Origin of the sequence: Butyricimonas muris (assembly GCF_046365375.1) — a bacterium.
Classification (GTDB): Bacteria; Bacteroidota; Bacteroidia; order Bacteroidales; family Marinifilaceae; genus Butyricimonas; species Butyricimonas muris.
On the sequence record NZ_JBKEIT010000007.1, the window covers coordinates 173,015 to 230,685 of the forward strand.

Here is a 57,671-nt window from a genome sequence, read left to right on the forward strand (position 1 = left end):
ATTGGGGTGAAGGAAGAGGTAAAATCAAGGCGATGAAGGCAGAAGAGGAGATGAGCCGATTGAAAAAAGAGGAGATGACTCAATTGATGTTGCTGGAAATAGCCCGTGCCCGTTATAATATCGAGGATGCCCGAACGAGGGTGACTCTGACTCGCAAGTCTTTGAGTCAAGCGGAAGAAAACCTGACCGTGAGCAAAAACCAGTACGAGGTGGGAATGGAAACGATTACCAATTATCTGGAAGCACAAGCCCAATGGCAGAAGGCGTGGAGCGATTGGATCGATGCTAAGGCCGAATTGAGATTGAGTGAAACGAAATATCTGAAGGCGACGGGAAGACTGAACTGATTTTGGATTGAATGATTCCGTGATTCGGAGATTGCTGACAGCCGTGTAAGGGGAAAGTAACGTGTGATCATGCAAGAAGAGTACATCGTGATTTATGAAGAAAGATGCTCATTTACTTGCAATTGTATTTTATTCTTCCTATCATTGTGAAAACGTGCGCGAAGCTCTTGAGCTAATAAGAATTTTTAAATGCTGTCATCATGAATCTTCACAATTTGAGAACGGTTGCCGCTTACAACTCTAGGTTATTGCTGCGGAGTTGGTTGTTTCGAATCTTCTTTTTACTGACGTTCTGTTGTATTATTTTATACCAAATATTGATTCAGTCGAATCTTTTTATGCTATCGAATAGCGGGTTAATTAGCCTGTCTTCGTTTTTCCCTTACATGAATGCTTATTTGTTCGCGGGATTGCAGGCTATTCCGTTGATATTTCTGGCGGGAATGTTTCTGACGAAGGAGAGGAAGCTGGATTCGATGGATACGATCTATTATCGTCCGGAGAGTAATGCCGAGTATGTATTGGGCATGGCTGTCGGGTTCGCGGGGGTGTTTACCGTGATGGCGATTGTATCTTTGTTTTTCGGTTCTTTGCTGCATCTTTTTGCCAGTAGCTCCCCGATGAACGTGTGGATATATTTGTTTTATCTGGTTACTTTGATTATTCCGGCATTGATTTTCATGGTTGGACTCTCTTTCTTTATCCATACTTGGGTACGTAATCAGGCTTTGAGTATTTTACTCCTTTTGATGGTTGTCGGATTTACGATTTTTTATGCCGGGGGCATGGGACAAGGTGTTTTCGACCCGTTCGGGCATAGCTTGCCGAATACTTTCTCGAGCGTGACGGGACATTCGGATTTGACCGGTTATCTTTTACAGCGGTTGTGTTGGTTGCTTGTCGGTTTCGGTTTTCTCGGATTCACGGTGTGTTTGTTCAAGCGACTTTCCAATCGTCCGGTGAACCGGGTACGCGTGATGGGACTTTCTATTGCTTGCATGATAGCGGGTGTTATGGCGGGAGGTCTTGTTTATTCTTTTCACTCCCAAAAAATCTCCGTGAGAAAGGTTTACACGGAGACTTACAATAAATATAATAACGTGCCGAAAGGCAGCGTGACACGTCATGATATACGTTTCGAACAACAAGGTGATGAAATGAGCGCGAAAAGTACTCTATTGATACAGAACCGTACACGGGAAACATTACCGGAGGTTATTCTTTATTTGAACCCGGATTTGGAGGTGCTTTCGATCAAGGGGGATTCGGATTTATCGTTCGAGCGGGAGCAACAAGTGATTCGGGTACGAAGGGAATTGCAACCTGACGAGGAGATCGTGCTGACGGTAGTGTACCGGGGTGGAATAGACGAGCGGATATGTTACTTGGGAGTGCCTGATGATATCGTGTTCGAGCAGGAAAGTAATGCTTATTTGAAATGCCGCTACGGAAAGAGGTTCATGTTTTTGGATAAGAATTTCACTTTTCTGACACCGGAATGTCTGTGGTATCCGACAACGACACCGCCAGTGAATCCGGCTCACCCGTATGACGTATCTCCGGAGTTCATGTTCTATTCGTTGCAAGTATCGAACCCGGGCGAACGGACGGTTATTGCACAAGGGGATGAGGAAAAAACGGATAACGGGTTACATTTCACGAATCACCTTCCATTGCTGGGAATTTCACTTTGTATCGGCGGTTACGAGAAAAGGGAGATAACCGTTGATTCCGTGCGGTATGAACTTTATCTTTTCAAAGGGCATGATGATATTTTGAGGGGCTTGGAGGCGTTGTCTGATTCATTGCCCGGGTTAATCCGGGAGATGCGGGAAACTGTCGAGTATCAGATGCGTCATTCTTATCCTTATTCCGGTTTGAAGTTGATTGAAACGCCGATAACTTTAGCGAGTTTCTTCCGGCAGGAAAAAGGGACGAGTGAATATATCCAACCCGAGATGGTTTTTCTGCCGGAACGGGGAGTCGGGGTTTGGTCTGATCACAAGGCGGTAATGGAAAGGACAATGAAGATGCTGGCTTCCGTCGCCGGTTTTGATAATATATCCGAGATGGACAGACTCCGGCAGACGGTTCATGGGAGGTTAACGAATTTATTGACAAGTGCCACAACCATGAATTATGATCGGGGGCAGATACTTATGCGGTGGTTTGGTCCTTCGGCAATTAAGAATGTGGCAGGAAACAGTTACTCGACACGCAACAGTTTGTATTATGCCGCTTCTATGTTTTACGATTATTCGCTTTGTTTCCGGTCAGGTGATTATCCGATTATTAACGCGGTATTATTGAACATATTAAAGAGTCGCTCACGAGATTATTCCGGCCAGATGGCGGAAGAACGTGCTTTGAATTACCTTTCTTCTCATAGTTTTGAAGAGGCTTTCCATGACGGAGAACTTGATCCGGTTGTTTTGTTTCGTGTATTACGGATGAAATCAAAAGAGCTGGTCAGGAGATTGGCTTTAGGAGATATGACAGAAGAGCAGGTCGTCGATTTCTTGGATGGATATATCGCGACACATCGTTTTCAAAAGATTGATTTCGACCAGTTTGATGAAACCTTTGCACGGGAATTTGGCGTCCGTTGGCGGGATGTATTGCCTTCTTGGTACACGAATAAGCGATTGCCTGAATTTTGGATAAAAGATTTTAAAGCGGCGTCCGTGGGTGCAGATAAAGAAAAGGCGGATGAGATGAATAGAATTTTATCTCTTATAGGTAATGGAAGCGTGTATATAGATGGATTGAGCGGCAGTGCCTCGAGGGTGCGTCTTACTATTTTTAATGATAGTGATGTGGACGGGGTGGTATCTATCGAAGCCCGGAAGACAGAGGGGCGTCCCTCTTCCGGCGGTTCCGCTTGGAATTTCGGAAGAAGAATGGAAGAGTCTACCATCACTCGTAATTATTTGATAAAAGCAAAGAGCGGGAAGGAGATCGTGACTAATTTTGACGAGGGTATGATTACTTTGAATACTAATCTTTCTTTGAATATTCCGACAACTCTGAGTGGAGAGAGAGGGGGTACGACAGATGATAAAACCGGCGATAACGAGAGAGAGCTCGGGCGCTCTTATTTTCTTCCCGGTGAAAATGTGACCGTGGTAGATAACGAGGAAGAGGGTTTCCGTATTATACAGTCTTCATCCAAGAAGCGGTTACGCGATTTGTTCGCCAAGGAGCCGGAGAGTAAATATCTGCGCCAGAATAGGTCGATACAGCTCATGGATGGAGTGGAAGTACGACCGGGATACGTGCAAAATGAGAGTGCCTACGGGTTTTCCAAACGTACTCATGCCTTTATGATGCAAGGTGGGGGTGCAAGTATGGAGTGGGTTACCCGGATCGAAAAGGAGGGCGAATATGATGTTTATGCTTATATTCCGCCAAAGATGAGTGCTTATAGAGTCGATAAGGAAAAGCAAGGAAAAGGTATAACCGCCGGTTTTTCCATGGTGACCGCGTTCTCGACAATAGGGAGTGATGCCGGATTTAAACAATATTATACCTTGACGAATGGCAATGAGGAAAAAGAGGTTGTCGGGGAGTGTGACGGGACATTCGGTTGGATATTATTAGGACGATACCGGCTTTCTCCGGGCGAATGTAAAGTCGTGCTGACTGACGAGGGGGAGGCGGATCAGGTGCTTTTAGGTGATGCCGTCAAGTGGGAATATATAGAGGATAAATGATTTTATAGAAACTTTAACACGGGCTTTTGAGTATATATAGTCGATTTAAATGACATATATATGAACAAGACAGTGTTTTCGGTATTGAAATGGGCTTCCGTGTCGGGACTTTTGTTGCTCGTATTTTCCTGCCGTAGGGCTACGCCCGGTTTGGAGATAGCGCAACTGGTAAAGACAGCGGAGGTGCAGAAGTATGAAGGGGAGAGTAGTACGACTTTTCCGGGGAAGATAAAAGCGGCTTCCGACGTGCAGCTGGCTTTCCGGGTAGCGGGTCCTATTTTACGTTTCAACACAGAGGTGGGAGAGTATGTGCGGAAGGGACAAGTGCTGGCAGAGATAGACCCTAGGGATTACAAGTTGCAGTATGACGCCACGAAGGCGGAGTACGAGCAGGTGACGGGAGAATCGGATCGGGTGATCGAGTTGTATCACCGGAAAAGTGTCCCTGTAAATGATTATGACAAGGCGGTTGCAGCGAAGCAACGAATCGCGGCATTGTATCATGCCCACTTGAATGCCTTGAATGATACGAAACTGAAAGCCCCGTTTGACGGGTATATTCAAAAGAAATTCTTCGATGCCCACGAGATCGTGAACACGGGGACTCCCGTGCTGTCCATGATTAATAATGATTACTACGAGGTAAATATTGATATACCTTCCAGTGATTTTATCCGTCGGGAGAGTTTCGAGGAATTTTATTGCGAGGCGGACGTGTACCCGGGGGTAAAGATTCCTTTGGAATTGCTGGATATGACACAACAGGCGAATTACAATCAATTGTTCAAGGTACGTTTCCGGATGAAACCGGAGTCCGATCTGAGTCTGGCGGCAGGGATGAGCGTTAGCGTGACGATTCGTTTTACTCCCGGGCAAGCAGGTCTTGCTGTTGTTCCCATTTCTTCCCTTTTCCAGAAAGAGAATAAGTCGTATGTATGGGTGTATGACACCGCGAAAGAGGTCGTGGGGATGCATCCTGTTCAGATTGTGGAACTGCATAAGGACGGACAGGTAATTGTCGAATCCGATCTGTCGGACGGGACGGTGATTGTTTCGGCAGGAACCAATACCCTTAAAGACGGACAGAAAGTACGGCGATTGACTCCCGTGTCTTCTTCCAACGTGGGAGGACTGCTTTAATTTTAGATTTAAGGATTTTAGATTTTAGATTGAACTCCTCCGTCGGCTTTGCCGCCAAGTGAGCCCGGAAGCCGGTCTCGAACCAGCTCACACTCAGCAAACCGAGAGCAAGCTCTCTTTCTGCCCTCGCTTAATCGCTGGTTTCCTCTATAAACAGAGGAGGAGCTGGAATACAGTCTTGAACGCAAGAGAAACAACTTGTAACTTGCCGAAGGCAAATGCAACTTGCGACCTGTAACTCGCCGCAGGCGACTCTAAACAGAGGAGGAGCGGTGAATCTTACCGAAGACGGTGAGTATTTTAGTTCTCCCTCTGTTTATAGAGGGAGTCCCCGAAGGGGGAGGGAGTTTGAAATTAACTTGCAACTTGCAACCTGATAACTTGCAACGTTGCCTAGCAACAATATATTATGAACTTTACGGAATATGCATTAAAGAATAGAGCTTTTGTCTACTTCTTCGTTTTCGTTTTGGTAGTGGGGGGAATATACTCGTTTTTCACGATGAGTAAGTTGGAAGATCCGGCGATTACCGTGAAGCAGGCTATGGTGGTGACGGCCTATCCGGGGGCTTCTGCCTATCAAGTGGAGTTGGAAGTGACGGACGTACTGGAGAAAGCGATTCGTTCCATGGGCGATTTGGACCACGTGTCCTCTCGTTCGATGGACGACGTGTCGGAGATTATGGTGGAGTTGAGCAGTACGGTTCCGTTAGCGGAATTGCAGCAGAAGTGGGATATTTTGCGAAGAAAAGTGATGGGTGTACAATCCCAACTCCCGGATGGTGCCCAACCGTCTATTGTTATGGATGATTTTGGGGACGTGTACGGTATGTTTTATGCCATGACGTCCGACGGTTTTGATTATCAGGAGATGTCCGACTACGCCGAACTCGTCCGGCGTTCCGTGCTGGATATTGACGGGGTGAGCAGTGTGGACGTGTACGGGGAACGGCAATCGTGTATTAATGTCGAGTTCTTGGAAGACAAGATGGCAAACATGGGAGTTCACCCGGCAGAGATAATCATGACGCTCAACGGACAGAACAAAACCGTGTACTCCGGTTATTTCGACAGCGGGGAGAAACGGGTACGTGTAAACGTGAACGGGGCGTATAAGGCGATCGACGACATCCGGAACTTGCTTATTAAAGGGCACGAGGAGGATCAGATACGACTTTCGGACGTGGCGCAAATCACGAAAGGATACGTGGAACCCCAGCGGGAAGGCTTGATATATGATACTTTACCGGCAATAGCTATATCCATTGCCATGGAAACCGGGGGAAATATTCTCGAACTGGGTAAAAAAGTGGATGACAAGCTGGCAGAATTGAAACAAGAGATTATTCCGGCGGGGATAGATTTCCAGAAGGTTTTCTTTCAGCCTGCCAGAGTACGGAGTGCCATTAACGTGTTTATGGTCAATCTGATCGAATCGGTGATTATCGTGATTCTTGTCGTGATGCTTTTCATGGGTTTCCGGAGCGGATATATTATCGGGACAGGATTGGTGATCGTGGTTTTAGGATCGTTGCTCGTGTTATACATGATGCACGGTACGTTGCAGCGGGTTTCGCTCGCTTCTTTTATCGTGGCGATGGGAATGCTTGTCGATAACGCTATCGTGATAACGGACGGTATTCTGGTCGATTTGAAGAAGGGAATTCCGAAACCCGCCGCGCTGGTTAATATCACGAAGAAGACCGCTTGGCCGTTACTCGGGGCTACAACAATCGGTATCTTGACTTTCCTGCCGATATTCCTTTCTCCCGACACGACGGGCGAATACGTTCGGGATTTGTTTATCGTGCTGGCAGTTTCCCTGTGGTTGAGTTGGATTCTTGCCCTCGCTTTCGTGCCAATCCAAGCCGATCGGGCTTTGCGGGTGAAACCGGGCGAGGTGGAGGACGAGCAGAAGATGTACAGTACCCGGACGTACCGGGCGTTTCGTTCCACGCTGCAATTCTCGGTACGCCATCGGGTGTGGGTACTTGGCGGGGTGATTCTTGTACTTGCCGTCAGTGTATATTTGTTCCGATTCATACAACAGGGCTTTTTCCCCGATTTGAGTTACAACCAATTGTATATAGAATACAAGATGCCATACGGTACGAACCCTCAAACGGTGAAACGTGATCTGGCGTCGATACAAAGTTACCTTTCAAGTCAACCGGAGGTCACGACCGTAACCACGAGTCTTGGGGGAACCCCGTCACGTTACAATCTGGTACGTACGGTTGCCGAACCCGCGCTCAGTTACGGGGAGTTGATCGTGGACTTCACTTCCCCCGAAACCCTGAAAGCAAATCTCGATACCTTGCAGCGTTACCTTTCCGAGCATTACCCGGAGGCATACGTGCGGATGAAGCAGTACAACCTCATGTACATGGATTTTCCCGTGCAGTTTATGATTACGGGACCCGATCCCGCTGTGTTGAAAAGGCTTTGTGCCCAAGTGGAGGAGATCATGAAAGAGGATTCGACCACGGTATTGGTGACGAATAACTGGGGACCAACCACCCCTGTGCTTAACGTGGACTACTATCAGCCGATTGCCCGGGTGGCGAATCTTTCCCGCGAGGACGTGGGACTGGCTTTATTGGCAACGACCGACGGGTTGCCCGTGGGTTCGTATTACGAGGGAGAGCATGATTTGCCCATATATATCAAAAGTATCGGGAAGGATCGGCAACGTCCCGGAAAGTTGAATAACGTTCCGGTGTGGAGTCTGGTGCCCTCGACCAATATGTTGAATATTGAAACGGTGAAAGAACTGATGGCGGGGATGATATCTCCCGACGAAGTGATGACAGCCGTGGCGGGTTCTACCCCGTTGAATCAAGCTACAAACGGTATCACGGCCTCGTGGGAGGTTCCCGTGGTGCGCCGTTACAACGGGCAGCGTTCCATCTCGGCCGAATGTAACAATGCCCCGGGATACACGGCAAACGACGTGCGTAACAGTCTTTTGCCCAAGATCGAGCAATTGAATATCCCGCCGGGTTATTCCACGGAATGGCAGGGGGAATACCTCGCGAGTACGCAATCCAAGCAATACCTGTTCAAGAATGTGCCTCTTGGCATCGTTCTCGTGTTGGCAATTCTTATTGCCTTGTTCAAGGACTTCCGTCGTCCGCTAATGATTATTCTTTGTTTGCCGCTTGCCATTACCGGGGTGGTGCTCGGGATGCTTCTGGCGGGTAAGGAATTTGGATTCGTGGCTATCGTGGGAGCCCTCGGATTGGTCGGTATGATGATCAAGAATGGCGTTGTACTTGTCGATGAGGTGGATATCCAGATTCGATCGGGGAAGGATAAAGTGCTCGCTTTACTCGATGCTTCGTCTTCCCGTTTGCGTCCGGTGTTTCTGGCGGCGATGACCACTATTCTCGGTATGATTCCCTTGATTAACGATGATATGTTCGGCTCGTTGGCGGTAACTATCATGGGTGGATTGTTTATCGGTACGGTGGTAACGCTCGTTATCCTGCCCGTGTTGTATTCTCTCTTTTTCAAGATAAAAATGGAGCGGAAAAATTAAAATCATAGTATCATGAAATATTGTATCATTATAATAATCTTTTTGGCTGCATTTCAGACATCTCGTGCCCAGCAGAAACTGGATTTGAAGCAATGCCGGGCTATGGCGCTTGATTACAGCAAACAACTCTCCATCGCCGAGCGGCAGAAAGAGAAAGCGATTTGGACAAAGAAAGAGTACCGGGCGAACTATTATCCCCGTCTTTCTGCTTCGGGAACGTATTTCTACTATCAGAAAAAACAGGAGTACAAATTATCCGGGGGATACCTCCCCACTTATGTGCCGGACGAGAGCGGCAAGTTACAGCCGAACGTGATCATGGGGGGTGACGGCAAACCGGTCATGGGTACTGACGGCAAGCCCCTTTTTCACGAGTATGCCTTTTTGCCCGATATCCCGATTACCCTTTCGATGAGAGGGGTATATATGGCGGGAGTGCAATTACAGCAACCGATCTTCATGGGGGGTAAAATACGGGCAGCACATCAGGCGGCTAAATTCGGTGAAGAGTTGGCGGATGAGAATATCCGGCTCAATCGTTCGGAAGTGCTTGTCGAACTGGAGCAGGCTTACTGGCAATATGTCCGTGTGCAGGAGCTGGTTTCTGTGGCTCGGAAATACAAAGAGGTCACGGGTGAACTGGTGAAAAACCTAGAGGATGCCCGTGACGCGGGTATGGCTCCGTTGAATGATGTATTGAAAGCGCAAGTGAAACACAACGATGCCTTGTTACAACTGCAACAAGCACAACACGGTCGGACGCTGGCAGGCATGAATCTGTGCCGTTTGATCGGGTTGGAGTTGAATACTTCTTTGGAATTGACCGATACTCTTTCGGGGACAATAACACCGGGTATTTTGTCATTACCGGATGAACTTAGTCAGCGTCCCGATTATAATATGCTTGAGAAACAGGTTGAAATGAAGCGTAAAGAGGTGAATGTTACCCGTTCCGATTTCCTTCCGCAAGTGGGTGTTATGGCAGGTTACAGTTACGGGGGCGGTTTAAAATTGAACGGTGATAATTCCAACTCTGCCTCTTTCAGTGCTATGGCTTCGGTTCAAATACCGATTTTCAACTGGGGGGAAGGACGTAACAAAGTGCGGGTAGCGAAAGCCGAGGAAGAGATTACCCGTTTGAATAAAGAGAGGATGAGCGAAATGATGCAACTGGAGATATCCGGTAATCGTTTTAAATTGAGCGACGCCCAGACTCGTGTAAACCTTACCCGGTCGGCTCTGGCACAGGCGGAGGAAAACTTGAAAGTTTCCCGCAACCAATATGACGTCGGCATGGAGAGTCTGACCAATCTTCTTGAGGCTCAAGCGCAATGGCAACAAGCATGGAGTGACTGGGTGGATGCCAAAGCGGCTTTGAAGGTTTGTGAAACGGAGTATTTGAAATCGTTGGGAAAATTAGAGTAGTCCGTAAGGTCTATAAGGTCAAAAGTCCATAAGGTCATAGGTGTCCTTCGGACAAAATTGAAACGGCAGCTTATGCTGCTGTTGATATAGCGCCCCGCAGGGGTCCAAGACTTTTGACCTTATGGACTTTATAGACTTTATAGACTTATAAACTAAACACCATGAAAAACTTATTATTACTATTAGCGTTATTGATTGTCGGGACTGCCGTCGCGCAAGTCAAACGAATCAAAGGAACAGGGTATCTTTTAGTACAGGCACGGGAGGCCAAACAATCTTTCACGAAAGTTTCCGTGCAGCAGGGAATCACGTTGTACCTCAAACAAGGTACGGAATTCGGGATCACGATTGAAGCGGATGATAATATCATCTCGTACGTGAAAACGGAAATAAAGAACGGTCAGCTAAACGTGTTCCTTGATCCTAATGTCATCATTCGTAGTTTTACCGCTATGAATGTATCCGTGGCGGCGCCCGATATAACTGATATTAACGTGGAATCGGCGGCAAGATTAATCGGAAGTTCCCCGTTGAAAGTGAATAAATTGGATATAAATGCTTCCGGGGCAGCAGTCGTGAAATTGGAAGTAGAAGGAAAAGAGTTAGACGTGGAAGCCTCTAATGCCGCTAAATTGGAATTGAAGGGAGCGGTCGATCACTTGGAACTGGAACTTTCTTCCGCTGCAACTTTAAAAGCGTGGGATTTACGGGTAACCGATTGCGAAGCGGGAGTCAGCGGGGCAGCCAAAGCAGAGGTATACGTGTCGGGCACGCTGGAAGTGCAATTGTCATCGGCCGGATTGCTTATGTATGACGGCAATCCCCGTATCACGAAAAAAGATGTAAGTGGACGGGGCGCTCTTGTCAAAAGGAAGTAATGTGGTCTTCGAATATCACGACGGATGAGGCTTTTTCGGGAATGATCCGGTTGTATTTCTCCACGGACATACTTCTGGATTTTAGTACTACCGGAGTTTTCCCGGGAATCAGAGCGAGTGTTGCGGCAAGCAACGGATCGTTTACATCGTCCAGTTCATACCGGTGCGGGAATGGTTCGGGTATGTATTCTTTCGGTTGAATACCTCCCCGTACGGATTCGCCGCGGCTATTCGTGTAGAGTAAGGATATCAACGTGATATTCCAACCTTGCAGGTCACTTTCCGTAGGGGTAAACGTGATACCTCCCATGTTTTTCCCGACAGTGGGAACACCAATGACATTAACTTCCATGTAAGGAGATAAAGCACTGATAAGCAATTCAGAAGCTGATGCGGTTTCTTTTCCTGTAATTACCCACAAGCGCGATAAGTTCAAGCGGGAATCGGCGGGAACCGTTTTGTCGAAACGTTCTTCCAGTTGTTCCGGTATATCTGCATATTTCTCTTGATACACGTCGTTCCATCTTTTGTGTATCAGAATTTCTTCACTTTCCACGACACTTTCCGGGGCTATAAGTGAACACAAGCGTTTAACAGCAAGCATATATCCGCCGGAATTATAGCGCAAGTCAAGAATTAATTCCTCGATACCTTCTTCTTTTAGTTTTTGGAAAACGTTGTTCAATTGAAGTAGTGAAGTGGTGTTACGGTACACGAAACTGGAATACGCGATATGACCGATCTTACGTTCCTCGTGGTCGATAACGCCGTACGCGAGTATAGGATTGATAGTGAAATTCTGTGCGGTCAGTTCTATCGTCTTGTAAGGCTCCGATACTTCATCCTCGGACAACCCGATAGATAAAACACTCTTGTAATAAAGATTTGTATAGTTTTCCGTGGTAATCTTCTTACCGTCCATTCGGGTAATCAGGTCGCCTCGTTTTATTCCTGCTTTTGCTGCCGGAGAATTGTCATACACGAAATTCACTTCGGCAATGATGTACCCCTTGTCTTCCCAAAAATTGAGATGATAACCGAATCCGTTCTCGTATCCGCTGGCATCGGCAATTTCACCGAATCCCTGTGATTTAGTGATACGTGACCATGGATCTTTTTCGTATTTCATGTTGGCGAAATAGGTTAACGGATCCAAATCTGCTTCTATCTTTTTATCCTTGACTTCATCTGCCCAGAAATACTGGTCTGTCATCTTGTCTTTCGTGAACGTGTTGATGCGCTCGTAGGTACGAGATGGGGGCGACGGTCGGACTGATGTGTCCTCGCAACCGATCAGAAGACCGATAAGAACCAGAAAGAAGCAAATTCTATACATATTTCATCGTTCTAATTACAAAACACAATATTACGGAATTTTGATGAATTTCCATGCACGAGATAGTAAGAAAGTTTTATTGGTCTATATTTATGCATATTTATCCAATAATCAAGCGAGGCTAATATTTTGTGATTCCCGAGAGATTCTCTGTAAAGTGTCCACGTGACGCTTGGTTGTTTTGGAAGCGTTTGATTTATAATGTCGTGCATGAGAATTCTATTTTTCTTCAAAAAAATGGCATAAATACTTGTTCGTTTGGAATATTAATGCATATATTTGCAAGCTCAATAAATAAATATGCACATAGAGAAAACGGAAAATGATTTGAATGATTTAGATTAAATTGTACGAAGATGAAGATTGAAGTATTGGTTGCGTCCGAGAAACACCTGTCATACGTGACGGCGATAAATGACGCGATTGACAACGCTGCAAAAGCGCGTGGAACAGGTATAGCAAGAAGAACGAACGAGTATATCGCCGGGAAAATCCGGGATGGCAAGGCGATTATTGCTTTGAACAGAGAAGAGTTCGTGGGCTTCTGTTATATCGAGTGCTGGGGACACCAGAAATTCGTGGCTAATTCCGGGTTGATCGTTGTACCGGCATACCGGGGATTGGGAGTGGCAAAACGCATCAAGAAAGCCGCTTTCGATTTGTCGCGAAGGCGATTCCCGCGGGCGAAATTGTTTGGTCTGACCACGGGCGAGCAAGTGATGCGTATCAATACTTCGTTGGGTTACGTGCCTGTTACTTTTGCCAAGTTGACCGATGACGAGGAGTTTTGGGCTGGTTGCAAATCATGCGTAAATTACGATATCTTACAACGGACAAATATGACAAAATGCCTTTGCACGGGAATGATTTATGATCCGGAGGTACATGCCCGTGTTCGGGATGCGGCGGGGGAAAAGAGCGGGAACCTACCCGGTAGAATCTTCCGAAAATTGCGTCGGGTGGTGAGTGTTATGCTTGCTGCTTTTAAGGCACCGGGAAATCATCCCGGTGGAAAGCAGGAATACGGGGGAGTTGTTTGTCGTTTGTAAATAACAGAAAAATGAAAAAAGTTGTTTTAGCGTATAGTGGAGGATTGGATACCTCCTACTGTGTGAAATACTTGAGCGATGAACTGGGGCTTGAGGTTTACACGGCGATTGCCAACACGGGCGGGTTCTCGCCGGAAGAGTTGGTTGTGATCGAGGAAAAAGCGTACGCCCTTGGGGCGAAACGTCACGTGACGCTCGATGTAACGGGCGAATATTACGAACAGTGTATTCGCTATATGGTATTCGGGAACGTGTTGCGTAACAAAACTTATCCTGTTTCGGTAAGTTCCGAGCGGACATTTCAAGCGTTGGCAATCGTGCGATATGCCAAGGAAATCGGTGCCGATGCGTTAGCACACGGGAGTACCGGGGCGGGAAACGATCAAGTACGTTTTGATCTTTGTTTCTCGGTATTCGCTCCTGATATGGAAATTATCACGCCGACTCGTGATTTACGATTGAGCCGGGAGGACGAGATCGCTTATCTGAAAGCAAAGGGGGTGGAACGTGATTGGACAAAATTGGTTTATTCCATAAATAAAGGACTTTGGGGTACTTCCGTTGGTGGGCGGGAAACTCTGACGTCCGATCGGTCGTTGCCTGAAGAGGCTTATCCCTCGTCGTTGCAGCGGGTGGGGGAAGAGGAATTGACTCTCGCCTTTGAACAGGGGGAATTGTGTGCGGTGAACGGGAAAACGTATGCTGATAAAATCGAGGCTATCCGTGCGGTCGAAGCCTTGGCTGCCCCTTGGGCTATCGGGCGGGATACGCACGTGGGCGACACGATTGTAGGGATTAAAGGTCGCGTGGGCTTCGAGGCTGCTGCACCGTTAATTATTATCAAGGCGCACGAATTACTGGAAAAACACACGTTGACGAAGTGGCAGTCGTACTGGAAGGAGCAATTGGGCAACTGGTACGGGATGTTTCTGCACGAGGCGATGTACGGGGAACCGGTGATGCGGGATATCGAGAAATTTCTGGAACACTCGCAGCGTAGCGTGTCGGGTGAAGTACGGGTGTTGATGCGTCCCTATCACTTTGATTTGTTGGGATGCCATTCTCCGCATGATCTAATGAATGCCTCTTTTGCCAGATACGGGGAGGAAAACAACGCGTGGATAGCGGAAGACGTGAAGGGCTTTACCCGAATATTGTCAATGCCGTTGAGAATACACGAGGCGGTTAATAAATGAGTTTATAAAGTTTATAAGGTTCATAAAGTTATAAAGTTACGGGTGTCTTTCGGACAAAATTAAAGCAGCAGCTTGTGTTGCCGTTGATATGGTATCTCGTGAGTTATTAAAACCTTGTAAACCTTATGAACTTTATAAACTTTATGAACTTTATAAACTGATTGTCATGATAAGAGTTGGAATAGTAGGTGCTGCCGGGTACACGGCGGGAGAGTTGATTCGGATTCTCGTGAATCATCCAGCCGTGGAATTGCGGTATTTGCAGAGTGAATCACACCGGGAAGAACCGATAGGACGGGTACATCGGGATTTGTTGTATTCAAAACAGGTTTTCACGGATTTGGATTTTGATGACATAGATGTACTTTTCCTGTGTATGGGGCATGGAGTTTCTGCCCGTTTTCTATCGGAGAACAAGATACCGCCATCCGTGAGGGTGATTGATTTGAGTAATGACTTCCGCTTACGGGCGTCGGCAGGTAATTTCGTGTACGGGTTACCGGAGTTAAATAAGGACAAGATCATGGAATGTCAACGTGTTGCAAATCCGGGTTGTTTCGCGACTGCGATAGAGTTGGCTTTGTTGCCTTTCGCGAAGAGTGGATTGTTGACAGATAGAATTACGGTCTTCGGCATAACCGGATCGACAGGTGCGGGGCAACGGCCAACAGAAGAAACGCATTACAGTAACCGGGCACAGAACTTATCCGTGTACAAGGTTTTCACGCATCAGCATTTGGGCGAGATTCGGGAAACCTTGCAGGAGGCGGGAGCAAAAACAGAACCCGATATCGCTTTTGTGCCCGTGCGAGGATGTCATACACGGGGAATTATGGTGAACGTTGTGTTTCAAAGTAAAGCCACGTTAGAGGAATTGACAACTCTTTATAAAACGTATTATGAGCAACATCCGTTTGTACTCATGAGCGATGAGCCGGTGTCATTGAAACAAGTTGTGAACACGAATTATTGTTTTATTCATCCGGATAAAGAGGGGGATAACGTGCTCGTGACATCAATGATTGATAATCTGATAAAAGGAGCTTCCGGACAGGCGGTGCAAAATATGAACCTGATGTTCGGTTTAGACGAAATGACAGGATTACGATTGAAAGCAAATTATTTTTAATGATCAAGAAATGTTTGAAGTATATAATCTGATAAATATAGAGCCCGTCCGGGCAGAGGGAATGTATTTTTGGGATAAGGAAGGAAACAAATACCTTGACCTCTATGGCGGGCATGCCGTGATTTCCATCGGGCATACCCATCCCCGGTACGTGGCGGGAATCACGGAACAGTTGGAAAAGATCGGTTTCTATTCCAATTCGGTGGAGAATCATTTGCAAGGAGAGTTGGAGGAGAAATTGAAACACCTTTCGGGATGTATGGATTACAACCTGTTCCTCTGTAATAGTGGGGCTGAGGCGAACGAGAACGCTTTGAAACTTGCTTCGTTCGTGACCGGGCGGGCAAAGGTGCTTGCCATGCGCGGGGCTTTTCACGGGCGAACAAGTGGAGCCGTGGCGGTGACCGATAATTCCGAAATACGGGCTTCGTGGAATATGGGGCATCAAGTGAAGTTTATCCCGTTGAATGACGAGAAAGCTCTCGAACGGGAATTGGCAAGCGAAGAGTATGCGGCTGTTATCATCGAGGGAATCCAAGGTGTGGGAGGAATCCGGGTTGCGGAACCTGCTTTTTTACAATTGGCACGAGAATGTTGTAACAACCGCGGGACTTTGTTGGTACTTGACGAAATACAATCCGGGTACGGGCGGAGCGGACAATTTTTTGCACATCGCTATGCCGGGATAAAACCCGACATGATTACAATGGCTAAAGGCATGGGGAACGGATTCCCGGTGGCGGGAGTACTTGTTCACGAATGGATAGAGGCAAGGAAAGGAATACTGGGAACCACTTTCGGGGGAAATCATTTGGCGTGTGCTGCGGCCATTGCCGTGTTGGACGTGATGCAGCGTGAAAATTTGATAGAGAACGCCTTGCAGGTCGGAGAATACTTTGCCGAACAACTGAGAGGATTGCCCGGGGTAATTGAAGTACGGGGAAAGGGATTGATGATAGGAGTGGATATTGATATTCCGCATACTATATTCCGTCGCCGCTTGTTGGTGAATTACAGGATTATCACGGGATACAGCGGGAAAAATACATTACGGTTACTTCCCCCGTTGTGCATGAGAAAGGAGGAAGTGGATTATTTCACGGAAAGCTTTAAAGGCAATTGAAAATTGAAAGTTGAAAATTGAAAATGAATGCGACATGAGATACAAAGTAATAAAAGTTGGCGGGGCATTGTTGGAAGACGAGGGGCGGTTGGAGCTGCTCTGTCGGAAACTGGCGAAAATAGAACCTCCTTTCATGATTGTGCATGGGGGAGGAATATTTGCCGGACAATTGGCAGAACGTTTGGGAATACCCTGCCGGATGATTGACGGGCGTCGGGTAACAGACGATGAGATGTTGCGTGTAACCGTGATGGCATACGCCGGGTGGGTGAACAAGATATTGGTAGCCCGGTTGCAGACACTTGGTGTAAACGCTTGCGGGTTATCCGGTTGTGACATGAATTTAGTGGGTGCGAAACAGAGAGTGCAAGAAGGAGTAGAATGGGGACATGTGGGAGATGTTGTACATGTAAATAGTACTGTATTGGAATTGTTATTCCAACGTGGGATTGTGCCAGTCCTGTCACCGATTACGTGTGACGGGCAGGGAGGATTATTAAATTCCAATGCCGATGGAATCGCATCGGCTGTTGCGAAAGCCTTGTCTTCCCGCGTAGAAGTCGAATTAATCTATTGTTTCAATAAACGTGGGGTATTAAGAGATATGGAAGATGAAAATTCCGTGATTCCTCGTTTGACTCCCGTTATGTATGACAAATTCAGACAGGAAGGACGTATTCATGCTGGAATGATTCCAAAATTGGAATATTCATTTGTTGCAATACACGCGGGAGTACAATCCGTGCGATTGGTTCATCCCGATGAATTGGATAATCCCGAGGCAGGCACTCGAATAACCGGAGAAGAATAATGGATACAAAGGAGGCAATAGAAGTATTAAAACGGATTATATCCATCCCCTCTTTTAGCGGGGAGGAGGGGCAAGTGGCAGATGTTATAACCGGAATACTGCAAAAATATAGGTTCGACGTGCATCGTCAAGGTAATAACGTGTGGAGTCGCTCGCCGGAGTTCGACGCGGCGAAACCCACGTTATTACTGGATGCACACTTGGACACGGTACGTCCCGGTGGGGCATGGGATACCGATCCGTTTACCCCGACGGTAAGGGATGGAAAATTGTACGGCTTGGGAAGTAACGACACGGGCGGAAGTATCGTGTCCATGTTGGCAGCGTTCATCATGTTGAACAGAAAGCCACAAGCGTATAATCTGGTGTATTTGGGTTCCGCGGAAGAAGAAAACACGGGAGCCGGGGGAATACAACGCGTATTCCCGGAATTGGGGAGAATTGATTTTGCCCTCGTGGGCGAGCCTACCGGAATGCGTCCCGCGATAGCCGAAAAAGGTCTTATGGTATTGGATTGCCATGTTGCGGGAGTATCAGGACATGCTGCACGGGAGGAAGGCGTGAATGCTATTTACGGGGCATTGCAAGATATAGAATGGTTTCGCACCTATCGTTTCGAACGGGTGTCGGAACTATTGGGAGCGGTAAAGATGAGCGTTACGGGGATTGAGGCGGGAACGGTACATAACGTGGTTCCCGCGACTTGTCGTTTCATGGTGGACGTACGGGTAAATGAACTTTACACGAACTTACAAATACTTGATACAATCCGTCGCCACGTGAAATGCGAGGTATCCCCCCGCTCTATTTCCCTCGATTCATCATCGGTACCCGCGGAGCATCCGGTCGTTCGGCGTTGTCGGGAGTTGGGATTAGAACCCTACGGTTCGCCCACGACCTCGAATCAAGCTGTGATTCCATGCACCTCACTGAAGATTGGTCCGGGAGATAGTGCCCGTTCCCATACGGCGAATGAATATATTCGCTTGGATGAAATAGAGCGAGGAATAGAAACGTTTGTTCGAATATTGGACGGGATAATAATTGATAATTGAAAATTGAAAATGAAAAGATTTCCGAAGCGAAAGACTATTCTGGCTCCTCCTCTGTTTATAGTCGCCTGTGGCGAGTTGCAGGTTGCATTTGCCTGCGGCAAGTTACAGGTTGTTTCTCTCGCATTCGAGATCGGCTTCCGGGCTCACTTGGCGGCGTAGCCGACGGAGGAGTTTAATCTAAAATCTAAAATCTAAAATCTAAAATTCATGCGGCTTTGGGATAAAGGATACGATGTAGACAATTTTACCGAATCATTCACCATCGGGAAAGATCGGGAATTGGACGTGATGTTGGCGAAAGCTGACGTGACGGGGAGTTTGGCACATTTGGAAATGTTACATCACGTGAGTTTGGTAAGTGACGAAGAATACAGACAACTACGAAAGGCATTGATCGGTATTCATGCACGGGTGGAAAAGGGGGAGTTTGTGATAGGAGAAGGGGTTGAGGATGTACACTCGCAAATAGAATTGATGCTGGTGGAGGAATGTGGGGATGCGGGAAAAAAGATCCACACGGGACGTTCCCGGAACGATCAAGTATTACTTGATTTGAAATTGTTTTCGCGGGAAGCGATTTTCGAGACATTGGAAAGCGTGGAACGCTTGTTCCGTTTGTTGATACAGCGGGCGGAGGAAAGTAAGGATATACTGATACCGGGATACACGCATTTGCAGGTAGCGATGCCCTCTTCATTCGGGTTGTGGTTCGGCGCTTATGCCGAATCGTTGACAGATGATTTGTTGCTCTTGAAAGCGGCGTACGATATGGTAAATACCAATCCGCTCGGGTCGGGTGCAGGCTACGGTTCGTCGATAGCCTTGAACCGGAAAATGACAACCGGGTTGTTGGGATTCGCCGATCTGGCGTATAACGTCGTGTACGCTCAGATGCAAAGAGGAAAGATGGAAAAGAACGTGTTGTTCGGGTTGGCTGCCGTGGCGACAACTTTGGGGCGGCTGGCTGCCGATGTCTGTCTGTTTGCCTGTGGAAATTTCGGTTTTCTGCATCTGCCGGATAAATACACGACAGGCTCAAGCATTATGCCGCACAAGAAAAATCCGGATATATTCGAACTGATTCGGGCGAAGTGTAATCGCTTACAATCATTGCCAACCCAAATGGCAATGTTGTGTGGGAATCTCACCTCCGGTTATTTCCGGGATATGCAATTAACGAAGGAATTATATTTACCCGCGTTCCGTGAATTGAACGATTGTCTTTTTATGGCTCATCTCGTGCTGAAAGACATGGCGTTAAAACGGGATATACTGAAAGATCCCCGCTACGGGTATATTTTTTCCGTGGAAGATGTAAACGAAATGGTGATGGCGGGAGTACCTTTTCGGGAAGCCTATCGAAAAATAGGAATGCAAGTCCAACAGGGGGAGTATCACGCGGGGACGCGTGAGATTCATCACACGCACGAGGGGAGTATCGGGAATCTTTGTCTGAACAAAATAAAGGACAGGTTTGACGAAAGAATAGCCGCGTGGGATATTTCTGCCGTTCGGGAAGCTGAAAAACGCTTGTTGAAATTGTAGTCTTTTTCTACACTTTTTCCACATAATTCCCCATGGAATACATTCCACGGGGAATTGTAGTTTTATAGCATATCATTGATAATTAGATATCTGAGTGGCAGTGTTACCCTGTTTGCCGATATGGCATACAATTCTCTATTATAAGAGTAAAGGATTGAATGATAAAAAAGGAGGAATTATGGTAACGTACATATTTTTCATCGTGATGGCTATTTCGGGACTTTTACTACCGCACTTTTTAAGTGACCCCGAACATGAAGCGGAATAAAGAAAGCTGGTTGCACGAGCAACTCGATATACACAACTAAGAAGGAATGGACGTGCGTCTAAGTTCGTCTGTTCAAAACAGGAACTTTGTCCATAAGTAGAAGATTGAAAGAGGGGAATTTAAAGGGCTTAATTATAGCCCTTTTTTTATGGCTGAGATTTCCATTTTTCCTAAATTGCGTTAAAAACTTTTTTCTTTAGTCGATTAAAACTATTTTCGTGTGTAAAATAATCGACGTATGGCAAAAATCTTAGTGGTTGATGATGATACGACTTTCTGTATCATGTTGAAGAATTGGTTAGGGAAACGGGGATTCGAGGTGGAGAATGCATTCTCGTACAAGGAAGCCGTGAAAAAATTGGACAAGGAAACGTTTGATCTTGTGCTGACGGATTTGCGTTTACCCGATAAGGACGGGATTGATTTGTTGCGGTTGATTAAAGAGAAAACACCCGAGACACAGGTGTTGCTAATGACAGGATACGCCGATATTCAGACAGCCGTGACGGCGATGAAGTTGGGGGCTTTTGATTACGTGGCAAAACCGGTTATCCCGGACGAAATTCTGAAGAAATTGCAGGAAGCGTTGAAGCTGGAAACGGAACCTGCCAAGCCGGTTCAGGCAAAAGTTAAAACAACGGCTTTCGCTTATATAAAAGGGGTAAGTGAGAGTGCTGATCAGCAGTACGAGTATATCCGTTTGGTGGGACCGACCATGATGACCGTTTTAATTAACGGCGAGAGCGGTACCGGTAAGGAATATATAGCCCGTCTGATTCACTTGACGAGTGCCCGGAAAGACGGGCCTTTCGTGGCAGTGGATTGCGGGGCTATCCCGAGAGATATTGCCACGAGCGAGCTTTTCGGACACGTGAAAGGTGCTTTTACGGGGGCAGCGTGTGATAAACAAGGATATTTTGTGACGGCATCCGGGGGAACGATTTTCCTCGATGAGATAGGTAATCTGCCTTATGACGTGCAGGTTCAATTGTTGCGTGCCCTTGAAGAACGCAAGGTACATCCCGTGGGAAGTAGTGTCGATGTGCCTTTTGACGTGCGTATTATTTCGGCTACAAACGAGAATTTGAAAGAAGCTGTTGCCGAAGGGCGTTTCCGGGAAGACTTATACCATCGTCTCAACGAGTTTTCCATCCAAGCTTTGCCGTTAAGAGAACGGAAAGAGGATATCATGGTATTTGCCAATCATTTCCTTGACAAGGCGAACGAAGAATTGGGTAAACAAGTGGCAGGATTTGATGATGAGGTGATGCGGATATTTAATACTTACGCTTGGCCCGGTAACCTTCGTGAATTGCGTAATATCGTGAAACGGGCAACCCTGCTTTGCCAAGGAAAATTAATCACCAAGATATGCTTGCCACCGGAATTATCACAAAAGCCTGTCGAACCGGAAAAGACGATGGGTACCCGCCGGGAGATGGAAATCGAATTAATAAAGGAAGCTCTGCAAAAGTGCAGGAATAACAAGAGCGAGGCTGCCCGGATGCTCCAAATCGACCGAAAAACCCTGTATAATAAGCTAAAAAACTATGGGTTGGAGGATTTATAGTTTGTAAAGTTTAAAAGTTCATAAAGTTTAAAAAAAATCAACGAGATATTATATCAACGGCAGCTTGTGCTGCCGTTTTAATTTTGTCCGAAGGACACCCGTAACTTTATAAACTTTATGAACCTTATGAACTTTATAAACTCCGAAGCAACTGTATTACTTCATTCCCCGTTTGAACGACTTTTCTCACGGTTTCAGCTACCTGTGCTTCTTCCACTTGTTCGGGATCCATTCTCTCGAGGGAGAGTAATAGCGGTATAACTTGATTGATTGACAATTGTTTGAACATAGGCAGCATCTTGTGAGCGAGTTTCTTGACTTGTTCCATCTCGTGTTGTTGCACGTGTTCCTCAAGATGTTGGAAATTCTGGACACAATCCGAAACGAAGGATTGAATGATCTGGTTTGCGGCATCCTTATCGTTGTCGGCGAAGACCATGATCATACTTAGGTCAAAAGGTGCGTTCGTGTCATGGTCTTCACCCGCAGGTGGAGCTATTTTGATGTCCCAGTCCAATAACTCGTTTACCTTGGTGTAAAGTTGTTCTGGGGTAAACGGTTTATTCAGGTAGGCAGAGAACCCCGCATCAAGGTACTCCTGCTCCTGCATGTCAGCTCGTGCCGACAGCGCGATGACAGGAAGGTCTTTTATCTTTTCCGATGCTGACTGTCTGATCTGTTTCACCAGTTCGAATCCGTCCATATCAGGCATCTGTATATCCGAGAGAACAAGGTCGTAATTCCCTTTTTCGAGTATGGACAGCGCTTCAAGAGGATGGGTGCACGTGTCGCTGCTAATACCTACTTTACGCAAAAATTCCGAATTGACGGTAAGCTGTAATTCATCATCATCCACGAGGAAGGCTTTTGTTCCCTCGTGCATAACGGGAGCGATTTGTCCCGATTCTGTTGCGGCTGTTTCTTGCATGGGCGCTTTCACGAGAGGAAGTTTCACGGTGAATGTGCTTCCTTCCCCCTTTTTACTGTTGAGGGAGAGTTCTCCTCCTAACAGGTGTACGAGTTGCATCGTGATCGTGAGTCCCAATCCGGTTCCTTCCGCGCCGTTATTGTGCTGTGGTGTAAGTCGGGTAAATTCCTTGAAAATAAGTTCCTGTTCTTCTTCCGTCATGCCGGGACCGGAGTCTTTGATAACGATCATCAGTTGCTCGTTGTTGGTTCCGGGGCTAAAGGCGGAGAGCGAAATCTTACCTTTTTGAGTGTATTTGATGGCGTTGGAGAGGATATTCACCACGATCTGCCTTACTTTCATGGGATCGCCCAAGAAATGTTCGTTCAGCGCGTTGCTGATATCACTCCTTAATTCTAATCCTTTTTCTCCGGCCAAGGGCAGAAAACTGTCTGCAATCTCTTGCAGGAGGCGACCGGGAGTGTACGGAACGGTATTAATCTCCATTTTGTTGGCTTCCAACTTGGAGAAATCCAGTAGGTTGTTAGCCAGATGCAGTATATGCTCGGCAGAGCCTTTCATATTCCGAAGGAAATAATATTGGCGTTCCTCCAAGGGTGTATTGCTCAGTAATTCAATATACCCGATAATAGAACTTAGGGGTGATTTTATATCATGCGTAACGGTAAGCATCAACTTTTCCCGGTTGTGCAACAAACGTTCCGTGTAAGCGTTGGCGGCTTCCAGTTCCCGCCTGTATCGTTGGCTTTGGCTGATGTCATTGATGATAAGAATAACAAAAAACACCACCAGCAGGCAGGCTATGATTGCCACCCACGAGAGCGTTTGGGTAAGCTGTTCGGTGGTTGTTTGCTGCTGTTCCAAACGGATACGGGTATGCTCGATTTCCTCTTTTTCGAGGGCTTTTAATATGCGTTTCAAACGTTCCGTGATCTTTTGTCCGCTTTGTATGACAATCTTTTCCCGCTTGTAAATCTCTGCATCTATTTCTTCTTTCTCTTGCTGGTATTGACTCCACGAATCGCGAATCACGTTCATGAGTGAATCCGTGTTATTGGATATCCCGACCGTGTCCGCGAAGTAGTGGTAGGTCGTGTCCACTCTTAAAATGGAATCCCTTTTAGTACGGATGCCGAGCCACCCTTTCTTTTCTTTAATAATCTTACTGCTATCCACTGTCGCGACAATCCGATGTTTGATTTCAGGTTCTTTGCCGATAGAGTCTTTCAGAAATTCAATCTTTTCAACTGTCTTATTGTAAAAATCCTCCGGGATAGCGTATTTTTTGACATAGAGTAAATCTTTCAAATTCTGTATCCGGTCGCTCAAAAGCGCATGAACCGTGTCGATCCGCATGTTTTGTTCCTCGCTCATGGACAGGTATTTCAAGGTATCCATATTATACCGGATATCTTGAATCAATTGCATATACCTGTTGAAATTCTTTTCCGAACCGGTTTGGGAAAAAGACAATCCAGTATTCTCTGCCTCGTATAGTTTTGTCAGCGTATTGCCAATGATGAATAATTTCTGTTGCATGACAATCTCGTCATTCCCTTTCTCCGTGAGAGCTATCGTCTGCTTGTAAATAAAAATGATGGCAATAGCACCGAGAAGGAGTATCAGAATATACCCCGTGATCAGTTTGAATTTGGTAAATTTAAACGGTCTTTGCATAACTATCAGTTTGTACAAAGGTATAAAAACTCCCGATAATCCGAATCGGTAATACAGGGCAAAAGCGTTAAAAACGCTTTTCGCCCGGTTCATAAAGTTGAGCTTTTCAGCTCCTAAAGTTTATAAAGTTCATAAAGTACTGTGCGTCCTTCGGACAAGGTTTACCGGCAGCTATGCTGCCGTGGACAAAGCGCCCGCTAGGGTCCATAAACCTTATGAACTTGATGGACTTTATAAACTTTTGACTAAAAGGGCGAAAAGCGTTTTGACGCGTTTGCCCTGATCAGTAATACGGGTATATATATCTGTAATTCGTATAACGAACGGTTTATCGTTTCCCCTTATTTTTGTATTGTCGAATAAACGAGATACAATATAATAATCACAAAAATAGAATAGTATGAGCAAGAAATGTTATTTATTCATGTTAGCGGCGGTATTCACCGGCGTCGGATTGGAAGCACAGCCTTCAGCGGAAAAGAAAAAAGTACTGGTCGTGTATTTTTCCCATAGCGGGAATACCAAAGAAGTGGCGAACCAGATAAAAGAAGCCACGGGAGCCGATGTTTTTGAAATCGTGCCGGAGAAAGCCTATCCGACCAACTATCAGGCGGTAGTCGATCAGGCAAAGAAAGAGATCGCGGAAGGACATAAACCTGCAATAAAGGGAAAGATCGAAAATATCGAGCAGTACGATACCATATTCGTGGGCTCGCCTTGCTGGTGGGCGACGATTGCCCCTCCCGTGTCAACATTCTTGTCCGGGTATGATTTATCGGGGAAAACAATCATCCCGTTTATGACACACGAGGGTAGCCGCATGGGACATACGGGTGACGATATCAAGAAACTTTGCCCGAAATCAAAGGTACTGGACGGCTTCCCGGTACGAGGCAGCCAAGTGAAGAAAGCGAAAGAGGATATATTGAAATGGTTGCGGGAGATTAAGATAATCCGGTGAATAAAAAATGTGTGTCAGTTCTGACACACATTTTTTATGTGATCCCCACGGGACTCGAACCCATATCAAAGGAACCGGAATCCTTCATTCTATCCATTGAACTAGGGGACCATTGTTTTATCCGAGTGCAAAGCTAATCAATTTTTTAAAAAAAGGGAGCGTTTGCCCCCTTTTTTTAAATTATAATTGATAAAAGTATTATACTTTCTTCCGTGTCGCGTAGCTGATACGAAGTGAATTCGCTTTACGTAGTTCTTGCTTCACGTCGGTAACAATACCCATCTTTGTAAATTGATCAACTTTCAAGTTGTTGGTAATCATGTTGCGCTCTTCCTCCTTACGAGTTTCCTGCTCGGCGATCACGAAGGCACTGATTTCATGTAATCCGGCAAGTTTGTCATTTAACTGGATACGCGGTTCACTACCGTATACCCCGACAAACTGATCTTTCGGTTTCCCGATATAGATGTTACTAACCAAGGATTTCTTTTCCAGTTTCGAAACTTGTCTTGCCTCGGGCATACCGTTGTTGACCATAAGAGTAACCTCGCGCATCGTTGTACTTACCATGAAGAAGAATAACAACATGAAAACGATGTCAGGTAAAGATGCCGTTGAAATTGCCGGTACATCTTTCGAGCCTTCTTTTCTGAATTTAGCCATTATTTACCTCCTCCTTTCTGTCCAACATTTTTAGGTTCAGCCTCGGAAATAGCCGTCGGGATGTATTTTCTTACCGCATCCATCTGCTCTTCCGTGAGTTCACTATACTTCTTTCCCCACTTTTCCATGGCCTTCATATCTCTTACTTCATCGTAGGCAGCCGTCAATTCATCCTGAACGGCGATATACATTTTGTAAGATGTACCGCGGTCACTTTGCAGGGAAACAATACCATTCGAGATCTCGACTTGCCCGAAGAAAGGAATCTCCTTGAGTTTCTTGCTCGGTAGGTCTGGTTTATTATCCTTGTTCAGGATAAACTCTATCGTTTTTGCCTTCAACTGGGAAACGTCCATCATCTCGGAATTTACAGCCAACATGTCATCCTTGTTTACCATCACCTGTAAAACGTTACGTTTGGCAACGGGAGGAATCTGTACTTTATCCTCGGGTGGCATGGGCGGTAACCGTCTGAACAAACCGGAATCGACGTCCATTGTTGTTGATACCAAGAAGAAGATCAACAACAAGAATGCGATGTCCGCCGTTGAAGTGGCATTAATTTCCGGTGTCTTTTTTCTTGCCATAATAATTATCTAAATCGTCTGATAATTTCAGTTACAATAATTGCTAATACGGCTCCTATTCCCAAGAAATACATGGTAAATAGCATCGTGTCGGCAAATTTCAAAGTGCCTTCCACGTTGTCCGGTCCATCGTATCCCGGAAGATTCATGATCGTTCCGTCTGACATGGAATAAGCGATTAAAACGAGTAAACATACTCCGACGAGCGCGATCAGCGTTTTAACTGCCTGTTTCGGGTTGGTCAACAGGCGACCAATCGGGAATACTAAAGCAGCAAGGGCTGTCAACCCGAACAATATATATGCCCACCATATTAATTGGTCTGTGTATACAGGCGTGCTATATTGGGCGTTCGGAAGCTCTCCCCCGAAGAAAAATAACCCAACTAACACCACTGTAATGGCAAACATTGCAATGGTTAGGATATTTAATAACTTGGTTACTTTAAGCATGGTTTAGTGTTTTTGATTGTACTTTACAAGGATATCTAACAAGGTTACGGATGCATCTTCCATATCGTTTACGATACTTTCAACTTTTGCAACACAGTAGTTGTAGAATACCTGAAGAATCATGGCAACGATCAAACCGGCAACGGTCGTGATCAATGCAACCTTGATACCTCCCGCAACCAATGACGGTTGGATATCACCTGCTGCCTGAATCTTATCGAAGGCGTCGATCATACCGATAACTGTTCCCAAGAATCCCAACATCGGGGCCAAAGCGATGAATAAAGCGATCCAAGACATTCCTTTTTCCAAAAGTCCCATTTGAACGGAACCGTAAGAAACAACGGATTTCTCTACCATTTCGACTCCCTGGTCATAACGGGATAATCCTTGATAGAAAATACTTGCGATAGGACCTCTGGTCGTGCGGCATACTTCTTTTGCTGCTTCAACACCACCGTTTTCCAAAGCGTCTTCTACACTCGCGATTAATTTCTTGCTATTAGTAGCTGCCAAGTTCAAGTAGATAACTCTCTCGATAGCGATAGCCAAACCAAAGATCAAAGCCAAGATAACGAAGCTCATGAACATGGCACCACCCTCGATGAATTTTTGTTTTACAACGGCGTGGAAAGAAGAACTTTCGATGGCGTCTTCATCTTCCAGAACGGTCGGGTCTGTTGTAGTTTCTTCGTCTTGATAAGTTTCTGTGGTCTCTGTTTGAGTCATTTCATCCTCTTGAGCCATTAGCATAGATGATGCTCCAATAGTAAGCATTCCTAAAACTGCTATTAGTGCAAATAATTTTCTCATGATCAATTTAACTGATTTTTAGTTTATTAATAATTAAATTTTAACTCTATATTTTGTTTTAAGCTGTTATATTTTTCAATTTGCACCACCTTGAGTCCAAATCGGGCACCAAGGTATAAAAAAAACGTTAAAAGCCAATATATTTGGGTGATATTTCTCCCTTCAAGGCGTTATTTAAATATTTTTTCACTTCGTTAGGGTCTTTATATTTGCCCAGCACGTACATCATTTTACACGCTGCCGCTTCCGTCGTGATGTCATGTCCGCTGATAACTCCGGCATTAAGTAGCTCTCTACTTGTTTCATACTTACCCATTTCCACGCTTCCGCCTTGGCATTGGGTAACATTATATATAAAGATACCTTTCGACAGGGCATCCTTTACTTTGTTAAGAAAAACTTTATTTGTCGGGGCATTCCCGGAACCGTAAGTTTCGAGTATGATTCCTTTTAATCCCGGGATACCCGTTACGGCGTCGATCACCTCCGGACGCATACCCGGGAATATTTTCAATATGGCGATATTCGTGTCCACGTCGCAGAATGCCTCCACCGGTTCCACCCTCGGCGTGTAATCAATCGCGCTGTAATCGTAATGGATATGAATACCTATGCTCGCTAAAGGGGGATAATTGAATGACTGGAACGCGTCGAAGCTCTCGGCGTTTATCTTGGTCGTCCGGTTTCCCCTGAATAATTTAGCCCCGAACAGGATACTCACTTCCGGTACGATAGCTTTTTCTTGGTCATAAGCCGCCGCGATCTCGATGGCGGCGATCAGATTTTCTTTCCCGTCCGTGCGAATTTTCCCGATCGGCAATTGCGATCCGGTAAACACGACCGGTTTCGTCAGGTTGTTCAGCATGAAACTCAATGCCGCTGCCGAGTATGCCATCGTGTCCGTTCCGTGCAGGATCACGAATCCCCGGTAATCGTCGTAATTCTTCAGAATGATCTCGCACAGATCTTTCCACAGCTTCGGTTGCAGATCCGAGGAGTCGATGATTTCCGGTAATGTATAACTATCGATCGTGAAGCCAAATTCTTTGATTTCGGGAACTTCACAGGCAATCTGGTCGAAATTGAACGGGCATAACGCCCCCGTTTCGGGATCGTTCACCATCCCGATGGTTCCGCCAGTATATATAATCAACACGGGTTTTGTCATAAATCAAAATTTACTTTCCACGCTTTTGCTATGCAAATTAAATAAATTCATCGCATTATTCGTTGTTATTTCCTGTAATTTTTTCGTGTCAATACCTCTAATTTCAGCAATTTTAGTGGCTATATACGGAATATAACTACTTTCATTCCGTTTTCCCCGGAAAGGAACAGGCGCGAGGTAGGGTGCGTCCGTTTCGAGAACAAGGTGTTCCGTTTCTATTTTGCCGACGACTTCGGCCATAGAAGATTTCTTGAAGGTGACGACCCCGCCGATACCTAACCGGAACCCGAGATCTATCGCCCGTCGGGCGTCTTCCTCGTTGCCGGGGAAACAATGGAGTATCCCCTTCATATTATAATGTTGCTTTTTCAACACGGCGAAAATTTCCGGCAAGGATTCCCTTGAATGAATCACCACGGGAAGATCCATTTCACGGGCGATATGCAGTTGCCGTTCAAAAACGACGATTTGCTCCTTGTAATAAGTTTTGTCCCAGTAGAGGTCAATCCCGCACTCCCCGATACCGTATATCGTCGTTTGCCCGAGAAGTTTCTCGAAGGCTTTCATCTCTTCCCGGTACGAAGCGTTGACCGAGGTAGGGTGGACTCCCAGCAACGGGAACAGGTTATCCGGGTATTGCCCGGCAAGCGCCAACATGGATTGCCGTGTAGATTGATCTATATCCGGTAAAATGATATACCGGACGTCAGCTTCAAAAGCCCGTCGCACGGTTTCATCCCGGTCATTGTCAAATTCTTCCGCGTAAATGTGCGAATGAGTATCTATGTACATGTTTTCTTTATCTTGCGGGACAAATATAGGGAATAATTCGGGGGAATGCAAAGGTTTCCGGTTGCAGGTTTTCTTCACGGGATTAGTATAAATACTGTTTATACTCATAACCTGAAAGAATCAAACTATACTTCCATATGACTTCCGGTTCAGTAGTACATGAAAAACTTTAGATAAGCTTTTATTTCCCTTTATGAACGCTATTTATAATAGGGTTCGTATAGGGTTCATATAGGGTTCGTATAGCGTTCATGACGGAATTGAACCGGAATTGATATGGAAGTATAGTTGTATTAATATAGGTTATTGACTTGACTTGTAGATGATTTCTTCGTGTTGTGTTGAAAATTGAAAACAGCCTTGTGTGATTGAAATTTTAGATAGCTCGTTTTGTTTTAATACAACCTCTAATGTTGGAATATTGATTTTGTTCCTGATTTTTTTTGTAAAACGGAGTATTTTGCCGATTTTTTATAATTTTGTATTCAATTCATTCCGTAAACAGGCAAGAATGGGATTATCTATCGAAAAAATCAGGCAGGGTGACGAACAGGCTTTCAAGGAGTTGTTCGACCAGTACTATCAGGCTTTGTGCGTGTTCGCCGCGACTTACCTGAAAGATGATGCCTTGGCTGCTGATATCGTGCAGGAGAGTTTCGTGAAGTTCTGGCATCGCCGTGCGGATTTTAATGATACCTTTAATATAAAGTCTTTTCTTTACACGATCGTGCGCAATCACTGTCTGAATTCGATACGGGATAACAAATTGAAACGGGAAGATTTGTCTGTCGTGATGTCGGAGGAATTTTACACGGAGACATTGATCGAGGAAGAAGCGTACAGGATTTTCTACGAGGCGGTGAATGCGTTGCCCCCGCAAACACGTCAAGTCATACAGTTGTCCTTGGACGGTTTGAAAAATTCAGAGATCGCCGAACGTTTAGGTGTTGCCGAGAGTTCCGTGCACACGTTGAAAAAAATTGCTTACAAGAAACTGCGTGTGATGCTGAAAGATTATTATTACTTGGTATTTATGTTTCTTCATTGATTTTTCAGGAGTGTAAGTTTTTGTTAATCTGTGTGTTTTGTTCTATTTGGGAAAATAAATGGAATAAAATGAATTTTCCGTTCCCCATAAAAATTGATTTTCGTGTTATATATTAAAACGATTGTAATAACAGACGGTTTTATGGAGGAGAAATTTGTTTATGATGAAGCAAGGAAAAAATGATATGGAATACGATCCTTTTGTTATCGCTCAATGGATTGCGGCCTCGTTGACGGGAGAATTGTCGGGGGAGGAGGAACGGAAGCTGGCGGCGTGGCGGGAGAGTTCGGCTAAACACGAACGCTTGTACGAGCGGTTGTTGGACGAGGAGAACCGGAGGTGGAAAAAGCAGCAGTTCGATTCATTTGACAAGGAGAGCGGCTGGAAGGGATACAAAGAAAAACGGAGTCGGGAGAGAAGGATTTCCCGCGGGTGGGTAGGCTTCGCGCGTTACGCTGCCGTGTTGCTGGTACCCTTGTGCGTGGCGCTGTATCTGTGGAAAGGACAGATGGAAGATAAGTCCGTGTTACCGGTAATGGCGAGCCACACGATTGAACCGGGAGGGGCGAAAGCTTCATTGATTTTGTCCACCGGGGACGTTGTCGATTTGGCAGCAACTTCCGGTGCCATCCGGGTAAACGATGGAATGGTTATACAGAATCGCGGAAATATGCTTTCTTATCAAGACACGGCAGGGAAGGTACCAACGGATAGTTTGATGTATAACGTGGTAACGGTACCGAAAGGCGGGGAATATCAACTGGTGTTGAGTGACGGGACGCAGGTGTACTTGAATTCGATGACCCGGATTCGTTATCCCGTCCGGTTTACCGGGGATACCCGTGACGTGGAACTGGAAGGGGAGGCTTATTTCGAGGTGGCACGAGACGAGGAGAAGCCGTTTGTCGTGAGGACGGCGTGTTATGATGTAACCGTGTTGGGAACGCGGTTTAATGTTACCGCTTACCGGGATGAGGTGTTTACAAGCACGACTTTGGTTCAAGGGGCTGTGGCGGTGTCAGGGAAAGGGATTACCGGTTCGAAGAGGTTGCACGCGGATGAACGATTGGTTCTGGATAAAGCGACGGGGGGCGTGAAAGTGGAGAAAGTGGATGTCAGTTATTACACGGCGTGGAAAGATGGCAAATTCCGCTTCCGTGACGTGCGATTGGAGGAGATTATGCGGATTGTCGAACGTTGGTATGACGTGACGGTGGAGTATGACAGTGACGAGGTGAAAGATTTCCGGTTCGGTTTTAACATGAGTCGCCACGAGACGATAGAGCCTTTGTTGCGCGTTTTTGAATTGAACGGTAAGGTGAAAATAGAGAGGAACGGTAAAGTTCTAAAAGTTAAACGCGGCAGATAAAGAAAGCAGGAAATGCCGGTAACATTTCCTGCCTGAATTACCTCCGTTGGGACAGAGATAATTATTAACGCATTTAGAGAACAAATTTATGGAAAAAAAACCAATGTTTCCACAGAGCGATCTAGGGAAATTTAAAAAGCTATGGCTTATGACGAAGTGTACATTATTATTTGTTCTATTGGGAATAATGAGCACGAACGCGTCCGTGTATTCCCAAACGGGGCAACAGATTTCTCTTTCGATGAAAGACTCTTATCTGAAAGATGTTTTGTGGGCGATAGAGCGCCAGACGACCTTTGTGTTCATGTATAATCAGGAGGATTTGGATAAAGCCGGGAAGGTTAGCGTGAATGTCAAGGCTGCCGATATCGAGAAAATCTTGAGAGAATGTTTGAAAGGGACGGGATTGACCTACGTGATCGAGGACGCCGTGATCGTGTTGAAACCTGTCAGGGATGACGAGAAGAAGAAAGAAATCCGTATCGCCGGGCGGGTGACGGATGAGGAGAAACAGCCTTTGCCGGGAGTGACGGTGCGTGTCAAAGGGGTGAATCTCGGTACCGCCACGAACGCCGAGGGACGGTATTCGCTGACGCTACCGGAGATGAAGGAGGTCGTGTTGGTTTATACTTTCGTGGGGATGGTTACCCAAGAGGTGAAGTACACGGGTAAGGACACGATCAACGTGGTGATGAAAGAGGATAAGGTGAAGATGGACGAGGTCGTGGTGACCGGGTACATGAACGTGCGTAAGGAGAGCTTCACGGGAAACGTGACCACGGTGACGAAAGACCAGTTGATGAAAACGAATAACAAGAACGTGATTGCCGCCTTGCAGGTGTTCGATCCTTCTTTTCGACTCAAGGAAAACAATATTTGGGGGTCGGACCCGAATGCATTACCGGAGTTTAATATTCGGGGAGAGTCGTCCATTGAGATTAACAAGGGGTTGGAAGCGGAGAAGAATAGACGTACCCAACGGACGAATTTAAAAGATAACCCGAATTTGCCGATATTTATTCTGGATGGATTCCAGGTGGACGTTCAGAAAATTTATGATATGGATATGAACCGTATCGAGAGCATGACGATTTTGAAAGATGCTGCTGCCACGGCAATGTACGGTTCGCAGGCGGCTAACGGCGTGGTAGTTGTGACGACGGTAGCCCCGAAGCCGGGCGAGATGCGGATCACGTATAATTTTAGCGGGGGTGCAGATTTCCCGGATTTGTCGGATTACAACCTTTGCGATGCGAAGGAGATGTTGGAAGTGGAACGGTTGAGCGGGCGATATACACCCGATGAAAATAATACGCAATCTTGGTGCGATCAGGAATATCACGCCCGATTGAATAATATTTTGCGGGGAGTGAACACGGATTGGATGTCCAAGCCTTTGCGCAATGTGTTCAATCATACGCATAGCTTGAATATCCAAGGTGGGGAGGAGAGTATCCGCTACAGTTTGGATTTTAATTACGACAGCAACAACGGTGTGATGAAAGGTTCCCACCGCAGGCGGGTTGGAGCTGGATTGACCTTGGATTATCGTCCGAAGAAGTGGTTGCAAATGTTGAATTCTATTACGTATAATAAGACACAATCGGAAAATTCACCTTATGGAGATTTTTCTCAATACACGACGTTGAAACCTTACGTGGAGTTGTACGACGAGGATGGCGAAATGTTAAAGAAAGTATCCGTCGGGGGATACAGTGCGGATAATCCGTTGTATAAAGTACATTATTTGAATAGTTTTGACGGACGGAGTTCTAATGATGATATCACGAATAATTTCAACGTGAACATGTATTTTCTGGATGGGTTCCAATTCAAGGGTTCTTTCAGTATCCGAAAACAGACGGGGAAATCGAAGTCGTTTAACGATCCTCGGGACTTAGCTTTGGGTGGGGCAGCCGAAGAGGATAAGGGGGTATTGAACATATCTGATAATAGTGGTTGGAGTTGGAGCGGTAAGGCGATGTTTTATTATAGTAATACGTTCTCCGAGCAACATTTTTTGAACGTGACTTTTGGTGTGGATTTGAGCGAGGATAAAAGTGAGGCGTCTTCCTCTACTTTCACGGGGTTCGGGTTGAGTAATGCTTATTCCCCGATTTATGCGGCAAAACAGTTGGATAAATCCAATGTGTCGTCGAATAAAAATCGGAAAATTGGTATCTTAGGTTCTGTCAATTATTCATTCAAGGATGTTTATCTGTTAGATGGTTCTTTCCGTTTTGACGCCTCCTCTAAGTTCGGGAAAGACAAACAGTGGGCACCGTTCTGGTCCATAGGAGCCGGTATAAATTTCCATAATTATGCTTTTATGAAAGACAGTTGGTTGATTTCCATGTTGAAATTAAGAGGCTCTTACGGTAGCACCGGTAATGTGAGTTTCCCGTCGAACATGGCAACTACGACATATAAAATTGATTCCGATGCGTGGTATTTCACTGGACCTGCTGCTGGGCTTATGTCGTTGGGGAATCCGAAGCTGACTTGGGAGAAGACGAAGACCTTGGATCTTGGCTTGAACATGGGGTTCCTGAATGATTTGATTTCGTTGAATTTTTCGTATTATTGCAAGAAGACCACCGATTTGATTGATAACATCAACGTGCGTAAATCTTCTGGTTTTACCTCTTATAGCGTGAATGCCGGCGGAATCAAAAATGAGGGTATAGAGTTGACTTTGAATGCCACGCTTTTTCGCAACAAGGATTGGATGGTGGCTGTCAATGGTACGTTGGGACATAACAAGAACGTGATCACGGAGTTGGGTGAGGACGTACAGGCTTACAATGCGGCAATATTAAAAGAATGGGAAAATTTAAAGAACGGTAGGAGCGAGTACGAGGATATCTTGAGTAGTCCGGTCATCCTTTATTATGAAGGAGCTTCTAAGTCTGCTATCTATGCGGTTCGTTCGGATGGAATCGATCCGGCAAACGGTAGGGAGCGGTTTATCAAAAAAAATGGTATGGCTACCTATACATGGGATCCTAACGATCAGGTGGTTGTTGGGGATCGCAATCCAGATGTTCAGGGGTCTTTAGGCTTGAACGTAAGTTGGAAAGGTTTCTATCTCAATACGTCTTTCATGTATCAATGGGGTGCTCAGGCGTATAACGAGACATTGTTGAATAAAGTGGAGAATGCGCGTATTTACGACCAGAACGTGGATAAACGTGTATTAACGCAGCGGTGGGTGAAACCGGGTGACCGTACACCCTTCTATGATATGGGGAAGGACACGCAGACGCAGGTGACGTCTCGGTTCGTGCAGGATTATAATTATTTCAATCTTAGCGGGCTCTCTTTGGGATATGATTTCAGCCGGGCTTTGATATCGAAATATCGTTTGAATATGTTGTCTATCCGTTTTAATATGAACGATGTATTCCGGTTGTCGACGGTAAAGGAAGAGAGAGGTACAAGTTACCCGTTCTCGCGGAATTATAGTTTTACGCTTAGTATAGGAATTTGATAAAAAGGAGTGATATGAAAATATATAGTAAAATATTAGCCATTGTTTTCCTGTTGTCGTTTACGGCTTGCGAGAGTTGGTTGGATGTGCAGCAAGAGGGAGAATTCGAGTCGGAACACTTGTTTGCTGATGGGGAAGGGTACCGTGCCGTGTTGAACGGCTTGTATAAATCCATGAGTGTGACTGCTTTGTACGGGCGGGAACTTTCGTTCGGGATGGTGGACTGTATGTCCCAGCAATATGACGTGGATAACGAAGATGCGAATCGGTCTGATTTGTATAAAGCATTTCAAGGATTCAGGTATTTGGATAATACGACTCGGGATGTGATCGATCAGGTGTGGCTGTCCGCTTTCAAGGTGATTGCCAATGCGAATGATTTGCTCCAGAATATAGAGCAAGCCTCGGCAGATAAATTTCGGGAGGGCGAGTTGGAGAGGAGTTTGATCATGGGTGAGGCGTATGCTTGTCGGGCGTTACTGCACTTTGATATGTTGCGCCTATTTGCTCCGGCGCCCGTGAATGATGACCAGCAGACTTACGTGCCTTATGTTGATACTTATCCGAATATCCTGGCAACGAGTATTCAGGTTACCCCGTTTTTGGAGAAAGTGATTGGTGATTTGGAGCGAGCCAAAAAGTTGGTTGCCGTGTTTGATACCACGGAAGCAGGAGTGAAAGCTAATGCGACAGCTTCGATGCGGACTTCTTTGCCCACGATTTCGGATTACGAGTCATTCTTCTATGGTCGTGCTTATCGGTTGAATTATCATGCGATTGTTGCCTTGCAGGCACGCGTGTATCAATATGCCAACCGTCTTGACGAGGCTTTCGCTTGTGCCAAGGAGGTTGTGGAGGCCGGAACACAGGAAGGGGGAAAGGCATTCTTTGAGGATGATTTTAGTGGATTGACATTTAAGTCTGGAAATGATATTGAGGCTTTTGATGCCCGGAGAGATTACAAGTCAAAGTCAAGTATTCTTTTTACTACTTACAATAAGAGAGCGTATGATGAAGCCGGCTTAGAGAATTATTTTAAGCCGAAAGCCCCGGAGGGCGGAGGAGGAACTGTCAATAATTATTTCTTGGTGCGACGTGCGGATTTATTCAAAAGCCGCGGTAATGATGAATGGCAAACGGATATTCGTTCCAGTTGTATGATCTTTTTTGCTCAGTATGTGTATCCGATTTCAGGTAAATGGTATCTTCCCTCGACAAATCCGAAAGAGAGCGAGCATTTGAAGATGTCCCCGGTGTTGCGTTTGACGGAGATGCGTTATATTATGGCAGAGTATTACGCCAAGAAGGGAAATTTTGAAGAGGCATACTCCATTTTAAATGATATTCGGGCAAAGCGTGGATTGGCAAATACGTTGACTCAACAAAACAGTTTCTCCGAATTCGTGACGGATTTGGTAGAAGATGCACGTAGGGAATGGATTTCGGAAGGGCAGTTATTCTATTTGTACAAGAGGTTGGATGCACCCTTTGAGCGGAATGGGGTTTCTCGGAAATTGACGAAAAGCGAGGCTTGCTTGCCTTTACCGACAGATCAGAAGTAATTAGTTGAACCCGATAAAAAGATGTTATGAAAAGAGGTATATATTTTATATTCGTTGTGTTTGTGTTGTTAGCCGTTGCTTGCAACAAGGATGACATCAGCGTTTTTAACGGAAAGCACCAAATTTATTTCGATAAATTTTACATGAATGCCCTCTCTCCGGGGACCGAGCAAGCAGACACGACTCGGGCGTCCTTTTTCTTTTACCCGGACGGGACGAAATCTATTCAGGTGAAATTGGCGGTACAATTATCCGGAACAATGTTGACTTCGGATTTGCATTTCGGGTTGAAGGCGATCACGGATGACGGTACGGCCCAGGCAGAAGAATATGCGCTGGAGGAACAATACACCTTTCATGCGCGGCCTGTGGTTGAAGGCGACAAGGAGATCCGGGATACGATAACGGTGACGTTGCACAGATCGGATCGTTTGGTGGCAATGGGTGAGGAGGGAATTCGTTTGGTCGTGGAACTTGTCCCGAATGAAGCGGTAGAGCTTGGACAATATGAACGTCGTCGGGCAGTGATCGTGTGGACAAACGTGGAGACGAAACCCGAGTGGTGGGATTATGAGGTGCAGTATGCTCTATTAGGAGAGTATTCTTACGAGAAGTATAAATTGTTCTTGGAGGTTGTGGAAGGTGCTAACGAGTTTGACGGAGAGATGATAAAAGAGAGTCCGGCAAAAGCGATCGATATGGTGAATCGGTTCAAGAAATGGTTGAACGAGCATTTGGACGATCCGGTTGACGGAGAAAAATACCGACGTATTTTGGATTCATTGATTTAACGTTAAAATGAAATAGTATGAGAAATAGTATAATATTATTAGGAGTCTTCATGTTGGGCTTTTTAACAAGTTGTTTTGATGATGAAGGGAATTATGATTACAAGAACGTCGATGAACCGATTTGGACGGAAAGTGCCATCACGATGTATGCACGTGCAGGGGAGATAACGAAGTTTCGAGGAAGTCCCTATTTTGCTTGGAGAGTGGATTCTTTGCAGCGGGCATCAGAAGTGACTTACGAATGGAAGTTGGAGGACGAAGTATTGAGTCATGAGGCTGATTTCGAGATATCTACCGATGAGATAATCAAACGGATTGGTATGGTGAAGTTTGACGGGAAAGGGAAAAACGGAACTTTTTCGATTATTGAAAAAAATACCGGTGTTACTTTTGTGTTGCCGATATACGTGACTATCACCCCCTCGAATGCCTCGGCAGATTGGTTCGTGTTGTCGGAAAACGGAGGAAATTCTAAACTCTCCTTTATCAAGCGTGTTGCGGATGCCGGTATTTGGAATTATGAGTTGAGAGATAATGTCTATTTCGAGATGAATGGTGAAGAGCTTGTTGGGACTCCTAAATTTATGAGTTACGCTAATGGGGCAACGAATATCGGGGCGATGGGTTCGATTACGGTAGTATCTTCTTCAGGAATGTACGAGATCAATTGTGAGAATTTCATGAAGGTGGGGAATTTGGAAGAGCTGTCGTTTGTCGGAAATATTATGGATCGATATGATGTATATTCTATAGGAGGCGATTTCGGTTTACAGACATTCGTGAGAGATGAGAAAGGGGCGTTGTATCGTCGGATGATGAGTAAAAATAATTTGGCGGGAGAATTCGGACAGGAACCAATGGTTCTAGACGCCAAAGGGTACGAGATTTCATTGATCGGGCGTGCGTCCATGGCGTTTAAATCCATTCCGTGTTATGATGTGTTGAACAGAAGGGTGGTTTCTATTATGTTCACGAAGAGTGGAAGTTTGAAATATGAAGAGTGGTTCCCCGGTTGGGGACAGTGGGTTGAAGATGGTGAGCAATTCCAAATAGCCAAGTTGGCATCCACAAAATCTACGGCAAGCGTGGAAATTAGTGGGTGTGCCGAGGTGTGGGATATGCCGGTCGGTACGAAACCTTTGTATCTTTGGTATGTACAGGATGCAGGGCATCCTATGATGGGTGGAGAATATCCGGTTTTTGGTATGATTTATAATGATGCCTCCGGTAAAACTTGGTGGACTGAGTTTGCCACGGATGCGAAGACCGGAGAGGTGAAAAACGGTGCGGAAAATAGACTCATGGAGTTTCCTGTGGGAAATTTGCAGGAAGGAACTGTTTTCTTGACAAGATTGGGAACACGGCTTGAAGTAGATAAGCAACGTTACGTATTGTATAGTAAAGGAAATGAGATCCGTTACATTGATCGTAATTTAGGATTTACAGACCACCCTTTTATCACGTTGAAGGACCCGAATGACAGAGTTACTTATATGGCTTGGGGTGCGTATGAGAACTATGTTAGATTGTTTGTGGGTACGGAAATGGGGAATTTTATCGTGTATGATACACCGTATGGAGAGCCGTTGTCGCCTAATCCTAAGGAGATCTGTACGTTGAATGTCGGTGGTAAAGTAGTTTCTTTCAAAGAATTGAATAACCAAGATTCTTATATAGATCAATACTAATGTTTGTATAAATTATTCATATTGTATGTCAGAATCAATTGTAAAAATAGAACATTTATCTCATCGTTACAGTGTGCAGTGGGCGATACGGGATATTGATTTCGAGATAACCAAGAACGGGATTTATGGATTGCTCGGCTCCAACGGGGCCGGGAAATCCACAACCATGAATATCATGTGCGGTGTGTTGAAGCAGACGGAGGGTGACGTTTACATCAAGGGAATCAGTATGAGCAAAAACCCGGTGGAAGCGAAACGTCATATCGGTTTTTTACCGCAGGTGCCTCCCCTGCACCCGGATTTGACGGTGGAGGAGTACCTTGAATATTGCGCCGAGTTACGTCATATTCCTTCGGGCGAGGTGAAGTCCGCCATTGGTGAAGCGATGGAGCGTTGCGGTATCACTCATTTTGCCAAACGTGTGCTTCATAACCTGTCGGGCGGTTACCAGCAGCGAGTGGGTATCGCGCAGGCTATTATTCACAAGCCAGAGCTGGTGGTTTTCGACGAGCCGACGAACGGTTTAGACCCGAACCAGATCGTGGAGGTGCGTCACTTGATCAAGGAGATCGCCCGCGAGCGGACGGTGATCCTCTCGACGCATATCTTGCCGGAGGTGCAGGCGACTTGCGACTACATCCGGATGATCGAGCAAGGGGCGTTGGTTTTCTCCGGTACGGTGCATGAATTTGACAACTATATCCAGCCAAGCACGTTGCTGGTTTCGCTGGCGGCGGTGCCGCTGGTGGAAGATATCCAGTCGCTCCCGGGTATAGCCCGGGTGGAGGAGTTGGGCGGTCCGAGGTTCCGTGTTCACTTCACGGACTCACGTGAGGCAATGGACCGTATCGTGGAGGCGAGTTTCACGCGTGGTTGGCAGTTGACTGAGTTGCAACAGGAGAAGAGTTCTTTGGATACGATTTTTGCCGAGTTGTCCAGGAAGTAACGTTAATTTTTTATTTACAGTAGAGATGAAGATTATATTCAAGATAGCAAAAACGGAATTGCGGGACTTGTTTTACTCCCCGATAGCATGGTTGATTTTAATCATATTCACGTTTCAGACGGGGATGTTGTTTGCCGATACGATTTCGCAGATTGTGGCAACTCAGAGCAAGGGGTATAGCGGTTTGTACCGGACGTTGGGGATTTTTGGCGGTCAACGGGGTTTGTTCGTGGCAGTACAATCTTACCTGTACCTTTACATCCCGTTGTTGACGATGGGATTGATGAGCCGGGAGTTAGGGAGCGGCTCCATTAAGTTGTTGTATTCCTCTCCGGTCACGAACGTTCAGATTATTCTAGGAAAGTATTGTGCTATGCTGGCTTACGGGTTGGTGTTGACCGGAGTGTTGTTGGTTTACTCCATTTACGGGATATGTACGATTGAAAACGTGGATATACCCTTTATTCTGACGGGACTCCTCGGGTGTTACCTGTTGTTGTGTGCATACGTGGCGGTGGGTTTGTTCATGTCAAGTTTAACACCTTACCAGATCGTGGCAGCGGTGGGCACGTTGGCGATTCTTGCCGTGTTTACTTACGTGAAAGGGATGTGGCAGGCAGTGCCTTTTGTTCGGGAAATCACTTACTGGTTCGGTATGACGGGGCGCTCGGATAATTTCATGAACGGAATGATTTGTAGCGAGGATGTGCTTTATTTCGTGGTAGTGGTGCTTTTGTTCTTGTTGATGACGATTATCCGTTTACAGAGTAGACGGCAGAAGGTGAGTTTCTTGACCACGGTCGGTAGATATCTCGGGGTGTGGGGTATCGCTGTGGTGTTGGCTTTTGTTTCTTCCCGTCCGGCATTCAAAGGGTATTATGATGCGACGCATACGAAAATGAATACATTGACGCCTAACAGTCAGGAAATTATCAGTCAATTGAAAGGCGGTTTGACGATTACCACTTACGTGAACATTCTTGACGAAAACAATTGGGTGGGTTTCCCTGAAAATTATAATGAAGACATACGTCTTTTCGAGCAATACACTCGTTTTAAGCCGGAGATCAAGATGAAATACGTGCTCTATTATGACACGGTGAAAAACGATCTTCTGGAACAGGCATACCCGGGAATGACTTACGAGGAGAAAGCAAGGAAAGTGATAGAGCGGCAGAAATTGAACCCACGGAAGATTTTAACGCCGGAAAAGATTCGGGAACGAATTGATTTGAGAACGACGGAGGGGAATCGTACGGTGCGTTTATTGGAACGCGAATCGGGAGAGAAAACTTTCTTGAGACTTTATAATGATGCTACAATTCATCCCACGGAATCGGAGATCTCGGCAGCATTGAAGCGTATGGTGATGACGGATTTGCCCACGATTGGGTTCCTAACTGGTCACGGGGAACGTGAAACGGACCGTCCGGGAGATCGGAATTATTGTATGTTCACGCATTTGCCTATGTTGCGGCAATCGCTGGTGAACCAGGGATTCGATTATCAGGACGTGACGCTGGACCGGGAGATTCCGGCGGATATCAATATCTTGGTTATCGCCGAGATGAGGGAGGCAATGACGGAAGCGGAGAAAGTTAATTTTGATAAGTATGTTGCCCGGGGGGGGAATCTCGTGGTTATCGGGGAACCGGGTCGCCAAGAGGTGATGAATCCGGTGCTTGCCTCGTTCGGGGTGAAGTTGGTGGATGGTTTTTTGATTCAGCCGGAAGAGGAGACGGAACCGCAAGAGATACAAGCAGATAATATGGACCTTGGACCTTTTGCCGGTTTTACAGCCCCGAAGCAACCGATCGACTTGATTCTTTCTAAGCCGACCAAGGAGGCTCAGAAGTTGTCCTACTATTTTTCTTACATGATACCCCATTATGTTGCGGTGATGCCCACTGCTGCCGGTTTGGAGTACTCGACGGATAAGGGTTTCGACGTGATTCCGTTGTTCATGTCAGACTCCACTTGCTGGAACGAGTTGGAATACACGGATATCGTGGATAAAGAGATCGTGTATAACCCTGCTGTCGGGGAAGTGCAGAAATCGTACCCGTTGGCTTTGGCGTTATCTCGTAAAATGGGTGCTCGGGAACAGAAGATTGTTGTTCTTGGAGATGCGGATTGTTTGAGTGATGGCGAGTTGACCCGTAACCGGAAACCATTGTGGGTTGCTAATTACACGATTATTCAAGCTAGTTTCTTTTGGTTATCGGACTATAAGGTACCGATTGATGTGAGACGTCCGGCTGCTGCTGATCGGAGGATAAACGTGAGTCCCGCTGGAGCCGAGATACTGAATTATACCTTGATAGGGGGGCTCCCGGGATTATTGTTTATCCTTTATATGTTCATTTGGTTGAGAAGAAGAGGTCGGTAAAATTTGTAAATTAATCATATTGTATGTCAGAATCAATTGTAAAAATAGAACATTTATCTCATCGTTACAGTGTGCAGTGGGCGATACGGGATATTGATTTCGAGATAACCAAGAACGGGATTTATGGATTGCTCGGCTCCAACGGGGCCGGGAAATCCACAACCATGAATATCATGTGCGGTGTGTTGAAGCAGACGGAGGGTGACGTTTACATCAAGGGAATCAGTATGAGCAAAAACCCGGTGGAAGCGAAACGTCATATCGGTTTTTTACCGCAGGTGCCTCCCCTGCACCCGGATTTGACGGTGGAGGAGTACCTTGAATATTGCGCCGAGTTACGTCATATTCCTTCGGGCGAGGTGAAGTCCGCCATTGGTGAAGCGATGGAGCGTTGCGGTATCACTCATTTTGCCAAACGTGTGCTTCATAACCTGTCGGGCGGTTACCAGCAGCGAGTGGGTATCGCGCAGGCTATTATTCACAAGCCAGAGCTGGTGGTTTTCGACGAGCCGACGAACGGTTTAGACCCGAACCAGATCGTGGAGGTGCGTCACTTGATCAAGGAGATCGCCCGCGAGCGGACGGTGATCCTCTCGACGCATATCTTGCCGGAGGTGCAGGCGACTTGCGACTACATCCGGATGATCGAGCAAGGGGCGTTGGTTTTCTCCGGTACGGTGCATGAATTTGACAACTATATCCAGCCAAGCACGTTGCTGGTTTCGCTGGCGGCGGTGCCGCTGGTGGAAGATATCCAGTCGCTCCCGGGTATAGCCCGGGTGGAGGAGTTGGGCGGTCCGAGGTTCCGTGTTCACTTCACGGACTCACGTGAGGCAATGGACCGTATCGTGGAGGCGAGTTTCACGCGTGGTTGGCAGTTGACTGAGTTGCAACAGGAGAAGAGTTCTTTGGATACGATTTTTGCCGAGTTGTCCAGGAAGTAACGTTAATTTTTTATTTACAGTAGAGATGAAGATTATATTCAAGATAGCAAAAACGGAATTGCGGGACTTGTTTTACTCCCCGATAGCATGGTTGATTTTAATCATATTCACGTTTCAGACGGGGATGTTGTTTGCCGATACGATTTCGCAGATTGTGGCAACTCAGAGCAAGGGGTATAGCGGTTTGTACCGGACGTTGGGGATTTTTGGCGGTCAACGGGGTTTGTTCGTGGCAGTACAATCTTACCTGTACCTTTATATCCCGTTGTTGACGATGGGATTGATGAGCCGGGAGTTGGGGAGTGGTTCCATTAAGTTGTTGTATTCCTCTCCGGTCACGAATGCCCAGATTATTTTGGGTAAATATTGCGCCATGCTGGTCTATGGGTTGGTATTGATGGGTGTGTTGCTCGTTTATGGTATTTACGGTATGTTCACGATTGAGGGAGTGGATGTTCCGGTAATCTTGACGGGTATCCTCGGTTGTTACTTGTTGTTGTGCGCGTACGTGGCGGTAGGTTTGTTCATGTCGAGCCTGACTTCTTACCAGATCGTGGCGGCTGTGGGGACACTGGCGGTACTTGCCGTGTTGACTTACGTGAAAGGTTTATGGCAGACGGTGCCTTTTGTTCGGGAAATCACTTATTGGTTTGGAATGACGGGACGGTCGGATAATTTCATGAACGGAATGATTTGCAGCGAGGATGTGCTTTACTTCGTGGTGGTGGTGCTTTTGTTCCTGTTGATGACGATCATTCGTTTGCAGGGCAGACGACAGAAGGTGGGTTTCTTGACCTCGGTCGGTAAATATCTCGGGGTGTGGGGACTTGCCGTGGTGTTGGCTTTCGTTTCTTCCCGCCCGGTATTCAAGTATTATTATGATGCGACTCACACGAAGAAAAATACGTTGACGCCTAATAGTCAGGAGATTATTAATCAGTTGAAAGGTGGTTTGACGATTACTACCTATGCGAATATCCTTGATGCGAACGGTTGGGTGGCTTATCCTGCGAATTACAATTCAGATATGCGTCTTTTCGAGCAATATATCCGTTTCAAGCCGGGAATCAAGATGAAATATGTGCTCTATTATGATACGGTGAAAAATGATCATCTCGAGAGGGCTTATCCGGGCTTAAGTTACAAGGAAAAAGCGGAAAAGGTTATCGAGGAGAAAAAATTGAACCCGAAAAAGATTTTGTCACCGCAAGAGATTCGGCAGATTGTAGACTTGAGAACGACGGAGGGGAATCGTACGGTGCGTTTATTGGAACGCGAATCGGGAGAGAAAACATTTTTGAGATTTTATGATGACCATATGCGTGATCCTTACGAACCGGAGATTTCGGCGGCGTTGAAACGTTTGGTAATGGAGTTACCCACTATCGGGTTCCTTACCGGTCACGGAGAGCGTGAAACGGACCGTCCGGGAGATCGGAATTATTGTATGTTCACTCATTTACCCTCGTTGCGTCCGGCATTGGTGAATCAAGGATTTGATTACAAGGAGGTGACATTGGAGAAGGAGATTCCTGCGGACATCAATATCTTGGTTATCGCCGAGATGAGAGAACCTATGACGGAGGTGGAGAAGGTTAATTTTGACAAGTATGTTGCCCGCGGGGGGAACTTGATGATTGTCGGGGAACCAGGGCGTCAAGGAGTGATGAGTCCGGTGCTTGCCCCGTTCGGGGTGCGCCTGGTGGATGGTTTCCTGATCCAGCCGGAAAAGCAGAAAGACCCGGAAGAGGAGAAACGCAATAATCGTAACCTCGGTCCGTTTGCCGGTTTCGTGGCACCGAAGTTGCCAATAGATGTGCTTATTTCACAACCGACTTTGGAGGCAGAGGCGTTGTCGTACCCTTTTGGTGACTTAAAGCCTCGTGGTTACGTGGTGGCGATGCCTACGGCTGCCGGTTTGGAGTACTCGACGGACAAGGGCTTTAAAGTGATCCCGTTGCTCATGTCGGATTCAACCTGCTGGAACGAGGTGGAGCACACGGATATCGTGGACCAAGAGATTGTGTGTAATCCTGCTGCCGGGGAGGTGCAGAAGTCTTACCCGCTGGCGTTAGCGTTATCCCGTAAAGTAGGTGACCGGGAGCAGAAAGTTGTGATTCTCGGAGATGCCGATTGCTTGAGTGACGGGGAGTTGACCCGCGGTCGGAGTCCTTATATGGCGGCTAATTACGGGATCGTTCAGGGGAGTTTCTTCTGGATGTCGGATGGAGAGGTGCCGATCGACGTGAGACGCCCAACAGCCCGGGATAATTGGGTGAACGTGAGTGATACGGGTTCCGTGATCTTGGATTACGCCTTGATGGGCGGCTTCCCGGGATTGCTCTTTATTATTTATATGTTGATTTGGTTGAGGAGAAGAGGTAGGTAATATTGTTTTTGAGTTGTTATTGAAAGTTGCGGTCAGGTAGTGGGGAAGGTTACTCGCTGTCTGACCGAGCTTTTTTAGAGGGAGAGTAATGAAAGTTTATGATTGTAATATGATGCTTGATGTTAAACATTTAAATTTTAGAGTTATGAAAAAGATGATGATGTTTTTAGTGATGTCGATATTCTTTTTGATGGGAGGAGTATCTGATGGTGTGGCACAAAAAAAAGAAAGTAAATCAGAAGTAAGCGTGGTTATGACACCAAACTCGATATTAGCGCAAGTGGGGCAACTGTGAATATAACGTTTTATCTTGATGGATTAGATACTAATTATCAGCTTTATGTGTTTTTTAAAAATCCTGAAGGACAACTGGAAATGCTTGCGTCCGTTGATTCGGATGGAGATGTCCATTATCAAGATTCTTCTTTTGGAGATCGAATACATGTTAGTTATGGTAAAAATTATTACAGTGGTGTGATAACAATTTTTCAAACTAAGAAGGAAGATTCTGGGGTATATTATGTTGGACTATTTCAAAATGAAACGTTATATTATCCTGTTGTCGGTACACGATTAACCGTAAGTGGAGAAATCCCTATAAATTAATAGATTGTTAAATGAATCCTTGTTTTATATTGACTGATGTGAAGGATTCTCTTTTATGAGATTTTTTACGTGCTCGTAAAAAGAGTTTGACCACTTTTATTTTATTGGATTATTTTTTGGAGGGGAGAGAAGTTTAATTTAATACAGATGTTATGAAAGATTTACGGGAAATGATATGTATTGTTATATATGAAATGAAACAGCAACTTCGGAGTTGGGTTTTCCGGGTGTTTGCCTTGTTGTCGTTGGTAGGTATCGTGGCGTGTCACGTGTATTGGCAAGGGGAGGGAAATTGCGTGAACTGGAAGGTGGTGGCGTTGCCTTGCTCGATGCCGTTGATGAACGCTTACCTTTGGGGGGGCGTGCAATCGTTGTTTCTCGTTGTGATGATGTCCGGCATCCCGGGTCGGGTAAACCGGACGGGGGCGGTGGAGGCGATACAGGTGCGCCCGTTTCATAACGATTCGTATTACCGTGGAGTGGTTGCCGGGAACTTCTTGCTGTTTTTGTTGTTGAACGTGGTCGTGATACTCTTTTCGGTGGTGCTGGTGAATTGGACGAGCCTGGCTCCCGTGGGGTGGAAGTATTACCTATTTTACTTGTTGACGTTGAATATCCCGGCGTGGGTGTTCGTGGCTGGGCTGACGCTGTGGTTGGGCGGCGTGGTGCGTTCCCGTTGGCTGGCGATAGCGATTCCCGTGATCTGGTGGTTGGGGAGTATCTTCGTGTTGCCCTATTGGCAGCACGGGACGTTAGATTACCTTGCCAGTGGGGTGCCCAACCTGTTCTCGGAAGTGACGGGTCATTTGAACCCGGGGCGTTACGCGTTGCACCGGTTGGCATACCTGTTCGTGGGTATGGGGTTATTGGTGTGGAGTGCAAACCTGATGAGGCGGATTCCGAACTGCCCGGGCAGGCGTAAGGGACACGTGTCGGTCGGGGTGTTGCTCGTGGTGGCGGGAGTGTTGTGCGGGGGGATGCTGGAGTATACTTATTACCGGGACCGTCAGTCCCGGGAGTCGTGGCGGGATAGTTTTGTCCGGAATTGGGAGGAGCGTACTTGCCGGGTGAGCCGTCACGCAATTACAGTGGAACAATCTGGGAACACGTTGGCTATGCAGAGCGATATGACGGTTTATAACCCGGGGCGGGAGCAGTTGGAGCGGATTGTTCTTTTCCTGAACCCGGGATTGCGGGTGACGGGATTGAGCACGGGAGACGGGATGCTTGAATACCGGCGGGAGGGGCAGGTGTTGTCTATCGCTCGAGCGTTGGGGGCTGGCGATTCCTTGCGACTTCGGATGGAGTACTCGGGGCATATCGATGACCGTTTTTGTGACTTGCACTTGCGGGACTCGCTTTACGAGGACGCTTTCTATCATGACCGGTTCTACGCGACGGGCAGGCAGGGTGCTTTCGTGGAGGATGATTTGTTGGTGTTGACACCGGCGAGCGTATGGTACCCGGTGGCGATTCCGCCGGTGAATCCCTTGATGCCGATAGCGACGGGGCGTGATTTTACTCGTTTCCATTTGGAGGTACGTCATCCCCGGCAGCGAGAGGTGATCTCGCAGGGAGTGCCCGTGAAGGGAAAAGAGAGTGTAGTTTTCGAGAACCGGAAGGTGTTGCACGGGATTTCCTTGTGCGGGGTGAACGAGCGACGTTACGAGATACCGACGGACATGTCGTTGAATTTGCAGTTGAACTCACCGAGTTGGGGAAGTGTATTCGAGAAGAGATACTCGACCATGAGCCGGGAGGATTTTATTGCCACGTGGACGTGGACTTCCCAATCCAATAGGTATGGTCTATGGAAAAATTGTTTGTCTAAAAATTGGTATACCCCAGAGGTACCTTACCTGTATTTGTTTGAGGTGCCCGTCTCTTTCCGGTTAGACAACCATACCGGAAAGACCGAAAGCGGGTTGGTGGAACCGGGAATGGTCTTCTTGCGGGAACGTGGGTTTGATATGAGTATCGGACCCATAATGAATGACAAGGAAATGTGGTATATGGATACTTTGTTCGGGGTTACCAATGTTTTATATGATAATATATTCGGTTCTTCCCGTACCCCGTCCAATAGTCATCCTTTATTGGGAATCGGAAAGAACAATTCGAAAACTACGAGGGACTTGATAAAGAATGATCATAATGGAAAATCTTTGGATGAAGTGCAGAGGGTTTGGGTGCATTCTTCCAAATATCCTTTTATGGGTAAAATATGGAATGATTTCTTTTTAGAAGATTTGGAATCATCGCTTGGGGTGCCTGATTTGTTGGGTATTTCGTTTGTCAAAAAGCAAAGTGATTTTTTTGTTGGACGCTCTTTGGTCGAGCTTTTGGCGAATAACGAAAAATTCGAGTTACGGGAAAAGTTGAATGATTTGTGGTATCGTTTGACGTTGAAGATTCCCAAGGATGAATTGCGTCAAAGTTTGGATAGCTTATACGATTATAGCGAGGGAGAAGTGGATTATGATTCCTTGATGCGGAAGTGGGCGAAGCGTTGGAACACGGATGTGGAGGGGATTATTGCGGATTGGCTAACCACGAAGCATAGACAATATTTCAAAGTGAAGGATGCCGTGTGTTATTTTGACAAAGATTTCAGACGTTATAAATGCGAGGGAAAAATCATGAATGCCGGAAAGGATGGTGGGATTGTTTCCATAGAATATGGTTCTTTTATAAAGATACAAAGTAGCAATTGTTATTTGAATCCCGGGGAGGCGAAGGCTTTCACATTGGTGACAAACGAATCTATCACGAGTATTAACACTATTTTGGCTGCTAATCGTCCGACATCATTCAATTTTCAAAGGGAAAATATTGAAAATTCGGTATCTTGGGAATTCGGGGAAGAGTGGCGCACGATACCCGTGTCGGAGTTCTTGGAAGGGGAAAACCCGAACGAGTTTATCGTGGATGACTCGGACACGGGCTTTCGTTTAAAGGAAGGTTCTCGCTCGTGGCTTCAACAATGTCGGGAGACTTCGCCTCCGCTTGTTAAGAATTCTCAAATGGGCGATATGGATCGGCGTTGGAAACGGGTGATAGATGTTAACGCATGTGGCGATTCGATCCGGGGGTATCATTATATTATTGGTGGTTCTGGGAAGTCGACAGCAACGTGGCGGTTGAATATTCCAGAGGCGGGACGTTACCGGGTGATGGTTAGGGTGTACAAGGCATTCACGAAGAAGTGGGTTAGAAATCAGGACGAAAAAAGACCGTCTGTAAATGGGGTTATTTATTATTATACGGTGGCTGCTGGAGGGCAAGAGCGGGAAGTGGAAATTAATCTGGATTATTGTTTATCCGGAACCAAGGAGTTTTCTGCTTGGACTTCGCTTGGGGAATTTGATTTCCCGGCGGGTGAGGCCAGCGTGACGCTTTCAGATAAAGAGGTGCGTAGGCGTGAAGAGGTGGCAATTGTGGCTGATGCGGTGAAATGGGTGAAATTGGATTGATAAATTTGATATTATGGCATTTGTAACGGACCAACAGACATTAGATGATCTCGGAATTTTTGGGAAAGGGGGCAGATCCTCGGTGTATGATTTGTTTAAAGCAAGAACCCGGGGTGGGGCTTTGGTATTGAAAGATATGTTTTGTTATCCGTTGGCGGATGCTCAGAAAATTAATAGACGCGGAGCCGTGATCCGTTATTTTCAAGAGCGGGAGATCGAGTTTCCGTTTATGCCGGAGTGGTTTAATGCTTTCGAGTATTATTTGGGTAATCAGGATAGGCGTACACGGTTGGCGGCGGAGAAGAATACCTTGGAGTGTAAGATGCGTAAGTTTTCGAGGCGCGAGAGAGAGTACGCGTTGTTGCAGAAGGGGGTACTTGCCGGGATTCGTGTCGTGAAGGGAGCGGAGAAGTTGTTGCAATCGGTAGCGAAAAAACGGGTACCGGATGAGTACAGGGAAGAGTATGAACAGATGTCGGAGATATTGAGGGAGCCGAATTTGGCGTGGGCTTTGTCGTTGAAAAATCCCAAAAAGTTGTCATACTCTCAGATGGTCGATTATGACTCTCGTTTTAGGTTCGATGGAAATGAGCAATGTAAGAAATTGCTTCGTTATCTGCATGAGATAGACGTTTATATTTCTGTTGCCGAGGTGGCACGGAAGCGGGGATTTGTTTTTGGGCGAGCCTTGGAACCGGAGGCGAACGAGTTGCACGCGGAGGGTATGTATCATCCTTTGCTTGAGGGTGCCGTGGGAAACACGCTGAATGTGGACGGGAATAGCAATATGATTTTCCTGACGGGGGCAAATATGGCGGGAAAATCGACGTTGATGAAGGCTTTTTCCATTACCCTGTTTTTGGCGCATATGGGTTTTCCGTTACCGGTGTCGCGAATGGAGTTCAGTGTCCGGAACGGGATATACACGACAATTAATTTACCGGATAATTTAGACTTGGGCTATAGTCATTTTTATGCCGAAGTATTGCGGGTGAGAAAGGTGGCGGAGCAGGTCCGGCGATTGGGGAATTTGATTGTGGTTTTTGACGAGTTGTTCCGGGGAACGAATGTTAAAGATGCTCATGATGCGACGGTCGCTGTTGCTGGAGCTTTTGCCGCGAGAAGGGATTGTATGTTTTTAATCTCGACTCATATAATCGAGGCGGGAGAGGTGTTGCGGGAGAGGAATGTTAACGTGAATTTCGTGTATCTCCCTACAATGGAGAAGGATGGAAGGCTGGTTTATCCTTACACGTTGGAGCGAGGAATCTCGAATGACAGGTACGGGATGGCGATTATAGAAAAGGAGGGGATAGTGGAGATGTTGAAAGTCAAACGGGAGTGCGGGAAGGCGCAAGAAGAGTTCGTGGTAGATAAACAGACTTTGGCGGATTTGCATATCCTCGGGAAATTTAAAGACCGCTCGATATTCAACCTGTTTAATCATACTTGTACACGAGGTGGGGAGCAGGTTTTGGAACGTATGTTTCAACATCCTTTGACAGATGCGAATGCAATAAATGAACGGGGGAAGGTGTTTGAGTTTTTCAAAGAATCAGGAGTGGCGTTTCCGTTTACTAGGGAATTGGTGGATAGGGTGGAGCGCTATCTGGGGATACAGGTTTCCGCTATACGCGGAATAGCGTATTTGAAAGTTTGTTGTTTGAAGCTTTTTCGTTGTGTGGCGAAAGAGAAGGTGTATGATATGATTTATGCGGGGATTGTGGATACTGTAGAGTTGTTGCGGGTGTGTGTGGAGTTTAACGCTTTGTTGGATAAAGGTGACGGGGATTCGGTTTATAACAGGGTGATACGGGAAACGAGGGGGATTGTGGAGAATAAGTTGTTGCGTCCGTTACTCGGGAAACGAGGAAATGGAGGGTTTTCTATGTCGGAGGTTGCCCGTTACGATTATTTGTTGCGTCGTGTTTGCCGGAAAGAGTTAAGGCGTTTGCTGGAGATTATTTATTACACGGACGTGTATGTTGCCGTGGCGACTGTAGCGAAAAAGATGAGGTTTGTCAGGGCTGTGGCGTATGGTAAGGAAGAAGGGGTGAATCGAATTGACGTGAAAGGTTTTTCTCACCCGTTGATGGTGGGAGCTGTGGGCAATTCTATTCGGATAGACCACGAGCGCAACGTGTCGTTCCTGACCGGGGCGAATATGGCGGGAAAGTCGACACTTATGAAAGCATTTGGAGTGGCTGTTTACTTGGCGCATATAGGTTTTCCCGTGGCGGCGGAAGTGATGGAGTTCTCGGTACAGGACGGGTTGTACTCTTCGATAAACGTGTCGGATCATTTGAATTTGGGGTACAGTCATTTTTATGCCGAAGTGGCACGGGTGAAGCGTGTTGCGGAGGAGGTGTGTGCAGGGAAAAATCTGGTAATTATTTTTGACGAGTTGTTCAAGGGTACGAATGTGAAAGATGCTTATGATGCGACAGTGGCTGTGATAACGGCTTTTGGAAGTAGCCGAAATTGTTCTTACATGGTTTCCACGCATATTACGGAGGCGGGATTTACGTTGGCAGAAAAGAGTGAGCATTTTAGGTTTGTGTGTTTGCCGACTGTGATGAAAGGAAAGATACCCACGTATACCTACCGGTTGGAAGAGGGGATTTCGAATGATAGGCTTGGGATGATGATTGTTGAAAACGAGCGGGTGGTGGAGATTATAACGGGAAAATGAATGTGAAGTAATTGATGTAATACGGATGTTTATGGAAAGTTTGCGGGAAATGATATGTATCGTTAGGTATGAAATGAAACAACAACTTCGGAGTTGGGTTTTTCGGGTGTTTGCTTTGTTGGTGTTGGTAGGTATTGTGGTGTGTCACGTGTACTGGCAAGGGGAGGGGAATTGTGTGAACTGGAGGGCGGTGGCATTGCCTTGCTCGATGCCGTTGATGAACGCTTATCTTTTTAGCGTGGTGCAATCATTGTTTTTAATCGTGATGATGGCGGAAGCTTCCCGTAGAATGAGGCGATTGGCAGGAAGGGAGGTATTTCAAACACGGCCTTATGATAACGTAACGTATTATTGGGGAGTGCTAGTGGGGAACTTCCTGCTCTTTTTGCTGTTGAATGTCATCGTGATTCTCGTGTCGGTGTTGACCGTGAACTTGACGAGTTTCGCTCCCGTGGGGTGTAAGTATTACTTGTTTTACCTGTTGACGTTAAATATCCCGGTGTGGGTGTTCGTGGCGGGAATGACATTGTGGCTCGGGAATGTGGTGAAGTGGCATTGGGGGAGTATCGTGTTGCCCGTGTGCTGGTGGTTGGGGTGTATTCTGGTGTTGCCTTATTGGCAGCACGGGACGTTGGATTACACGGGATGCGGGGTGCCGACTCTTTTTTCCGAGATGGTGGGACATTTGAACCCGGGGCGTTATGCCTTGCACCGGTTGATTTATCTTTTGAGCGGGATGGGATTGTTGGCGTGGAGCGTGAGCGGGATGAAGCGATTACCGAACCGGCATGGCACGGGGCGAGTGTATATGTTATTCGGTATAATGTTGGTCGTTGTTGGCGTGGGGTGTGGAGTGGTTCTGGAGTGTGGTTTTTACCGGGATCGTTTGTTCCGCTCGGGGTGTCGGGAGGCTTTCGTGCGGCATTGGGATGAAACGACTTGCCGGGTAAAGAAACACGCCATCGTGCTGGAGCAAGAGGGGAAGGAGTTGAGTGTACAAAGTGATATGGTTGTGGTTAACCGGAATCGAGAGGCATTGCAACAAATTACACTCTTCTTGAACCCGGGATTGGATGTCACGGGGGTGCAAGTGGACGGGAAGAGTGCGGAGTGGCATCGGGACTGGCAAGTGTTGACAATTGCGAGCGGTTTGGAAGCGGGGGATTCGGCGAGAGTAGAGGTGGATTACGGGGGACGGGTAGATGATAGGTTCTGCGATATACACTTGACGGATGTCGTTTACGAGGATGCTTTGGGTGGGGATCATTTTTTTGCCCAAGGGCGCACGGGGGCTTTCGTGGAGGAGAGTCTATTATTGTTGACGCCAGCCGTCGTGTGGTATCCCGTGGCTTTGCCGCCGGTGAACCCGTTGATGCCGTTGGCGACGGGACGGGATTTCACCCGTTTTCGCTTGGTTGTCAAGCATCCTTTGCAGCGGGTGGTGATTTCACAAGGTAAGTCGCTGAAACAAGAGGAGAGTATTGTATTCATGTGTGAAGAAGCGGGTATGTCCGGAATTTCCATTTGTGGGGCAAATTATGTATCTCATGTGATTCCGATGGATGAGCAATTTGGACTCCAGGTGAATGCCGTGAGCGAGCAAGATGAGATAGTGAAAAGAGTCACGGGGATTGATAAAAAGCCTTGGATCGCTTTATGGAATGACACGTTGGTCGGTTATAACGAGTGGAAAAAGAACGCTACAACGAGTTGGTATTACGAGAGTGAGCCTTACTTGTACCTGTTGGAGGTGCCGGTTTCGTTTCGCTTGGACGCTCATGCGGGGAAAACGGAAAGCGGATTGGTGGAGCCCGGCATGATTTTTTGGCGGGAGAGAGGGTTTGATATGGATATCATTCATATATTGGAGGGGAAAAAAGTGGTGGGTGATGTTTGGAAACTTGACGGGAGGGTAGAGGAGCTGGTGAGATGGTATCGTGCGATATTTACTTCACGGGAAACGGGATGGGATAGTCATCCTTTCTGGGGAATTGGAGGGGAAAAGGTACATAGAGAGAATGATCATGTCGGGATAACCGTGTGGGACGAGGAACCTATTCGGGTGTATTGTAAAAAATATCCTTTCATGGGTAAGATGTTCGATAAATTGGTCCGGAGTTATTCGAGTTCTGCCCAAGGATTACCTTGGGAGGCATTGGGTGACACAAAGGAGTATTTGGATGATTTTATCGGGCGGTCGTTGTTGGAGATTGTGGCAGATGGAAAAGAATTGAATAATTTAGTTGAGAAAGAGCAAGATTTATGGATGCGGTTGATGATGAAAATCCCGATGCGAGAGTTGCGGGCAAGTTTGGATAGTTTGTATGATTACGGGGAGGGAGAGGTGGCTTATGATGATTTGATGCGAGGGTGGCAAGAGCGTTGGGGGGTAGATGTCGTTGGTATCATAGAGGATTGGATCACGACAACGCATGAGCAATATTTTAAGGTGAAAGATGCGGTGATTTATAAGGAACCGGGAACTCAATATCGCAGAGCGGAAGCAAAGATATTGAATGCAGGGAGAAGCGGAGGGTATGTCATCGTGGAGTACGGGGCTTTTAATAATGTCCAGCGTAGTATTTGTTACATAGAGGCGGGGGAAGCGAAAGTCTTCACGTTGGTGACCGATAAGGACGTGGTGAGTATCAATACCGGGTTGTCGGCAAATCGTCCTGCCATTTTTAACTTTAAAAAAGATCAGTCGGGGAAATGGGATGATGCTTGGAAGTTGGGAGAGGAGTGGCGCACGATACCCGTGTCGGAATTTATGGAAAGGGAGGACACTGGCGAGGTGGTGGACGATCAAGACAAGGGCTTTGAGTTGCGGGATGGCAATCTCACTTGGCTTCAGCGCATGAGAAAGGAGAAACCGATGCTTGTGTCCAGCACGCAGAGGGGAGGGGATGCCACGCATTGGAAACGGGTGATTAATGTCGAAGCGTATGGAGATTCGATACGCGGTTATCATTACATTGCTGGAGGCAAGGGTAAATCGTCCGCCACGTGGCGGACAAATATCCCGGAGGAGGGGCGTTACCGGGTGCTGGCCAAGGTCTACAAGGCGTTCACGAGGATGTGGTCTGGCGACGAGAAAATTCCGCCACTTGATGGAATCATTTATTATTACACGCTCTCCTTTGCTGGGCAACGGCAGGAGGTGGAGGTGAATTTGGACGTGGAGTTGCCTGGAAGGTTCGATAGTTCACGCTGGGTTTCCCTCGGGGAGTATGATTTGCCGGAGGGAGAGATGAGCGTGACGCTTTCGGATAAGGAGATTTGCGGACGAGATGAAATAGCTATCGTGGCGGATGCCGTGAAATTTATAAGGTTAGAGTAGGTATTTTCGATTTTTTTAATCCGTTTATCCGAAATAAATTTTTATTTCTCCTCCGGCAGTCATATCTTTGTTGAAAATTCTGCTGGTGTGGAAATGAATGGTGTCGAATATGATTTTGTTCGTCGGATTAACGAAAAGGAGGAACGGGCGTTTCATGAGATGTTCATGAAATTCCGGTCTTATCTTGTCATGTTTGCCATGCGTCGGGTGGGACAGCAGGAGGTGGCAGAGGATATTGTGCAGGAAGTTTTTATTTCGGTGTGGGAGGGTAAGAAAACGTATAATTCTTATCATGGTTTCAAGGCTTATCTTTATGATCTGGTGCAAAACAGATGTTTCAATTATTTGAAACACAAGCAGGTGGAGGATAGATACTTGTCTTACGCTAAACAGGTAGGGGAAGAGGCAGAAGAGAGTTATAATTTGCTTCAAGAGGAAGTGTATCGTGAATTGTACATTGCCATTCGTGCGTTACCCGAGAAGTGTCGTGCGGTTTTTGAGTTACATCTGGAAGGGAAAAAGAACGAGGAGATTGCCGAAGTCTTGGGTATATCTGTTCTAACAGTCAAGTCCCATAAGCAAAATGCCCTTCGTTGCTTGAAAGAGTACATGGGGAATTTATTCCTTTTTTATATGTTTATGCGAGAGATTTGATTTATTCCTAAAAAATTTTGAATTTCTTTTGCTACTTTTTATACCTCTTGTTGTATATGGGGTAAATTAATAGACGTCATGTACACGAGTGAAGGAAATATTATTCAATTAATTCGGAATTGT

41 protein-coding genes and 1 tRNA gene (2 of these 42 running past the window's edge) are annotated in these 57,671 nt (G+C 46.3%); 33 read left to right on the plus strand and 9 right to left on the minus strand.

Annotation, left to right across the window (positions count from 1 at the left end; all coding sequences use genetic code 11):
• From ACK8P8_RS13120 to ACK8P8_RS13145, 6 genes are all read left to right on the plus strand, one after another.
• Nucleotides 1–347, plus strand: partial view of a TolC family protein gene (locus ACK8P8_RS13120; protein ID WP_369859696.1) — the 3' portion only. 1,066 nt of this gene lie to the left of the window's left edge; only the last 347 of its 1,413 coding nucleotides appear in the window; its start codon lies beyond the left edge, outside the window; it ends in the stop codon at nucleotides 345–347.
• A gap of 200 nt (nucleotides 348–547) precedes the next feature.
• On the plus strand, nucleotides 548–4,060 hold the full coding sequence (locus tag ACK8P8_RS13125) for a hypothetical protein (protein WP_369859697.1): 3,513 nt from the start codon (nucleotides 548–550) through the stop codon (nucleotides 4,058–4,060).
• Between the two features lie 60 nt (nucleotides 4,061–4,120).
• Nucleotides 4,121–5,200 (plus strand): efflux RND transporter periplasmic adaptor subunit, encoded by a 1,080-nt coding sequence (locus ACK8P8_RS13130; protein WP_099291054.1) that lies wholly within the window; start codon nucleotides 4,121–4,123, stop codon nucleotides 5,198–5,200.
• A gap of 409 nt (nucleotides 5,201–5,609) precedes the next feature.
• Entirely contained in the window at nucleotides 5,610–8,741 is a 3,132-nt protein-coding gene (locus ACK8P8_RS13135; RefSeq protein ID WP_186974652.1) for an efflux RND transporter permease subunit, read from the plus strand.
• Nucleotides 8,742–8,753: 12 nt separating this feature from the next.
• Complete coding sequence (locus ACK8P8_RS13140; RefSeq protein WP_099291052.1) at nucleotides 8,754–10,166, plus strand: TolC family protein; 1,413 nt, start codon at nucleotides 8,754–8,756, stop codon at nucleotides 10,164–10,166.
• Nucleotides 10,167–10,327: 161 nt separating this feature from the next.
• Entirely contained in the window at nucleotides 10,328–11,044 is a 717-nt protein-coding gene (locus tag ACK8P8_RS13145; protein WP_369859698.1) for a head GIN domain-containing protein, read from the plus strand.
• Here ACK8P8_RS13145 and ACK8P8_RS13150 read toward each other — a convergent pair.
• Nucleotides 11,031–12,380 carry a S41 family peptidase gene (locus tag ACK8P8_RS13150; RefSeq protein WP_369859699.1) on the minus strand — a complete coding sequence of 450 codons (1,350 nt, stop codon included), beginning with the start codon at nucleotides 12,378–12,380 and terminating at the stop codon, nucleotides 11,031–11,033. The two genes, ACK8P8_RS13145 and ACK8P8_RS13150, sit on opposite strands and share 14 nt — an antisense overlap.
• A 356-nt stretch (nucleotides 12,381–12,736) precedes the next feature.
• Here ACK8P8_RS13150 and ACK8P8_RS13155 point away from each other — a divergent pair, with 356 nt between their 5' ends.
• The 9 genes from ACK8P8_RS13155 (at nucleotide 12,737) to ACK8P8_RS13195 (ending at nucleotide 22,126) form a co-directional block, all read left to right on the plus strand.
• Complete coding sequence (locus tag ACK8P8_RS13155; RefSeq protein WP_099291049.1) at nucleotides 12,737–13,429, plus strand: GNAT family N-acetyltransferase; 693 nt, start codon at nucleotides 12,737–12,739, stop codon at nucleotides 13,427–13,429.
• Between the two features lie 11 nt (nucleotides 13,430–13,440).
• Nucleotides 13,441–14,625, plus strand: a complete 1,185-nt coding sequence (locus tag ACK8P8_RS13160) for an argininosuccinate synthase (RefSeq protein WP_369859700.1) — start codon at nucleotides 13,441–13,443, stop codon at nucleotides 14,623–14,625.
• 166 nt (nucleotides 14,626–14,791) lie between these two features.
• Complete coding sequence (gene argC, locus ACK8P8_RS13165; RefSeq protein WP_369859701.1) at nucleotides 14,792–15,754, plus strand: N-acetyl-gamma-glutamyl-phosphate reductase; 963 nt, start codon at nucleotides 14,792–14,794, stop codon at nucleotides 15,752–15,754.
• A gap of 10 nt (nucleotides 15,755–15,764) precedes the next feature.
• A complete protein-coding gene (locus ACK8P8_RS13170) occupies nucleotides 15,765–16,877 on the plus strand; it encodes an aspartate aminotransferase family protein (RefSeq protein ID WP_369859702.1) in 1,113 nt (370 codons plus the stop codon).
• A 34-nt stretch (nucleotides 16,878–16,911) separates the two neighbouring features.
• Nucleotides 16,912–17,688, plus strand: coding sequence for an acetylglutamate kinase (gene argB, locus ACK8P8_RS13175; RefSeq protein ID WP_369859703.1), 777 nt, complete (start codon nucleotides 16,912–16,914; stop codon nucleotides 17,686–17,688).
• A complete protein-coding gene (locus tag ACK8P8_RS13180; RefSeq protein WP_369859704.1) occupies nucleotides 17,688–18,743 on the plus strand; it encodes a M20 family metallo-hydrolase in 1,056 nt (351 codons plus the stop codon). The genes argB and ACK8P8_RS13180 overlap by 1 nt, the downstream gene beginning before the upstream one ends.
• Nucleotides 18,744–18,752: 9 nt before the next feature.
• On the plus strand, nucleotides 18,753–18,902 hold the full coding sequence (locus ACK8P8_RS13185; protein WP_186974641.1) for a hypothetical protein: 150 nt from the start codon (nucleotides 18,753–18,755) through the stop codon (nucleotides 18,900–18,902).
• Nucleotides 18,903–18,950: 48 nt separating this feature from the next.
• On the plus strand, nucleotides 18,951–20,288 hold the full coding sequence (argH, locus tag ACK8P8_RS13190) for an argininosuccinate lyase (protein ID WP_369859705.1): 1,338 nt from the start codon (nucleotides 18,951–18,953) through the stop codon (nucleotides 20,286–20,288).
• A 506-nt stretch (nucleotides 20,289–20,794) separates the two neighbouring features.
• The gene (locus ACK8P8_RS13195; protein ID WP_099291043.1) at nucleotides 20,795–22,126 is read left to right on the plus strand and encodes a sigma-54-dependent transcriptional regulator; all 1,332 of its coding nucleotides are present in this window, start codon (nucleotides 20,795–20,797) and stop codon (nucleotides 22,124–22,126) included.
• Nucleotides 22,127–22,259: 133 nt separating this feature from the next.
• Here the strand turns inward: ACK8P8_RS13195 and ACK8P8_RS13200 are convergent, their stop codons facing one another.
• The gene (locus tag ACK8P8_RS13200) at nucleotides 22,260–24,824 is read right to left on the minus strand and encodes a hybrid sensor histidine kinase/response regulator (protein ID WP_369859706.1); all 2,565 of its coding nucleotides are present in this window, start codon (nucleotides 24,822–24,824) and stop codon (nucleotides 22,260–22,262) included.
• 307 nt (nucleotides 24,825–25,131) lie between these two features.
• On the opposite strand from ACK8P8_RS13200, the gene ACK8P8_RS13205 reads away from it, so the two are divergent.
• A complete protein-coding gene (locus ACK8P8_RS13205) occupies nucleotides 25,132–25,692 on the plus strand; it encodes a flavodoxin (protein ID WP_227215800.1) in 561 nt (186 codons plus the stop codon).
• A gap of 39 nt (nucleotides 25,693–25,731) precedes the next feature.
• On the opposite strand, the gene ACK8P8_RS13210 is transcribed toward ACK8P8_RS13205, so the two are convergent.
• From ACK8P8_RS13210 to ACK8P8_RS13240, 7 genes are all read right to left on the minus strand, one after another.
• A tRNA-Arg gene (locus ACK8P8_RS13210) sits at nucleotides 25,732–25,803 on the minus strand.
• Between the two features lie 87 nt (nucleotides 25,804–25,890).
• Entirely contained in the window at nucleotides 25,891–26,355 is a 465-nt protein-coding gene (locus ACK8P8_RS13215) for an ExbD/TolR family protein (RefSeq protein WP_227215799.1), read from the minus strand.
• Nucleotides 26,355–26,942, minus strand: a complete 588-nt coding sequence (locus ACK8P8_RS13220) for an ExbD/TolR family protein (RefSeq protein ID WP_186974638.1) — start codon at nucleotides 26,940–26,942, stop codon at nucleotides 26,355–26,357. Before ACK8P8_RS13220 ends, ACK8P8_RS13215 begins: the two co-directional genes overlap by 1 nt.
• 5 nt (nucleotides 26,943–26,947) lie before the next feature.
• Nucleotides 26,948–27,394, minus strand: a complete 447-nt coding sequence (locus ACK8P8_RS13225; RefSeq protein ID WP_099291039.1) for a hypothetical protein — start codon at nucleotides 27,392–27,394, stop codon at nucleotides 26,948–26,950.
• Between the two features lie 3 nt (nucleotides 27,395–27,397).
• A complete protein-coding gene (locus ACK8P8_RS13230; RefSeq protein ID WP_369859707.1) occupies nucleotides 27,398–28,207 on the minus strand; it encodes a MotA/TolQ/ExbB proton channel family protein in 810 nt (269 codons plus the stop codon).
• A gap of 127 nt (nucleotides 28,208–28,334) precedes the next feature.
• Nucleotides 28,335–29,375, minus strand: a complete 1,041-nt coding sequence (locus tag ACK8P8_RS13235; RefSeq protein WP_227215798.1) for an asparaginase — start codon at nucleotides 29,373–29,375, stop codon at nucleotides 28,335–28,337.
• A gap of 3 nt (nucleotides 29,376–29,378) precedes the next feature.
• The gene (locus ACK8P8_RS13240) at nucleotides 29,379–30,275 is read right to left on the minus strand and encodes a TatD family hydrolase (protein WP_369859709.1); all 897 of its coding nucleotides are present in this window, start codon (nucleotides 30,273–30,275) and stop codon (nucleotides 29,379–29,381) included.
• A 403-nt stretch (nucleotides 30,276–30,678) separates the two neighbouring features.
• Here ACK8P8_RS13240 and ACK8P8_RS13245 point away from each other — a divergent pair, with 403 nt between their 5' ends.
• The 17 genes from ACK8P8_RS13245 to ACK8P8_RS13325 all read left to right on the plus strand — a co-directional run.
• Nucleotides 30,679–31,215: an RNA polymerase sigma factor gene (locus tag ACK8P8_RS13245; RefSeq protein ID WP_369859710.1), complete on the plus strand. Its 537-nt coding sequence runs from the start codon at nucleotides 30,679–30,681 to the stop codon at nucleotides 31,213–31,215.
• 160 nt (nucleotides 31,216–31,375) lie between these two features.
• Nucleotides 31,376–32,584, plus strand: coding sequence for a FecR family protein (locus ACK8P8_RS13250; RefSeq protein ID WP_369859711.1), 1,209 nt, complete (start codon nucleotides 31,376–31,378; stop codon nucleotides 32,582–32,584).
• A 148-nt stretch (nucleotides 32,585–32,732) separates the two neighbouring features.
• On the plus strand, nucleotides 32,733–36,074 hold the full coding sequence (locus ACK8P8_RS13255; protein WP_303181235.1) for a SusC/RagA family TonB-linked outer membrane protein: 3,342 nt from the start codon (nucleotides 32,733–32,735) through the stop codon (nucleotides 36,072–36,074).
• A 14-nt stretch (nucleotides 36,075–36,088) separates the two neighbouring features.
• Nucleotides 36,089–37,636, plus strand: coding sequence for a RagB/SusD family nutrient uptake outer membrane protein (locus ACK8P8_RS13260; protein ID WP_369859712.1), 1,548 nt, complete (start codon nucleotides 36,089–36,091; stop codon nucleotides 37,634–37,636).
• 26 nt (nucleotides 37,637–37,662) lie between these two features.
• The gene (locus tag ACK8P8_RS13265) at nucleotides 37,663–38,427 is read left to right on the plus strand and encodes a DUF4843 domain-containing protein (protein WP_303181237.1); all 765 of its coding nucleotides are present in this window, start codon (nucleotides 37,663–37,665) and stop codon (nucleotides 38,425–38,427) included.
• A gap of 17 nt (nucleotides 38,428–38,444) precedes the next feature.
• A complete protein-coding gene (locus ACK8P8_RS13270; RefSeq protein ID WP_303181239.1) occupies nucleotides 38,445–40,115 on the plus strand; it encodes a PKD-like family lipoprotein in 1,671 nt (556 codons plus the stop codon).
• A 25-nt stretch (nucleotides 40,116–40,140) separates the two neighbouring features.
• A complete protein-coding gene (locus ACK8P8_RS13275) occupies nucleotides 40,141–41,061 on the plus strand; it encodes an ABC transporter ATP-binding protein (RefSeq protein ID WP_369859713.1) in 921 nt (306 codons plus the stop codon).
• A 25-nt stretch (nucleotides 41,062–41,086) separates the two neighbouring features.
• Nucleotides 41,087–43,450 (plus strand): Gldg family protein, encoded by a 2,364-nt coding sequence (locus tag ACK8P8_RS13280; protein ID WP_369859714.1) that lies wholly within the window; start codon nucleotides 41,087–41,089, stop codon nucleotides 43,448–43,450.
• Nucleotides 43,451–43,473: 23 nt separating this feature from the next.
• Complete coding sequence (locus ACK8P8_RS13285) at nucleotides 43,474–44,394, plus strand: ABC transporter ATP-binding protein (protein ID WP_369859713.1); 921 nt, start codon at nucleotides 43,474–43,476, stop codon at nucleotides 44,392–44,394.
• Between the two features lie 25 nt (nucleotides 44,395–44,419).
• Nucleotides 44,420–46,783 (plus strand): Gldg family protein, encoded by a 2,364-nt coding sequence (locus ACK8P8_RS13290; protein ID WP_410025971.1) that lies wholly within the window; start codon nucleotides 44,420–44,422, stop codon nucleotides 46,781–46,783.
• Between the two features lie 145 nt (nucleotides 46,784–46,928).
• Nucleotides 46,929–47,078, plus strand: a complete 150-nt coding sequence (locus tag ACK8P8_RS13295) for a hypothetical protein (RefSeq protein ID WP_369859716.1) — start codon at nucleotides 46,929–46,931, stop codon at nucleotides 47,076–47,078.
• A 47-nt stretch (nucleotides 47,079–47,125) separates the two neighbouring features.
• Entirely contained in the window at nucleotides 47,126–47,389 is a 264-nt protein-coding gene (locus ACK8P8_RS13300; RefSeq protein WP_410025984.1) for an immunoglobulin domain-containing protein, read from the plus strand.
• A gap of 152 nt (nucleotides 47,390–47,541) precedes the next feature.
• The gene (locus ACK8P8_RS13305; protein WP_369859718.1) at nucleotides 47,542–50,862 is read left to right on the plus strand and encodes a golvesin C-terminal-like domain-containing protein; all 3,321 of its coding nucleotides are present in this window, start codon (nucleotides 47,542–47,544) and stop codon (nucleotides 50,860–50,862) included.
• A gap of 13 nt (nucleotides 50,863–50,875) precedes the next feature.
• On the plus strand, nucleotides 50,876–53,554 hold the full coding sequence (locus ACK8P8_RS13310; RefSeq protein WP_369859719.1) for a MutS-related protein: 2,679 nt from the start codon (nucleotides 50,876–50,878) through the stop codon (nucleotides 53,552–53,554).
• A gap of 31 nt (nucleotides 53,555–53,585) precedes the next feature.
• Nucleotides 53,586–56,894, plus strand: coding sequence for a golvesin C-terminal-like domain-containing protein (locus tag ACK8P8_RS13315; RefSeq protein WP_369859720.1), 3,309 nt, complete (start codon nucleotides 53,586–53,588; stop codon nucleotides 56,892–56,894).
• Nucleotides 56,895–56,987: 93 nt separating this feature from the next.
• Nucleotides 56,988–57,548, plus strand: coding sequence for an RNA polymerase sigma-70 factor (locus tag ACK8P8_RS13320; protein ID WP_227215822.1), 561 nt, complete (start codon nucleotides 56,988–56,990; stop codon nucleotides 57,546–57,548).
• Nucleotides 57,549–57,626: 78 nt separating this feature from the next.
• Nucleotides 57,627–57,671 carry the 5' end (the start) of a FecR family protein gene (locus ACK8P8_RS13325; protein ID WP_303181671.1) on the plus strand. It continues 1,128 nt past the right edge of the window, so 45 of the gene's 1,173 nt are visible here — the first part of the coding sequence; it begins with the start codon at nucleotides 57,627–57,629; its stop codon lies off the right edge, out of view.

Excerpts from the sequence above, each read along its gene's own strand:
- ACK8P8_RS13280 (WP_369859714.1), top strand. The coding sequence starts at position 41,087 with ATGAAGATTATATTCAAGATAGCAAAAACGGAATTGCGGGACTTGTTT.
- ACK8P8_RS13195 (WP_099291043.1), top strand. The coding sequence starts at position 20,795 with ATGGCAAAAATCTTAGTGGTTGATGATGATACGACTTTCTGTATCATG.
- ACK8P8_RS13245 (WP_369859710.1), top strand. The coding sequence starts at position 30,679 with ATGGGATTATCTATCGAAAAAATCAGGCAGGGTGACGAACAGGCTTTC.
- ACK8P8_RS13290 (WP_410025971.1), top strand. The coding sequence starts at position 44,420 with ATGAAGATTATATTCAAGATAGCAAAAACGGAATTGCGGGACTTGTTT.
- ACK8P8_RS13180 (WP_369859704.1), top strand. The coding sequence starts at position 17,688 with ATGGATACAAAGGAGGCAATAGAAGTATTAAAACGGATTATATCCATC.
- ACK8P8_RS13265 (WP_303181237.1), top strand. The coding sequence starts at position 37,663 with ATGAAAAGAGGTATATATTTTATATTCGTTGTGTTTGTGTTGTTAGCC.
- ACK8P8_RS13215 (WP_227215799.1), bottom strand. The coding sequence starts at position 26,355 with ATGGCTAAATTCAGAAAAGAAGGCTCGAAAGATGTACCGGCAATTTCA.
- ACK8P8_RS13130 (WP_099291054.1), top strand. The coding sequence starts at position 4,121 with ATGAACAAGACAGTGTTTTCGGTATTGAAATGGGCTTCCGTGTCGGGA.
- ACK8P8_RS13320 (WP_227215822.1), top strand. The coding sequence starts at position 56,988 with ATGAATGGTGTCGAATATGATTTTGTTCGTCGGATTAACGAAAAGGAG.
- ACK8P8_RS13310 (WP_369859719.1), top strand. The coding sequence starts at position 50,876 with ATGGCATTTGTAACGGACCAACAGACATTAGATGATCTCGGAATTTTT.
- ACK8P8_RS13285 (WP_369859713.1), top strand. The coding sequence starts at position 43,474 with ATGTCAGAATCAATTGTAAAAATAGAACATTTATCTCATCGTTACAGT.
- ACK8P8_RS13315 (WP_369859720.1), top strand. The coding sequence starts at position 53,586 with ATGGAAAGTTTGCGGGAAATGATATGTATCGTTAGGTATGAAATGAAA.
- ACK8P8_RS13235 (WP_227215798.1), bottom strand. The coding sequence starts at position 29,375 with ATGACAAAACCCGTGTTGATTATATATACTGGCGGAACCATCGGGATG.
- ACK8P8_RS13140 (WP_099291052.1), top strand. The coding sequence starts at position 8,754 with ATGAAATATTGTATCATTATAATAATCTTTTTGGCTGCATTTCAGACA.
- ACK8P8_RS13200 (WP_369859706.1), bottom strand. The coding sequence starts at position 24,824 with ATGAACCGGGCGAAAAGCGTTTTTAACGCTTTTGCCCTGTATTACCGA.
- ACK8P8_RS13185 (WP_186974641.1), top strand. The coding sequence starts at position 18,753 with ATGAAAAGATTTCCGAAGCGAAAGACTATTCTGGCTCCTCCTCTGTTT.
- ACK8P8_RS13230 (WP_369859707.1), bottom strand. The coding sequence starts at position 28,207 with ATGAGAAAATTATTTGCACTAATAGCAGTTTTAGGAATGCTTACTATT.
- ACK8P8_RS13275 (WP_369859713.1), top strand. The coding sequence starts at position 40,141 with ATGTCAGAATCAATTGTAAAAATAGAACATTTATCTCATCGTTACAGT.
- ACK8P8_RS13255 (WP_303181235.1), top strand. The coding sequence starts at position 32,733 with ATGACGAAGTGTACATTATTATTTGTTCTATTGGGAATAATGAGCACG.
- ACK8P8_RS13220 (WP_186974638.1), bottom strand. The coding sequence starts at position 26,942 with ATGGCAAGAAAAAAGACACCGGAAATTAATGCCACTTCAACGGCGGAC.
- ACK8P8_RS13205 (WP_227215800.1), top strand. The coding sequence starts at position 25,132 with ATGAGCAAGAAATGTTATTTATTCATGTTAGCGGCGGTATTCACCGGC.
- ACK8P8_RS13305 (WP_369859718.1), top strand. The coding sequence starts at position 47,542 with ATGAAAGATTTACGGGAAATGATATGTATTGTTATATATGAAATGAAA.
- ACK8P8_RS13240 (WP_369859709.1), bottom strand. The coding sequence starts at position 30,275 with ATGAGTATAAACAGTATTTATACTAATCCCGTGAAGAAAACCTGCAAC.
- ACK8P8_RS13135 (WP_186974652.1), top strand. The coding sequence starts at position 5,610 with ATGAACTTTACGGAATATGCATTAAAGAATAGAGCTTTTGTCTACTTC.
- ACK8P8_RS13270 (WP_303181239.1), top strand. The coding sequence starts at position 38,445 with ATGAGAAATAGTATAATATTATTAGGAGTCTTCATGTTGGGCTTTTTA.
- ACK8P8_RS13145 (WP_369859698.1), top strand. The coding sequence starts at position 10,328 with ATGAAAAACTTATTATTACTATTAGCGTTATTGATTGTCGGGACTGCC.
- argC (WP_369859701.1), top strand. The coding sequence starts at position 14,792 with ATGATAAGAGTTGGAATAGTAGGTGCTGCCGGGTACACGGCGGGAGAG.
- ACK8P8_RS13160 (WP_369859700.1), top strand. The coding sequence starts at position 13,441 with ATGAAAAAAGTTGTTTTAGCGTATAGTGGAGGATTGGATACCTCCTAC.
- ACK8P8_RS13150 (WP_369859699.1), bottom strand. The coding sequence starts at position 12,380 with ATGTATAGAATTTGCTTCTTTCTGGTTCTTATCGGTCTTCTGATCGGT.
- ACK8P8_RS13295 (WP_369859716.1), top strand. The coding sequence starts at position 46,929 with ATGAAAAAGATGATGATGTTTTTAGTGATGTCGATATTCTTTTTGATG.
- ACK8P8_RS13155 (WP_099291049.1), top strand. The coding sequence starts at position 12,737 with ATGAAGATTGAAGTATTGGTTGCGTCCGAGAAACACCTGTCATACGTG.
- argH (WP_369859705.1), top strand. The coding sequence starts at position 18,951 with ATGCGGCTTTGGGATAAAGGATACGATGTAGACAATTTTACCGAATCA.
- ACK8P8_RS13125 (WP_369859697.1), top strand. The coding sequence starts at position 548 with ATGAATCTTCACAATTTGAGAACGGTTGCCGCTTACAACTCTAGGTTA.
- ACK8P8_RS13250 (WP_369859711.1), top strand. The coding sequence starts at position 31,376 with ATGATGAAGCAAGGAAAAAATGATATGGAATACGATCCTTTTGTTATC.
- ACK8P8_RS13170 (WP_369859702.1), top strand. The coding sequence starts at position 15,765 with ATGTTTGAAGTATATAATCTGATAAATATAGAGCCCGTCCGGGCAGAG.
- ACK8P8_RS13225 (WP_099291039.1), bottom strand. The coding sequence starts at position 27,394 with ATGCTTAAAGTAACCAAGTTATTAAATATCCTAACCATTGCAATGTTT.
- ACK8P8_RS13260 (WP_369859712.1), top strand. The coding sequence starts at position 36,089 with ATGAAAATATATAGTAAAATATTAGCCATTGTTTTCCTGTTGTCGTTT.
- argB (WP_369859703.1), top strand. The coding sequence starts at position 16,912 with ATGAGATACAAAGTAATAAAAGTTGGCGGGGCATTGTTGGAAGACGAG.